The organism is Mesorhizobium sp. M1182 (genome assembly GCF_040318335.1).
Lineage (GTDB): Bacteria > Pseudomonadota > Alphaproteobacteria > Rhizobiales > Rhizobiaceae > Mesorhizobium.
On sequence record NZ_JAMYMD010000005.1, the window covers coordinates 168,168 to 223,755 of the forward strand.

Consider the following 55,588-nt stretch of genomic DNA (forward strand, 5'->3'; position numbering starts at 1 on the left):
GGAGCATACGGGCCGGCAGGTTGCCGCCGCCTTCGGTGAGCTTTCAGACGCGTTTGCCAGCCGCAGCAAGAAGACCTTCGACGAGATGGCCGAGGAGATGCTGCGGCCGATGCTGCAGGACTGGCTGGACAACAACCTGCCGACGCTGGTCGAGCGGCTGGTGCGCGAGGAAATCGAGCGCGTCGCGCGCGGCGCGCAGTAGCAATTCGGAGAGCCGCCAATGGGCGGCGCTCGACCGGCGAATTGTCGAAGTCGGCGCTGCCCCTCATCCGCCTGCCGGCACCTTCTCCCCGTATAGTGACGGGGAGAAGGGGTTGACCGCAATTTAGGCGCCTTTTCCGCAACGTTCGTGACTGGCGAAAGCTTCAGTGCAGGCGTTTTTCTCCCCGTCACTATACGGGGAGAAATGCCCGGCAGGGCAATGAGGGGCAGCGCAAACCTGAAGCGATTGCCTTGCAACATTCAGTCCCGCGAGTTGCACCGAACCATCCCGGCGCTATCTATTGGCCATGCCGCCCTTGCGGTTGACTTGGCAACAACCTTCCGATTTACACCGGACCACAAATTCCGGACAGCGCGGACCGTTTTCCCATGCTCGAAAAGACCTACGACGCGAAAGCCGTCGAGCCGAAGATTGCCAGGATCTGGGAAGAGGCCGACGCGTTTCGGGCCGGTGCCGGGGCCGAGGAGGGGGCTGAAGCCTTCACCATCGTCATCCCGCCGCCGAATGTCACCGGCTCGCTGCATATGGGCCACGCGCTCAATAACACGCTGCAGGACATTCTGGTGCGCTTCGAGCGCATGCGCGGCAAGAACGTCTTGTGGCAGCCGGGAATGGACCATGCCGGCATCGCCACGCAGATGGTGGTCGAGCGCCAGCTGATGGAGAAGCAGATCCACCGCCGCGACCTGACCCGAGATGAGTTCATCGACAAGGTGTGGGAATGGAAGGCCGAATCCGGCGGCGCCATCCTCAACCAGCTGAAGCGGCTCGGGGCCTCGGCCGACTGGAGCCGGGAGCGCTTCACCATGGACGAGGGCCTGTCCAAGGCCGTGCTCGAAGTGTTCGTGACGCTCTACAAGGAAGGGCTGATCTACAAGGACAAGCGCCTTGTGAACTGGGACCCGAAGCTGTTGACCGCCATCTCGGATCTCGAGGTCGAGCAGCAGGAAGTCAACGGCAACCTCTGGCACTTCCGCTATCCGGTCGAAGGCATGACCTTCGATCCGGAAAATCCGAAGACCTTCATTACCGTTGCGACGACCCGCCCGGAGACGATGCTGGGTGATACGGCTGTCGCCGTCCACCCCGACGACGAGCGTTTCCGGCATCTTGTCGGCAAGAACCTCATCCTGCCGATCGTCGGCCGCAGGATCCCGGTGGTGGCGGACGAGTATTCCGATCCCGAAAAAGGCAGTGGTGCGGTCAAGATCACGCCGGCGCATGACTTCAATGATTTCGAGGTCGGCAAGGGCCACCGGCTGCCGGCGGTCAACATCCTCACCGTCAATGCGGCGGTGAGCCTCAAGGACAATGAGGACTTTCTCGCCGGACTGGATGTGACGCCGGAGCGCCAGGCCGTCTGGGACAGCCTCGACGGCCTCGACCGTTTCGATGCGCGCAGGAAGATCGTCGAGCTGATGCAGGCGGGCGGCTTTCTCGAGAAGGTCGAGCCGCATCGCCACACGGTGCCGCACGGCGACCGCGGCGGCGTGCCGATCGAGCCGTTTCTGACCGACCAGTGGTATGTCAATGCGGCGGAACTGGCCAAGCCGGCGATCGCCTCGGTGCGCGAGGGCCGTACCAATTTCGTGCCCAAAAACTGGGAAAAGACCTATTTCGACTGGATGGAAAACATCCAGCCCTGGTGCATTTCGCGCCAGCTCTGGTGGGGCCACCAGATCCCGGCCTGGTACGGGCCGGACGGGCATGTCTTTGTCGAAAAGACCGAGGAAGAGGCGCTCGGTGCCGCCGTCGAATACTATCTGGCGCTGGAAGGGCCGTGGAAGGCCTGGGTCGAGGACAAGCTTGAGAATTTCCAGCCTGGCGAGATCCTGACCCGCGACGAGGACGTGCTCGATACATGGTTCTCGTCGGCGCTGTGGCCGTTCTCGACGCTTGGCTGGCCGGACCAGACGCCGGAGCTGAAGACCTATTACCCGACCGACGTGCTGGTGACCGGTTTCGACATCATCTTCTTCTGGGTCGCCCGCATGATGATGATGGGCCTGCATTTTATGGACCAGGAGCCGTTCCATACGGTCTATGTCCACGCGCTGGTTCGTGACAAGAACGGGCAGAAGATGTCGAAGTCGAAAGGCAACGTCATCGATCCGCTCGAGCTCATCGACGAATACGGCGCCGATGCGCTGCGCTTCACCTTGACGGTGATGGCAGCGCAAGGGCGCGACGTTAAGCTCGATCCGGCCCGCATTGCCGGTTATCGCAATTTCGGCACCAAGCTGTGGAACGCGACGCGCTTCGCCGAGATGAACGACGTGGCGCGCGACGACGATTTCTGGCTGCGGGACGCCAAGCTGGCGGTCAACCGCTGGATCCTGACGGAGCTGACGCGAGCCGCGCGCGACATAACGGACGGTATCACCTCATACCGCTTCAACGAGGCGGCGGGTGCCGCCTACCGGTTCGTCTGGAACCAGTTCTGCGACTGGTACCTGGAACTGCTGAAGCCGGTGTTCATGGGCACCGACGAGGCGGCCAAGGCCGAGAGCAGGGCATGCGTCGCCTTCGTGCTCGACGAGATCTACAAGCTGCTGCATCCGATGATGCCGTTCATGACCGAGGAACTGTGGGCCGAAACCGCCGGCGAGGGCAGGCAACGGCAATCGCTGCTTTGTCATGCGGCATGGCCGTCGCCCGACTTCGAGGACGAGGCGGCCGCCGCCGATATCAACTGGCTGATCGACCTTGTCTCCGGCATCCGCTCGGTGCGTTCGGAGATGAACGTGCCGCCGGCGGCTATCGCACCGCTCGTGGTGATCGGCGCCAACGACGCGACACACGAAAGGCTCGAGCGTCAGGGCTCGGCTATCAAGCGTCTGGCGCGGGTCGGCGACATCTCGCTCGCCGAGGCGCCACCCAGGGGATCCGCCCAGATCGTCGTCAACGAGGCGACGATCTGCCTGCCGCTCGGCAGCCTGATCGACCTTGCCGCCGAGGCAGCGCGCCTGCACAAGGAGCTTGCGAAGGTGACCGAGGAAATAGCGCGGCTCTACAAGAAGCTGTCCAACGAGAAATTCGTCGCCAACGCGCCGGAAGAGGTGGTGGAGGCCGAGCGTGAAAAACTCGCCGAATATCGCGAGGCGCAAGAGAAGCTTTCGGTGGCATTGGCGCGGGTGCGCGATGCCGGTTGATCGAATAGATTGGGCCGGTTGATCGAACAGATTGGGCCGGCTGATCAAACAAGTTGATCGAACAGATTGGGCCGGCTGATCAAACAAATTGGGCCTGCTGGCCGCAATAGATTCGCCGGTCACGAATCTGCCTTCCAGACAGGCCGCCTGCCACGAAAACGGGCATTCCGCAGCGTAAATCTTGAGGCAAACTGAATGTTTTTGCCCCATTGTTGCCATAATGTAACAATGGCTGACTGGGCACGCAAAAATGCCCTGTTCTGCAGTGATTTAGGGGTTTTTCCCGAGTTTTCTCGTCGATCTGTATTGTGGCGGCCATCTTCCCGCCTCGGCAACAAGGCCGACATCTTGTCGGAAATGCGTTCAGCCAAGCTGTACATGTACGCACGGCGAATTCGTTGTTGCGCCGTTAACCTGAATTGGTTCTAGCTTGATGCAAGGACATTTCGGGGAGGAGATTCATGTGTTATTCGCGTCTGAAAGTGCTGCTGGGCGCGGGGGCTTTTTCGCTGGCTTTGGCTGGGACGGTGCAAGCCGGGGGCTTTGACCGGGGCGGCGTCAATATCGACCAGCTGTTCGACCCGGCGCCATATTCGTTCGACGCAGGCGTCACCTATGTTTCGCCACAGCGCAAACTCAAGAATGTGCAGCGCCTCGATGGCTCGGGTTTGTCGACATCGGCGGTGGACGTTGGTGGCGATTATGCGGTGCCGCATGTCGGCATCAAAGCCAACATCTTTGAGCCCGTAGACTGTCTTGCCACCTATACGAGACCGTATGGTGCGGACGCGAATTTCGGCATGAACAACGCCTATTCGCCGACAGCGGTCAAATACGCCGTCGACACAGACGATTTCGGTCTCACCTGCTCCTATAAGGTGAACGTCGGCAAGGGCGCCATACGATTCATCGGCGGTGTCTCCTACCAGCAGGTAGACGCGTTTCTTTCCCGTCAGACACTGCTCGCCTTCGGCAATACCGGCCTCGGTGTCTTCAAGCTATCCGACGAGGCATGGGGTTGGCGTGCGGGCGCAGCCTATGAGATCCCCGAGATCGCTCTGCGCGCCAGCCTGATGTACTCTTCGAGCTACAAATATGACGGGCTGTCGGGAACCGTCGACACGACCGGCTTCAGGGGCGCCTTTCCAGCGGATCTGATTCCCGGCTCTACCGGCGTGTACCCAGTCTCGGCGTCGGCTGAGATACCTCAGGCTCTGGAATTCAAGCTGCAGAGCGGCATAGCTCCTGGCTGGCTGGCCTTTGGTTCCATCCGCTGGCAGGAGTGGAGCAAGCTTGGCGTTATTGCCATCAATGGCGTGCGCAGTCCGGTAACCGGTTTGCCTTCGCCCGTTTCATTCGACCTGCTTTATCGCGACGGCTGGACGGTCACGGGCGGTATCGGGCACAAGTTCACCGATCAATTGTCGGGCGTGGTTTCGCTGACCTGGGATCGCGGCACCTCGACGACCTCCGGCTATCAGTCGGATACCTGGGCCGTTGCCAGCGGCGTCTCCTATTCGCCGAACGACCAGGTCGAGGTCAGGCTCGGCGGCTCGATCGGTGTGCTGACGAGCGGGTCATCGACTTTCAGCGGTGTCGGCGACGTGGCAAATGCCGTTACCTATACCTACGGCAACGACCTGCTTCTCGCCGGTTCGGCTTCCGTCAAGATCAAGTTCTAACTATTAAATTTTAAACGACAAAAACGGCCGGGCACTGCCCGGCCGTCGGTTGGATGCATGGCGTCCGGCATTCGGCTGGCGCAACAATTGTCCCCATGATGTTCGCTTCTGTAATTGTGACGTTTTGGCAACAGTTTCTGAACAACCCTCGCGTCGCCCGGCCGCCCGGGAACATTGCCTATTTCCCGCCATAAACCCGGCGCACCTCGAACCTGTCTCGGGACATGCGCCAAAAGGCTAGGCGAAGAGGCAGGCCGCACCGCCCGCGGCAAGGACGAGTATGGACGCCAGAGCGATCTCCAAGGCCAAGCTGCCGAGCCGCCACGTGACCGTTGGTCCCGAGCGGGCGCCGCATCGCTCCTACCTTTATGCTATGGGGCTGTCGGCGGCCGAGATCGCGCAGCCTCTGGTCGGTGTCGCCAGCTGCTGGAACGAGGCCGCGCCCTGCAACATCTCGCTGATGCGCCAGGCGCAAGTGGTCAAGAAGGGCGTGGCGGCCGCCAACGGCACGCCACGCGAATTCTGCACCATCACCGTCACCGACGGCATCGCCATGGGTCATCAGGGCATGAAGTCGTCGCTGGTGTCGCGCGAGGTCATCGCCGACTCGGTCGAGCTCACCATGCGCGGCCATTGCTACGATGCGCTGGTTGGATTGGCCGGTTGCGACAAGTCGCTGCCCGGCATGATGATGGCCATGGTGCGCCTCAACGTACCGTCGATCTTCATCTATGGCGGCTCGATACTGCCCGGCAGCTACCGTGGCCGGCAGATCACCGTGCAGGACGTGTTCGAGGCGGTCGGCCAGCATTCGGTCGGCACGATCGGCGACGCCGAGCTGCTCGAGATCGAGCAAGCCGCCTGTCCGTCGGCCGGCTCCTGCGGCGCCCAGTTCACCGCCAATACCATGGCCACCGTCGCTGAGGCGATCGGCCTGGCGCTGCCCTATTCCTGCGGCGCGCCGGCACCCTACGAGATGCGAGACCGCTTCAATTTCGCTTCCGGCGAAAAGATCATGGAGCTGATCGCAAGGAACATCCGCCCGCGCGACATCGTTACTATAGAAGCGTTGGAAAATGCCGCGACTGTGGTCTCGGCCACCGGCGGCTCGACCAACGCGGCGCTGCATCTGCCGGCGATCGCGCACGAGGCCGGGATAAAGTTCGATCTTTTCGACGTGGCCAAGATATTCGAGAAAACACCCTACATCGCCGACCTCAAGCCGGGCGGCAAATACGTCGCCAAGGACATGTTCGAGGCCGGCGGCATTCCGCTGTTGATGAAGACGCTGCTCGACCATGGCTATCTTCACGGCGATTGCCTGACGGTGACCGGCCGCACTTTGGCCGAAAATATGGAACATGTTTCCTGGAATGACAGCCAGGATGTGGTCCGTCCCGCCAATAGGCCGATTACCCAGACCGGCGGGGTCGTGGGCTTGAAGGGTAACCTTGCCCCCGAAGGCGCGATCGTGAAGGTCGCAGGCATGGCGGAACTCAAATTCTCGGGTCCGGCACGCTGCTTCGATTCGGAAGAGGAATGTTTCGAGGCTGTTACGCACCGTAACTATAGCGAAGGCGAGGTTCTCGTCATCCGTTACGAGGGTCCGCGCGGCGGCCCGGGCATGCGCGAAATGCTGTCGACGACGGCGGCTCTCTACGGCCAGGGCATGGGCGGCAAGGTGGCGCTCATCACCGACGGGCGTTTTTCGGGCGCAACGCGCGGTTTCTGCATCGGCCATGTCGGGCCGGAAGCGGCTGTCGGCGGCCCGATCGGGCTGCTTAGGGATGGCGACTTGATCTCGATCGATGCGGTGAACGGCACGATCGAGGTTGCATTGTCCAAAGCCGAACTGGCAGCGAGGGCAAAGGCATGGAAGGCGCGCACGACCGACTATCAGTCGGGCGCGATCTGGAAATACGCACAGACTGTCGGATCTGCCCGCGACGGCGCAGTCACCCATCCCGGCGGTGCCAAAGAAACACACTGCTATGCGGACATCTGAGTTGTTGAGGTCGTCTGTCCTTTCGGCACTGGTTGCGCTCGCCACGTTTGGCGCGACCTTGGGCGCCGTCGGCCAGGCCATGGCCTTCGACGACAAGGTGTTCGACGACAAGACCGGCGTGAAGCCGCAGTCGAGCCCGTGGGCGGTGTTCCAGTTCGGCTTTTCCGCCTACAAGAACGGCCATAAGGAGCAGGCTGCGGAAGCCTATAAATATGCCGCCGAGAACGGCCAGATCGGCGCCACCTGGAAGCTTGCGCGCATGTATGCCGAAGGCGATGGCGTGGCGCGAGACGACTACGCGGCGTTCAAGTTCTTCAGCGAGATCGTCGACCAGGATGTCGAGCCCGGTTCGCCCGAGGAAAGCTATGTTTCGGACGCGCTGGTGGCGCTTGGCGACTATCTGAGGAAGGGCATTCCCGGCAGCCCCGTCGAGGAGAACGAGGTGGCGGCCCAGGAATATTACATGCGCGCCGCCGCCAACTACCGCAACCCGAACGCCCAGTTCGAGATGGGCCAGATGTTCCTCAAGGGTGAGGGCGGCGTCAAGGCCAGCGTCAAGCAGGCCGGACGCTGGTTCCAGCTGGCGGCCGAAAAGGGCCATGCGGGCGCGCAGGCGACGCTCGGCAACCTGCTTTTCCAAAGCGGCAAGATCGTGCGGGGGCTGGCGATGATGACCGCGGCGCTCGAACGGGCCTCACCCGCCGACCAGCCATGGATCCGCGGCATGCAGGAAGAAGCGTTTGCAGCCGCCGGCGAAGCCGACCGCCGCACCGCGATCTCGCTGGCCGACGACATCCTCACCAAGGGTGGCGGCGACCAATAGGTCGGCAGAATTTCCGTTTTTAGATCAATTGTCGGTCGGTTCCGCCGGCATGCCGCTGGGCGCCGGTGTTGAGATCAGCGTGCCCTGCAGATGTGGGGCCAGCTTGTTCTCCGGGCAGCCATCCCGCTGCTTTGTCCAGGACGTGTTGTTGAGCACCATCTCGCAACGTGCGAGGTAGCTTTGGCCGGCAAGCGTCAGGCAGGCGACCCGGCCGATCTGGAATGATTTGCCGTTAGCCAGGCACTCTGCATCGGCAAAAGCCGGCGTCGCCACCGCCATCGCAAGCGCGCAGCCGATCGGGCAGAGTGCAAATCGAGTAGTCATGGGAACCCCAGCCACCATGATGATTTCTCATTAAGCGCGCGATTTGTGGCGATAAGAGGTCAACTTATCAATGTGCCGCCGGGCAGCAGCTCCGGTCAGGCCGGCTGCAGCGCCAGATCGATCGCCACCGGCACGTGGTCGGAGGGTTTTTCCCAGGCGCGCACCTGTTTTTCGATCGAAGCCGAGGAAAACCAGTTGGCGGCTTCGGGCGACAGAAGCAGGTGGTCGATGCGGATGCCGTTGTTCTTCTGCCAGGCGCCGGCCTGATAGTCCCAGAACGTAAAAATGTCCGGGGCGTCGGTGACGGCACGCACGGCTTCGGTGAAGCCGAGATTCTTCAGCCGCCGGAACGCTTGCCGCGTCGCGGGCTGGAACAGTGCATCGCTTAGCCAGTTTTCCGGATACTTCGCGTCGATCGGCTCGGGAATGACATTGTAGTCGCCGGCCAGGACCAGCGGCTCTTCCAGAGCAAGCCGCTCCTCGGCCCAGCGCTCAAGTCGCGCCATCCAGGAAAGCTTGTAGGAGAACTTCTTCTCGTCGTCGATCGGGTTGCCGTTCGGCAGATAGATCGAGGCAACGCGCAAGGCGCCCTTGTCGGTCGAGAACACGCCCTCGATGAAACGCGCCTGCTCGTCGGCATCGTCGCCCGGCAAACCGCGATTGACCTCGTCGAAACGCAGCTTCGACAGGATGGCGACGCCGTTGAAGCCTTTTTGGCCGTAAGTCTCGACATTGTAGCCGAGCACCTCGATCTCGGCGCGGGGAAACTGCTCGTCGACCGTCTTGATCTCCTGCAGGCAGGCGATGTCGGGCGCGCTTTCCGTCAGCCAATGGGTCAAATTGCCGATGCGGGCACGAACGCCGTTGATGTTCCAGGTGACGATTTTCATGGCGGCCTCGATAGGCTGGTGGTCCGGAGACTAGCGATCCGGTGGATGACGTTCGACAAGGCCGATCGTATTGCCTGCCGGGTCCTTTAGGAAGGCCATCCATTCGCTTTCCCCCGCCTGGCCGAACAGGCCTTCGGTGTCGCGATGGACGAGCGCCGGCGGCGCAGTGAAGGGAACACCGGCGGCCCTTGCCGAAGCGTGGAACTCGTCGAGGCCCGATATGTCGAGATAGACGGTGCCGGCAGGCAGGCCGTCGGTGAAAAGCAGGCGCACGTCACCGGCCATGATAAAGGCGATGCCCGGCGGATCGAAACGCGCATGCAGGTTCATGCCGAGCACCTCGCGCCAGAACGCCAGCGTCGCATCGAGGTCGCGCCCGGCGGAAAGCGCGACCTGACGGACCGCGCCGATGTCGGGCATTTCTAGATCGAGAAGCTGGTGCCGCAGCCGCAGGAGGCGACCGCATTGGGGTTTCTGATCTGGAACGACTGGCCCATCAGATCGTCGACGAAATCGATCACCGAGCCGCCCATATAGACCAGCGACAGGTCGTCGATCAGCACGATGGCGCCGTCCTTCTCGATGGCGACGTCGTCGTCATTGCGCCCATCGACCAGGTCGAACTTGTAGGAGAAGCCGGAACAGCCGCCGCCCTCGACCGAAACGCGCAGCGCCGTCTTGCCGGCTTCGCTCGCCACAATCTTGGCGATCCGCCTGGCGGCGGCGTCGGTCATCTCGACTTTCATGGCGGTCTTGGCATCAGCGCCCATGGGCGTCACCTTGCATTCGGTTTCGTATGATAGGTATGAAGCGCGACGGGGCAAGTCAACTGCGGCATACGCTATGACCAACGAGTTGGGCGACATCGGATTCGGCTATCGGCCGCGCGCGGCCTATGCCAGCGACCCGGCGAAGTCGCGCGGGCGGCTGTTCGACGAGGTGGAAAGCCCGACGCGCACGCCGTTCCAGCGCGACCGCGACCGCATCATCCATTCGACGGCGTTCCGCCGGCTGAAGCACAAGACGCAAGTGTTCGTCGCGCACGAAGGCGACCATTACCGGACGAGGCTGACGCATTCGATCGAGGTGGCGCAAATCGCACGCGCTCTGGCGCGGGCGCTGCGCGGCGACGAGGACCTGGCCGAGGCGGTGGCCCTGGTGCACGACTTCGGCCACACGCCCTTCGGCCATACCGGCGAGGACGCGCTGAACGACAAGATGGCCGCCTGGGGCGGCTTCGACCACAATGCACAGTCGCTGCGTGTGGTGACGCGGCTGGAGCGGCGCTATGCCGAGTTCGATGGGCTGAACCTCACCTGGGAAACGCTGGAGGGGCTGGTCAAGCACAATGGCCCGCTGACCGATGCCAAGGGGAAAGGGCTGAAGGGGCCGGTGCCGCAGGCCATCCGCGACTATTCCGAACTGCACGACCTCGAGCTCGACCGCTTCGCTGGTATCGAGGCGCAGTGCGCGGCGATTGCCGACGACATCGCCTACAACACCCACGACATCGATGACGGCTTGAGGGCAGGGCTGTTGACGCTCGATATGCTGGAGGGCGTCTCGCTGCCGGGGTCGATCCTCAAGGGCGTGCGTCAGCGCTATCCGGCGCTCGATGACGTACGCACCGGCCACGAGCTGATGCGCCGGCAGATCACCATCATGGTCGAGGACGTGATCGTCTCGACGACGGCCAATCTGGCGCGCATCCAGCCCGACAGCGCCGAAGCGGTAAGGGCGGCCGGCGAGACGATGGTGAGCTTCTCCGCCGAGACGGCCGTATCGGAAAAGGAGCTGAAGGCCTTTCTCTACAAGCACCTCTACCGGCATGCGGAGGTCATGCGGGTGCGCGCCGATGCCGACCAGATCGTCAGGGACCTGTTCGACGTCTATTTCGCCGATCCGCGCGCCATGCCGGATGGCTGGCGCGAAGGGCTCGACCGGGCAGAGGACCGCGTCAAGGCGCGCAGTGTTGCCGATTTCCTGGCCGGCATGACGGACACTTATGCGCTCAAGGAACACAGGCGTTTGTTTGACCATACGCCGGATTTGAGCTAGGGCGGGCGCGATTTTGCCGGCCAACGCGCCGGATCCATGCAAAACCGTCAGAGCCATAGCAATGAACATCTTCGCCGATTTCAACGCGCGAATCATAAAGGCCGTCGAAGCGCTTGATTTGAAAGACAAGGATGGCGCGTCGCCGGACCTGTCGCGCATCGCCGTCGAGCCGCCGCGCGATGCCAGCCATGGCGACCTCGCGACCAACGCTGCCATGGTGTTGGCCAAGCCGACCGGCCAGAGCCCGCGTGCGCTGGCCGAAAGGCTGGCCGAGGCGCTGCGCGCCGACGAGGATATCGCGGCCGCCGAGATCGCCGGCCCGGGCTTCGTCAATCTCAGGCTCAAGGACGGTTTCTGGCAGGCGCATCTGACGGCGCTGCTCGGCGAAGGCCGCAACTACGGCCGCTCGACTGTCGGCGGCGGCAAGAAAACCAATGTCGAATATGTCTCGGCCAACCCGACCGGCCCGATGCATGTCGGCCATTGCCGGGGTGCTGTGGTCGGCGACGCGCTGGCCAATCTGATGGCCTTCGCCGGTTACGACGTGACCAAGGAATACGTCATCAACGATGCCGGTTCGCAGATCGACGTGCTCGGACGCTCAGTCATGCTGCGCTACCGCGAAGCGCTCGGCGATGAGATCGGCGACATTCCGGCCGGGCTTTATCCAGGCGACTATCTGATCCCCGTTGGTCAGGCGCTGGCCAGCGAATTCGGCCGCTCCCTGCTGCAGATGCCGGACGAAGAGGCGCTTGCCATCGTCAAGGACAGGACGATCGATGCGATGATGGCGATGATCCGTGAGGATCTGGCGCTGCTCAACGTGCATCACGACGTCTTTTTCTCAGAGCGCACATTGCATGCCAACAATGCCAAGAAGATTCGCTCGGCGATCAGCGACCTGACGCTGAAGGGCCATATCTACAAGGGCAAGCTGCCGCCGCCCAAGGGCGAGAAGCCGGAGGACTGGGAGGACCGCGAGCAGACGCTGTTTCGCTCGACCGCGGTCGGCGACGACATGGACCGGGCGCTGGTCAAGTCGGACGGCACCTTCACCTATTTCGCCGCCGATGTCGCCTACCTCAAGGACAAGGTCGATCGCGGCTTCGTCAACCTGATCTATGTGCTTGGCGCCGATCACGGCGGCTACGTGAAACGGCTGGAAGCGCTTGCCCGGGCGATTGCCGGCGACGAGGTCAAGCTTACCGTGCTGCTTTGCCAGCTGGTGAGGCTGTTTCGCGCCGGCGAGCCGGTGCGGATGGGAAAGCGAACTGGGAATTTCGTCACTCTTCGGGAGGTCATCGAAGAAGTTGGACGAGATGCAGTTCGCTTCATGATGCTCTACCGCAAGAACGACGCGCCGCTCGACTTCGACTTCGCCAAGGTGACCGAGCAGTCGAAGGACAATCCGGTGTTCTACGTGCAGTACGCCTCGGCGCGCTGCCATTCGGTGTTCCGGCAGGCGAGCGAGCAATTGGGCGAGGCCATGTTCGACCGCAGCCAGCTGGCCGCCCAAGTGGCTTTGCTGGCCGATGAGGGGGAGATCGGCCTGATCAGGAAGCTCGCCGAATATCCTCGGCTGATCGAAGCCGCGGCGCTCGCGCTCGAGCCCCACCGGCTGGCATTCTACCTCTACGAACTCGCTTCCAGCTTCCACGGACACTGGAACCGGGGCACCGATAATCCCGACTTACGTTTTGTTAAGGTTAACGACCGACAATTGACGCATGCCAGACTAGGGCTGGTGCAGGCTGTTTCGGACGTTTTGACGTCCGGCCTGACGCTGATCGGAGCCAATGCGCCCACCGAAATGCGTTAGGTTTGAGTAAAAAACCTGTCACCTTTTGCCCACATTGCGCTGGTAAGGGCCAACCCTACGCGACGTCCATGGCGTCCGAATGAGTGCGAGTTCGGGAACAATAATGGCAGACAGAACCCAGCTGAGAGCAGCCGACCACAACGACATCGCCAACGATGATCCGTTCGCGGAACTGACCAGGATCATGGGGTTCGACCCGCGCCAGCCGGTCAAACCGCAAACGCCGGCACAGCCGAAAACCGCTGCCGCCGAACCGTCGGTGGACGAGGGCGATTTCGAGATCGATCTCGAGAAGGAGTTGATGGGCGAATTCGGCGCCGACGCCAATGACAATGCTTCCCCTGCCAAGCTTCGCGAGCCGACACCCGAACCGGCCGCCGCCGACGAAATGGAGGACGCGCTTGCTGCCTCGTTCGAACAGGATTTCGCGTTCGACGACAGTGCGGCGGATGATGCTGCTCCTGTTGCGGCCGCTCCTGTTGCCGCCGACGAAATTGCCTCCGCCCCCGAAAGGGCGTTCGCTCCCTCCGTCGAGCCGGAGCTCGACGACGAGTTCGATAACGGCATCGCCGGCTCGCTCGAAGACGTGTCGCCGTTCGAGGACGACCTTTCGAGTGACGACGAACTTGCCGCCTCGCTCGACCAGGATTTTCGGCACGACGATGTGACGGCCAAGATCGCGGTGACCGGCGAGGATGAACCCAGGGCCGCAGCCGAGGCGATCGAGCCGGTCGACGAGCCCGCCTTCGACGATGAGTTCGACAGCGCCGTGGCAAGTTCGCTCGAAGACGAGCTGATGCTCGAAGAGCATGAGCCGATGGAGCAGACCGTCGCCGTTGAAACCGCCGCGCAAGCGGCCGCGCCTGCGTTCGATGACGAGTTCGACGATGCCGTTGCAAGCTCGCTCGAAGACGAGCTGATGTTCGACGAGCATGAGCCGGCGGAAAACGTCGCCGCCCCGGCATCGCCGGTTGATGCGGTTTCGGCCGATGAGGATCTTGCCGGCCATTTCGATGATGCCATGGCCGATGTCGAGATGGACTTCGACGTTCGCTCGGACGGGCCTGCCGAAATCGAAGAACCAGAGTTTATCGAAGAGCAGTCGATCGAAGAGCCAGAGGCCGCCCGGCTTTCCGGCACGGCCGCTGAAGCGGCGTTCGACGACGATTTCGATCTGAGCTTCGACGATGCGCCTGCCGAGGAAGCCGAAGAGCCCGTGGCGCAGGTTGCGGCCGAACCAGCGGCGCCGGCCGCTGTCGTCCCGACGGCCCCAGTGGCTGAGGAACGCAGCCTGGAAGACGAACTGAACGCGCTGCTCGGTGCGATGAGCACACGGCCGGCACAAGTGGTCAACGAACCTCAGACAAGCCCGCAGACTGCCCAGAAGCCCGTGATGGCTGTTCAGCAGCCTATCGCGCCGGTAATTCAGAAGCCAGCAGTGGCCGCTGAACAGCCAATGGCGGCGGTCAAAGACGTCGCCAACGAGCCGGTGCATGCTGTCGACGAGCTGGATTGGGAACTCGACGAGCACGAGCCCGCTGAGCCGCAGCAGTCCAGTGCCGCCGATGACGCCGATCTCGGCAGTGTCCTCCTCGATGAGCTTGAAGGCGAGGATTTCGGTGTTGAAGCCGCTGCCGGACCCGCGGATGATCTCGACAGCGATGCGCTCGATGCCGACTTCGCCAGGAATATCGGCCTGGATCACGACTCGGCCGACAAGAGTGCGGCAGCTGCTGCCGAGGAAGACCCGCTCGATGCGCTGAACTGGCTGACGACACGCGCCACACCGCCCGAGCCGGCCCGCTCGTGGAGCCGCGTGACACCGGTCGCACAGCCTCAACCCGCTTTTGCAAGCCAGCCGGTGGCTTCGGCGCGTCCGGCACCACCGCCGCAGCCGGCTGCAACGCCGTCCTATCGGGCCGCACCGGTCGAAGAGAGGCCGTCCTATGAAGGCCAGGCATCCCGTGAAGATAGGTCATCCTATGAAGATCGGCCCGCCTACGTGGAAGCTGCACCAACCTCGCATCAACAGCCTTCCGCCTATGACGAGATGCCCGATGTCGAGACGGTCGACGTACCCGAGCGCGTCGTGGCGCTGGCGGACGATCTCGACATTCCGGAGCTCAACTTCGACGATGACGAGCCGGTGGCGCCCGCCTACGACGATCTCGATGCCGATTTTGCCAGCCTTCTCACCGAAATGAATGCAACGGATATAGCGCCTGCCCCGGTGCGCAGTGCTGGCTATGACGATGAATACGATGCCGGCTTCGTGTCTGGGTATAAGCAAGATCGTAGCGAGACGCGCGCCTATGGCGCCAAGCCTGCGGAAGCGCCCGTCAGCGCGGCAGCCGCTTCCTATGCCGATGCAGCGGACGGTTTCGATCTGGGCCCATTGCCCGGTGGCCAGCCGGTTTCGCAGGCCGACGATTTCACCTTCGATGAGCTCGACTACGATCCCGAACTGGACGAGGAGATGTCGGTTCCGGGCCTTGCCGAACGCGGGGCCGAAAGGCAGCCGCGCCGGCGTGGGCTGCTGATAGGTGCGGTGGTCGGCGCCGTGGCGATCGCCGGAGGCCTTGGCGCCTTTGCGTTGACCCTCGGCGGCAAGAGCGGCGGCGATGCGCCGGTTATCGTCAAGGCCGACAACAGGCCGATCAAGATCAAGCCGGAAAATCCAGGCGGCACCGTCGTGCCGAACCAGGACAACAAGGTTTATGACGCTGTGGTCAAGGGCACCAAGCCCGCCGAGCCGGTTCAGCAGAAGCTGGTCACCAACACCGAAGAGCCTGTGGACCTGAAGGCCAACGAACCGGAGAGCCGCGTCGTCGATCTTTCGCCCAATGACCCCGATGCCGCGGACGATATCGACGCGCCCGGCACCGCGGCGTCCGACACCGGCGGGTCTGGCACCAATGCGCCCGGCACCAGCGCGTCTGACTCCAGCACGCTTGGCGCCAGTGCGGCTGGCGCTGCCGAAACCGCCGCCGCACCGGCGCCCAAGTCCGAGGATCGCATCGCGCAGGTTCTGCAGGAGGCCGAGAAGGGTGCAACCCCCGAGATCGTCGCCGTTGCGCCGCGCAAGGTACGGACGATGGTCGTGAAACCTGACGGCTCGCTGGTGGCGCGCGAGGATCCGGCGCCTGCCGCCCCGCAGATGGCTGCTGCCGAGCCGGCCGATCCGGCGCCGCAGCACGTGGCTCCGTCGGCCCAGGCCGACGCCGCCGCGCAGACCGGCACCGTGCCCCTGATCGACCAAATAACAAGCGATCCGAAGATTGATGACCAGCCGAGTGGCGACCAGGCGAGCGGCGATCAGGCCGAAACCTCCAAGCTGCAGCCGGCGCCCAAGCCCGACACAAAGGCTGAAGCCAAGGCCCAGGCGTCAGCCAGCAAGCAGTCCGCCAGCACCCCGGCCACGGTTCCGGTGGCGCCGCAGCGCCCGTCCGACCAGCCGGTCGATGTGGTTGGCGAGGTCAAGCCCGATCAGGTCGCTTCCATCGATCCGGCCGCGGCCGGGGCTGGTTCGTGGTCGATACAGATCGCTTCGCAGCCGACAGTCGAAAGCGCCCAGGCGACTTACCAGGATCTGCAGCGCCGCTACGGCAGCGTGCTTTCCGGCCGCACCGCCAACATCGTCAAGGCCGAGATCGCCGGCAAGGGCACCTTCTACCGCGTCCGCGTTCCGGCGCAGTCTCGCAACGAGGCGATCAAACTGTGCACCAGCTACAAGGCTGCCGGCGGCAATTGCTTCGTGTCCCACTAGGCACCAAAACCTCTCGAAAAGCCGGCGTCCGCGCCGGCTTTTTTGCGTGAACGGAAACCTCTGAAGGCAATTGCGGGCGATTCCCTTTGTCGGCGCGAAGCTCTAAACTGTTCCGCATGACCGAATCAAAATCCATGATCCTCGGCTGCGCCGGGAAATCACTGACCCGCGACGAGATCCGTTTCTATCGCAACGAATGCCCGTGGGGCTTCATCCTGTTTGCGCGCAATATCGGCGAGACCGAGCAGATCCGCGATCTGGTCGCCGCGATGCGCGACTGCGTCGGGCGTGCGGATGCGCCGGTGTTCATCGACCAGGAGGGCGGCCGGGTGCAGCGCCTGCGGCCGCCGCTGGCGCCGAACTATCCGGCTGCCGGTGCACTCGGCGCCTTGTGGCGCGACGACCATGACGCCGGCACCCGTGCCGCATGGCTGATGGCGCGGCTGCATGCCTTCGACCTGCTGCGCTACGGAATCACGGCGGATTGCCTGCCGGTGCTCGACGTGCCGATCGAGGGCGCCAGCGACGTCATCGGCGCGCGCGCCTATGGAAAGGAGCCGCGCGCCGTCATCGAATTGGGTCGCGCCGCGGCGGAAGGCCTGATGGCGGGCGGCGTGCTGCCGGTGATGAAGCATATTCCCGGTCATGGAAGGGCCTTCGCCGATACGCATTTCGAACTGCCGACCGTCGACGCCTCGATCGGCGACTTGCAGCGGCATGATTTTGCCCCGTTCAGGGAGCTCAACCATTTGCCGATGGCGATGACGGCGCATGTCGTCTATAGCGCGATCGACCCGAAGAACCCGGCCACCACATCCGGCAAGGTCATCGAAAAGATCATCCGCGACGAAATCGGCTTCGACGGGCTGTTGATGAGCGACGACACCTCGATGAAGGCACTTTCTGGGGATTTCCCGTCAAAGGCGGCCGCTATCCTTGCGGCGGGCTGCGATCTGGTCCTTCACTGCAACGGCGTGTTCGAGGAGATGGCCGGCATTGCATCGCGCACGACCGGGCTGGAAGGCAAGTCGTTTGAACGCGCGGAGCGGGCGCTGACCTATATCAGGAACCGTGACGTGGCGGACGAGACCGAGATTCGGACCGAATTTGCCAGTTATTTCGACGCGGTGGCCTAGCATCAAAGGAAGCGAAGTGGCGGAAACATTGGACCTGAAGGCCGGCAAGGCCGCACCGATGGACCGCTTGTGGGCCGAGAACGACGATTCCCGGCTGACCGGCGATCCGGCGTTGGTCGTCGATGTGGCCGGCTTCGAAGGTCCTCTCGATCTTCTGCTGCATCTTGCCCGCAATCAGAAGGTCGACCTGTCGCGCATCTCGATCCTGGCGCTGGCCGAACAGTATCTGGCCTTCGTCGAGAAGGTGAGGGCGCTGAGACTGGAGCTTGCCGCCGACTATCTGGTGATGGCGGCGTGGCTGGCGTTTCTCAAGTCGAAGCTCCTGATCCCCAAGCAGCCCGGCGACGAAGGCGAAAGCGGCGAGGAACTGGCGGCGGTGCTGCAGTTCCGGCTGAAGCGGCTGGAGGCGATGCGCGACGCGGCGGCACGGCTGGTCAACCGCAACCGGCTCGGACGCGACGTGTTTGCACGCGGCATGCCGGAAATGGTTATCGTCGAGAAGCGCAATGCCTATTCGGCCTCGCTCTACGACCTGTTGACCGCCTATGCCCAGCAGCGCCAGAAGCAGGCGATCACCAATGTGACGATCGCCAGGCGCGGCGTGTGGTCGCTCAAGGATGCGCGCGACGTGCTGACCAGGCTGATCGGGTCGCTGCGCGACTGGACGGCGCTCGACAGTTTCCTGGTCGAATATCTGGCCGGCCCGGAAGAGCGGCGCACCGCGGTTGCCAGCTCGTTTGCGGCGACGCTGGAACTGGTGCGCGAAGGCAAGATGGAAATGCGGCAGGACCAGGTGTTCGCGCCGCTTTATCTGCGCGGCCGCGCCCAGGCCATCAAGATAGTCGAGGTAACACCATGAACGAACGCGCCAACGCTTCGGTCATTCCGTTCAAGGTCGACGACGACGCCGAGCAAGGCGCGGTCGCCGAAAACCCGGCACAAAATCAGGGGCAGAATTTGTCGCGGAATCCTGGCGAGCGGCTGCATATGGCGGAGGCCGTACGGATGGCCGAGGCGATCGTATTCGCCAGCGCCGAGCCGGTCAGCGAAAAACAGCTCACTTCGCGACTGCCCGACGGCATCAACATTGCCGCGGCAATGGCCGAACTGCAGCAGATCTATGCGCGGCGCGGCGTCAATCTGGTGCGCGTCGGCGATGCCTGGGCGTTTCGCACCGCCGGCGACCTCGCCTTCCTGATGAGCCGTGACACGGTGCAGCAGCGCAAGCTGTCCCGCGCCGCCCTCGAAGTGCTGGCGATCATCGCCTACCACCAGCCGGTAACGCGCGCCGAGATCGAGGACATCCGCGGTGTCGAGACGTCAAAGGGGACGCTCGACACGCTGATGGAGACCGAATGGGTGAGGATGCGCGGCCGGCGCCGCACGCCCGGCCGTCCCGTCACTTATGGCACGACCGACATTTTCCTCGACCATTTCGCACTGGAGGAGATACGTGATCTCCCCGGCATGGAGGAATTGAAGGGTGCCGGGCTGCTGTCCGGCCGCATGCCGTCGAATTTCTCGGTGCCGCTGCCGCCGGCCGACGCCGATGCGCTCACCGACGACGAGGATCCGCTGACCGACATCGACCTCGAAGAACTCGGCCTTTTGACGCCGCGCGTCACGGAAGATTGAGCCGAGCGCCATCTTAAAGCCACAGGCAGGATGGAACTGCGCCGATTGGTAGCGGGCCGCCGTTCCGAAAGTGCGTGACTTCGGCGACTCATTCATGAACTCTGTCGCAGTTCTGTTTGAATCCGAACCCGAAAGCGCATAGATCAGCGTCTGGGAAACCGTTCGAGAGAGATTTGCTATGGGTTCATTTTCGATTTGGCACTGGATGATCGTTCTGGTGATCGTGCTGCTGGTGTTCGGCCGCGGCAAGATCCCCGAGTTGATGGGCGACATGGCCAAGGGCATCAAGAGCTTCAAGAAGGGCATGGCGGACGACGAGACTGCCGAGGACAAGCGTACCGTTGAACACCGTGCCGACGAAACCGTTTCGGTACCGAAGGAAAAGGCCAGCAAAAGCTGAGCCCAAACTTTAGTCGGAACGTATAGCCATGTTCGAAGTCGGCTGGACCGAGATGCTGGTGATCGCGATCGTCATGATCGTGGTCGTCGGGCCCAAGGATTTGCCCAACATGCTGCGCACCTTCGGCCGCACGACGGCGAAGCTGCGCGCCATGGCGTCCGATTTCCAGCGGCAGTTCAACGATGCGTTGAAGGAAGCCGAGCTCGACGACGTCAAGAAGTCGGTCGATTCGCTGAGAAGCCTCAATCCGGCCGCCGAGATCAGGAAGCAGCTCAATCCATTCGAGCAGGCCGCCGCCGACGTCCGTTCCGGCGTCGACGCAGTGATGAAACCCAAGCCGGCCGTCGATGCCGCCGCTTCGACGGAGCAGGCGGCCGAGCCGCTTAAGAACGGCGCAACGACGATGCCGGGCGTCAGCCCGCCGGAGCCGACGCCGGCCACGCCGATCTTTCCGGCGATGACGGACGAGTCCGTCGTAGCGCCGGCAGTGCAGGCGCAAACGGCTGCAGCGGCCGTGCCGAAAAAAGCACCTGCGGCAAAGAAGAAGCCAGCGCCCGCGAAAGCCGCGGCCGCCGTCCCGGCCAAGCCGGCAAAGACTGCTGCGCCAAAGGCTGCCGCAAAAGCTGAGCAAAAAGCGCAGTCGTCAGCAGCGAAGAAGCCGGCGTCAGCAACGAAGAAGCCGGCCGCCAGGAAAACGGCGGGAGCCGCAAAGTGAGCACTTCGGATAAGGATAAGGACGAAATCGAGAAATCGTCGGCTCCGCTGATGGAGCACCTGATCGAGTTGCGCCGGCGGCTGATCTGGTCGATCGGCGGTTTTTTTGTTGCCTTCCTGGTCTGCTTCTTTTTCGCCAAGCGGCTGTTCAACCTTCTGGTCATTCCGTTCAGATGGGCGACCCAGTGGGCCGGGCTCGACCCGCACAAGGTCGAGCTGATCTATACGGCGCCACAGGAGTTCTTCTTTACCCAGGTCAAGCTCGCCATGTTCGGCGGCATGGTCATCGCCTTTCCGCTGATCGCCACGCAGATCTACAAATTCATCGCGCCCGGCCTCTACAAAAACGAGCGCAACGCCTTCCTGCCGTTCCTGATCGCCTCGCCGATCCTGTTCCTGATGGGCGCATCGCTGGTCTATTTCTTCTTCACGCCGATGGTGATGTGGTTCTTCCTCGCCATGCAGCAGACCGGCACCAACGACCAGGTGCAGATTTCGCTGCTGCCGAAAGTGTCCGAATATCTCAGTCTGATCATGACGCTGATCTTCTCCTTCGGCCTGGTGTTCCAGCTGCCGGTGGTGACAAGCCTGATGACGCGGGTCGGCATGCTGTCGTCAACGGCCCTGGCCGAGAAGCGCAAATGGGCGATCGTCATCGCCTTTGTGGTGGCGGCGGTGCTGACGCCGCCCGACCCGATGAGCCAGATCGGCCTCGCCATTCCGACGATCCTGCTCTACGAGGTCTCGATCTGGTCGGCCCGGCTGATCGAACGCAGCAAGGAGCGCGACCGTGTGGCCCGCGAAAAGCAGGACGCCACCGAAGAGGTGGCCGAAAAGCCGGCGGACGCGTCTTCGACGTAGGTTCGGTTGAAACGGGCAGCATTTTTTGCCGGCCATAGCAACTTTGTTCTTGCTTTGTGCCGGCAGCTATGCTATTAATTTGGGTATGGTGCTGATTCGGCGCCGACGACCCGCCCACTGAGGCGGGTTTTTTTGGTTCAGATTCCTTTCGACCAAATGTTGCGAGTGCTGCCGACATCAATGTCGGCGGGACAGCGCCCCCCTCTGTCCTGCCGGACATCTCCCCCTCAAGGGGGGAGATCGGCCGTCATCGCGGCTTTCGCAGATCTCCGGCGCTGAAAAAGCAAGCCGTCGGCGAAGCTGCCGATCTCCCCCCTTGAGGGGGAGATGTCCGGCAGGACAGAGGGGGGCGCGAAGGAACTCGGCTTGACATCTTGCATCGATCAGGGATGCGGTTTACGCCCTCTGGTCTTTGTTTTGGGCATTTCCTTGCCCCGAAACCGCCGTGCCGAGGACGAACAGACCATGCTTGACATCAAATGGATTCGCGACAACCCGAAGGCCCTTGTCGAGGCGCTCCAGAAGCGCTCGTGGTCGGCCGGGGATGCGCAGTCCACGGTCGACGACCTGATCGCCGCGGATGAGGCGCGGCGCGAGCATCTGACCGAGCTGCAGACCAGGCAGGAACGCCGCAACGCCGCATCGAAGGAGATCGGCAATGCCATGCGCTCGGGCGATGCAGCTCTTGCCGAAAGGCTGAAGGCCGAGGTCGGCGAGATCAAGGCCTTCATCCAGAATGGCGAGGCGCGCGAGCGCGAGCTCGACAAGGCGCTGAACGATGCGTTGGCAGTGCTGCCAAACGTGCCGTTCGACGACGTGCCGGTCGGCAAGGACGAGCACGACAACGTCGTCAAACGCGTCGTCGGCAAGGTGCCGACGCGGCCGAACTGGGTGAAGGAGCATTTCGAGATCGGCGAAGCGCTCGGCATGATGGATTTCGAGCGGGCAGCACGGCTTTCCGGCTCGCGCTTCACCGTGCTCAAAAGCGGCCTAGCGCGGATGGAACGCGCGCTCGGCCAGTTCATGCTGGATCTGCACACCACCGAGCACGGCTATGGAGAGATCCAGCCGCCGTTGATGGTGCGCGACGAGGTGCTTTTCGGGACCGGGCAACTGCCGAAATTCGAGGAGGATTTATTCTTCGTTCGGCACGGGGACGGCAGGCTTGGCCTAATCCCAACCGCCGAAGTGCCGCTCACCAATCTCGTTCGCGACGAGATCACGCCGCACGAAAAACTGCCGCTGCGCTATACGGCGCTGACGCCGTGCTTCCGCTCCGAGGCGGGCTCGGCCGGGCGCGATACGCGCGGCATGCTGCGCCAGCACCAGTTCTACAAGGTCGAGCTGGTCTCGATCACCGACCAGGAGACTTCGGTTGCCGAGCACGAGCGGATGACCGCCTGCGCCGAGGAGGTGCTGAAACGGCTCGGCCTGCCGTTCCGCACCATGACGCTGTGCACAGGCGATATGGGCTTTGGCGCGCGCAAGACCTACGATATCGAGGTCTGGCTGCCCGGCCAGAACGCCTATCGCGAGATCTCGTCGTGCTCGGTATGCGGCGATTTCCAGGCGCGGCGCATGGACGCCCGCTACAAGGACAAGGACGGCAAGGGCAACCGCTTCGTCCACACGCTGAACGGCTCCGGCACCGCCGTCGGCCGTGCGCTCATTGCCGTCATCGAAAATTATCAGAACGAGGACGGCAGCGTAACCATTCCTGAAGCGCTTCGGCCTTACATGGGCGGTCTGGAAAAGATCGAATCGAAATAATGCGCATCCTTCTGACCAACGACGACGGCATCCATGCCGAGGGCCTTGCATCACTCGAACGCATCGCGCGTACGCTGTCGGACGACGTCTGGGTGGTGGCACCGGAACAGGATCAGTCCGGCTATGCGCATTCGCTGTCGATCTCGGAGCCGCTGCGGCTCAGGAAAATCGGCGAAAAGCACTTTGCGGTGCGCGGAACGCCGACCGACTGTGTCATCATGGGCGTGAAGAAGATCCTGCCCGAAGCCCCTGACCTGATCCTGTCAGGCGTCAATTCCGGCGCCAACATCGCCGACGACGTCACCTATTCGGGCACGGTCGCCGGCGCCATGGAAGGCGCGCTGCTCGGCGTGCGATCGATCGCCATCAGCCAGGCCTATTCCTATGTCGGCGAGGACCGCGTCGTTCCTTACGAGACCACCGAAGCGCTGGCGCCGGCCCTGCTCGCAAAGCTCGTCGCCGTGCCGTTGCGGGATGACGTGCTGCTCAATGTCAATTTTCCGAACTGTGCGCCGGAAGAGATCGCCGGAACTGTAGTCACTTCGCAGGGCAAGCTGGTCCACAGCCTGTGGGTCGACGAGCGGCGCGACGGGCGCGGCCTGCCTTACTACTGGCTGCGCTTCGGCCGCGAGCCAGTCGAGGGCAAGCAAGGCACCGACCTCCATGCCTTGCGCAATCGGCTGGTGTCGGTGACGCCGCTGCAGCTCGATCTCACCGCGCATGAAATCCGCGATCAACTGGCCAAGGCGCTCGCATGAACTTGAACCACGCTGCAACGGTCGACGAGCGCGAAGGTTTCGCTGCCTTCCTGCTTCGCCTGCGCGGCAGGGGGACGGTGCCGAAGGCGCTTATCGCCGCCTTCGAGGCGACGCCGCGGCGCGGCTTTCTGTCTCCGCATTTCCACTCGATAGCCTGGTCGGACCGTATGCTGCCGATCGAATGCGGCGAGGCCATCGAAGGCGCCGACCTGCAGGCGGCGGTGATCGCGGCACTTGCCATCGAGCCGGGCAACCGGGTGCTCGAGATCGGCACCGGATCCGGCTACACGGCGGCGGTGATGTCGCGGCTTGCCGCGCGGATCGTCACTATCGACCGTTACAAGACGCTGGCCGAACAGGCCCGGCAGCGGCTCGAGGCGCTCGCCATCGGCAATGTCATCGTGCGCCAGGCGGACGGTTCCAACGGGCTGGCCAACGAAGCGCCGTTCGACCGCATCGTCGCCTGGGCGGCCTTCGACAGCCTACCGCGCTTCCTGCTCGACCAATTGTCGAGCGGCGGCATCGTCATCGCGCCGATCGGACCCGACGAAGGCGAGCAGGTGCTGGCCAAGCTGACCAAGGTCGGCAGCCGCTTCGAACGCGAGGATATCGGCCTGGTGCGCCTGCAGCCGATCCTGCACGGTGTCGCCGCGGTGATCTAGACTGTGTCGATATTCAGGTGAGGCCGGCCTGCAAAATGGCGGCTTCCTCCGCTTCCGGCCTTCGCCGGCCGAAGCATTCATAAGAGGTCGCGGCAGTTAAAGCTATGGCCGGGGTAGGCCGGTGCTCACGTACCCAAAAGTACGCTCCGCTCCGGTTCTCGGAACCCACCATTTTCGGCTCCGCCTGACCTGAATCTCGACACACCCGGCGCTCGATCCTCGAATATTTTAAGAAAATTTGCGTCTGATTCTACAGGTTTAACCGACCGGTAACATTAACGCGCTTTAATCACACTCAGTTGTACCGGGTCTGTGCGGGTTAGTGCGATGCAATTCAGTGTTTTGAAGGCAAACGGACGCAATCTGGCGCGTGGCTGCGCCGTCCTCATGATCGCAGGCGCTGCGACGGGGTGTAGTTCCCAAGTGGCGCGGTTCAACAGCGTCGACGACGTGTTCACCGCCTCGACCAACAACCAGCGCGCCATCATCGACAAGCAGGATGCTGCCCAGCCTTATCCGGGCGATGTTGCGGCCGCCCCGATCGACGGCAGCCACACCCAGTCGGTCAGCCGCTCAAGCCTCGAACCGGTTACGGCACAGCAACTGCCGCCGCCGGCTCCCGCCCTGGCCCCTGCCGCCCGCCCGGTGCGTACCGCTGCCGCGCCGGCCCTGGCGCCTGCCGCTCCTCATGTCGACAGGACGGCAACCGGCACCGTTGCTCCGGCGGCAAGGCCGTTCAAGAACGCCGAGCCCGACGCGCCGCGCATGGCGACGGCCGCCGGCGCACCGCATGCAACCGAGATCATCGTCAAGGATGGCGAGACCATTTCCGGCCTGTCGCGGCGCTACGGCGTGCCGGCGGATGCCATCATGAAAGTCAACGGGCTGAGCGCAACCAAAGGGCTGAAGACCGGCCAGAAGCTCGTCATCCCGGCCTATGCTTACTCGAGCAACGGAGCCGCGCCAAAAGTCGCCGACGCCAAGCCCGCGAACGGCACCAGGCACGACCAGCCGGCCGACGCGCCGGAGAAGGTGGCCGTGCTGCCGCAGCAACCGAAGCTCAGGGAAGGCAAGTCTGCCGCGCAGGTGGACGCCTCGGCTGCGGCGAGCCAGCCGAAGGATGGAAAGACCGCGCCCAAAGTGGCTTCGGCGACGGCCAAGCCAGCCGGTGCCGGCGGCACCTACACGGTTCAGCAAGGCGATACGCTGTCGGCCATCGCCAGAAAGACCGGCGTCGGCGTCGTCGCGTTGAAGCAGGCGAACGGCATGCAGGATGGACTGCTCAAGATCGGCCAGACCCTGAAAGTGCCGGCAGGCGGAACCGCTGTCGTCGCCGGCGCGAAGCCGGCAAAGGTCGATCCGGTGACGACGGCCACCACCCAGCCGCCTGCCAAGGCCACGCCGACGCAGACGCTCGCCTCCTACACGCCGCCAAAGAAGGACGCGAAAGTCATCCAGCAGGCCGAGGACGACGATGCGGTGGCGCCGGACGCAACGGGCATCGGCAAGATGCGCTGGCCGGTGCGCGGCCGCGTGATCTCAAGCTTCGGCGGCGGCAAGGACGGCGTCGACATTGCCGTGCCCGAGGGGACGCCGGTCAAGGCAGCTGAAAACGGCGTCGTCATCTATGCCGGTGACGGCCTCAAGGAATTCGGCAACACGGTGCTGGTACGGCACGAAAACGGTCTGGTCACCGTCTACGGCCACACCAGCTCGATCGAGGTGCAGCGCGGCCAGAAGGTCAAGCGCGGCCAGGAAATCGCCCTGTCCGGCATGAGCGGCACCACCGACTCGCCGAAACTGCATTTCGAAGTGCGCAAGAACTCGGCGCCGGTCGATCCTTCGACCTATCTCGAATAGAAGACGAAAGCGATTTGCGGGCCACCTGACCTTCAGCCCGCCGAGGAAGTCCGCTCCGCAAGGTGCGGGCTTCTTTTGTTGTTAGTCGTTGAGCGGCTAATCCTTGAGCGGCTTGCCGAGCCGGCCTGCCAGATCCTGGGTGAACTGCCAGGCGACGCGGCCCGAACGGCTGCCGCGCGTCGTCGCCCATTCCAGCGCCTCGGCGCGCAGCATCTCGGGATCGATGGCGAGATCGTGATGGCGGACATAGCCGTCGATCATATCGAGATATTCGTCCTGCGAACATTTGTGGAAGCCAAGCCACAGGCCGAAACGGTCCGACAGCGAAACCTTTTCCTCGACCGCTTCTGACGGATTGATCGCCGTCGAGCGCTCATTGTCGATCATGTCGCGCGGCAACAGATGCCGCCGGTTCGAGGTGGCGTAGAAGATGACGTTGGCCGGGCGGCCCTCGACGCCGCCCTCAAGCGCTGCCTTCAGCGATTTATAGGACGTGTCGTCATGGTCGAATGACAGGTCGTCGCAGAACAGGATGAAGCGGAAGGGTGCTGCCTTCAGCAGGCCCATCAGCTTCGGCAGCGTGTCGATGTCTTCGCGATGGATCTCGATAAGCTTGAGCGGCAGATCGAGCTTGGCCGAAGCGTTGACCGCGGCGTGCACCGCCTTGACCAGCGACGATTTGCCCATGCCGCGCGCGCCCCACAACAGCACGTTGTTGGCGGCATAGCCTGACGCGAAGCGCTCGGTGTTGTCGACCAATATGTCGCGGACGCGGTCGACCCCGCGGATCAGGCCGATGTCGACGCGGTTGACCTTGAGCACCGGCTCCAGATAGCCGGGATCGGCCTGCCAGACGAAGCAATCGGCCTCGCCCAGGTCGGTTTGCGGCACCGGCGGCGGGGCGAGGCGGGCGACCGCCTCGATCAGGCGGTCGAGCTTCTGGCTCAGGGTATCGATGGTGCTGTCCGTCATCTCTTGTCTTTTTTGTCTCGCGTTCAGGATGGTGCGGCAGGCCAACCTACCTGATTTCAGCGGTTTCGAAACTCGTCCCAAGCATTTGTTCGGGCATGATCTTTTGCGGAAACCGAGCGTCGCTTTTGGGGATCATCCTCTAACACGGCTCACCAGGCCGGAAAAGCAGCCGATTTGCCCGGCGGCGCAGTTGCATTGGCAACGTTACCGACTATATTCCGGCCAAATTTGGCGGGGCCGTCAAATTCCCAGAACGGTTAAGGCGGCTGTTTTTAAAATTCAGGAGTACCTCGATGTTCGTGACACCGGCATACGCCCAAGGCATCGGCGGGGACTCGTCCGCAATGTTTATCCAGATCGTGCCGTTTGCTCTGATTTTTGTGATCATGTATTTTCTGATCATCCGGCCGCAGCGCACGCAGCTGAAGAAGCGCGGCGAGATGCTGGCGGCGGTTCGCCGCGGCGATACCGTCGTCACCGGCGGCGGCTTGGTCGGTAAGGTGACCAAGGTGATTGACGACAACGAGCTCGAGATCGACCTTGGCGGCGGCACCAAGGTGACGGCGCTGCGCTCGACGATTGCCGATGTGCGCGTCAAGGGCGAGCCGGTGGCGAACCAGAACGCCAAGAAATAACCGAATTGTCGGCGGAACGATCCGCCAGTACGCCCTGACGGACGACGCCATATGCTTTATTTTTCGCGCTTCAAGATGATCCTGATCTGGCTGGCCGTGGCCGCCACAGTGGTCCTCGCTGCGCCCAACCTTTTTTCCGCCAGCACGCTGGCCAAGCTTCCCGACTGGGTGCCGAAGCGGCAGATGACGCTCGGCCTCGACCTGCAGGGCGGCTCGCACATCCTGCTCAGGATGGATCCGAACGATCTGATCAAGGATCGGCTGGAGACGACGCGCGACGAAATCAGGACGCTGCTGCGCGATGCCAAGATCGGCTATACCGGCCTTGCCGGGTCGGGGCGCACGGTGCAGGTCCGCATCACCGATCCCGCACAGATCGACGCCGCCAAGAACGCACTGAAGCCATTGACCAATCCGGTGGCGGCCGGCCTGTTCAGCGGCGGCTCCATCCAGGAGATGACCCTGGATGATTCCGAGGCCGGCCTGCTTAAATTCACCGTCACCGATGCCGGCATCAAATACCGTACGTCGACGGCGCTGACCCAGTCGATCGAGGTTGTCAGCCGTCGTGTCAACGAACTGGGAACGACCGAGCCGATCGTGCAGCGGCAAGGCGACGACCGCATCCTTGTGCAGGTGCCTGGTTTGCAGGACCCGCAACGGCTGAAGGAAATTCTCGGCCAGACCGCCAAGCTGACCTTCCAGATGGTCGACCAATCGATGCCGGTGCAGGATGCGCTGAACGGCCGTCCGCCGCCGGGATCCTCGGTGCTGTATTCGCAGGACGATCCGCCGGTTCCGTATCTGATCGAGAACCGCGTCATCGTTTCGGGTGAAAACCTCGTCGATGCCCAGGCGACGTTCAACTCGCAGACCAATGAGCCGGTGGTTTCGTTCCGCTTCGATTCCAAGGGGGCGCAGCGGTTCGGCCAGGCGACAGCGCAGAATGTCGGCAAGCTGTTTGCCATCATCCTCGACAATCAGGTGATTTCGGCGCCGCGGATCAACGAACCGATCCCTGGCGGTTCCGGCCAGATATCGGGGAATTTCACTGCCGAGAGCGCCAACGATCTCGCCGTGCTGCTGCGCGCCGGCGCCTTGCCGGCGACCCTCACCGTGATCGAGGAGCGCACGGTTGGCCCTGGCCTCGGCCAGGACTCCATCCATGCCGGCAAGGTCGCCGGCATCATCGGCTCGATCCTGGTGGTGGCGTTCATGTTCGTCGCCTACGGTTTCCTCGGCTTCCTCGCCAACATCGCGCTGGCGGTGCATGTCGCGATGATCGTCGGGCTGCTGTCGCTGCTTGGCGCGACGCTGACCTTGCCGGGTATCGCCGGTATCGTGCTGACCATCGGCATGGCGGTCGATTCGAACGTGCTGATCTATGAGCGTATTCGCGAGGAGCGACGTGCCGGCCGCTCGGTGATCCAGGCGATCGATACCGGCTTCAGCAAGGCGCTGGCGACCATCGTCGATTCCAACGTCACTTCGCTGATTGCCACCGTGGTGCTGTTCTACCTCGGCACCGGGCCAGTGAAGGGTTTTGCCGTCACCTATGCCATCGGCATCCTGACCACGGTCTTCACCGCCTTCACCTTCACCCGCCTGCTGGTGTCGATCTGGCTTCGCCGGGCCCGTCCGAAGGAGTTGCCACGGGCGCCGGTGACCTTCATTCCGCCGGGAACGAAAATTCCGTTCATGGGCATCCGCCGCTGGACGTTCACACTGTCCAGCGTGCTTTCGGTGCTGTCGGTCATCGGCTTCATGACCATCGACATCAATTACGGCATCGATTTCAAGGGCGGCTCGCTGATCGAGGTGCAGTCCAAGGCCGGCAATGCCGATCTGGCTGACATCCGCGGCAGGCTGACGGAACTCAATATCGGCGAGGTGCAGGTTCAGCAGTTCGGCGAGCCGAACGACGTGCTGATCCGCGTCGGTACCCAGGAGGGTGGCGAGAACGCCGAGCAGACCGTCATCGACAAGGTGCGCGGCGAGCTGCAGGACCAGTATGATTTCCGCCGCGTCGAAGTGGTCGGGCCGACGGTCTCGGGCGAGCTTGCCAAGCAAGGCACCATTGCCATGCTGGTCGCGCTGCTCGGCATTCTGATCTATGTCTGGTTCCGCTTCGAATGGCAGTTCGCGGTCGGCGCCATTGTTGCGACCGTTCACGACGTGGTCATGACGATCGGCTTCTTCGTCCTCACCGGCCTCGAATTCAACCAGTCGTCGCTGGCGGCGATCCTTACCATCATCGGTTATTCGCTCAACGATACGATCGTCGTCTATGACCGCGTTCGCGAGGATCTGCGAAAATACAAGCGAATGCCGCTGCCGCAATTGCTGAACAACGCCATCAACGAGACGCTGTCGAGGACGACGCTGACCTCGGTGACGACGATCCTGGCGCTGCTGGCGCTGGTGCTGTTCGGCGGCGAGGTGATCCGCTCGTTCACCATGGCCATGCTGTTCGGCGTCGTGTTCGGCACCTATTCGTCGATCTTTATCGCCGCGCCACTGCTTATCCTGTTCAAGCTGCGGCCGCAGGCCACAGCGTCGGACGAGGAAAAGCCGGTGGGCGGCGGCAAAGCCATAGCCACCTGACGGCTTGCCTCAAAAGTGGCCAAGGGCATCGTCATCCGCGAGGCGCATTTCCCCGGCCGCGCACCGGTCGAGGCTTACGGCAATGGCGGTTTCCGCTTTGCCGACATGTCGCATCGCGGCTCGCTGCTGTGCCTGCCTTCGGGCATCTATGGCTGGGAGCCGGCCGATCCGCTGGCGCTGACGGCAGCGGATTTCGCCAAGCTGTTCAACGAGGCAGACAAGGTCGAGATCCTGCTGGTCGGCAGCGGCAAGGATCTGAGGCCGTTGCCGGCCGCGCTGCGTGCCGCGCTGAAGGATGCCGGCATTTCCGCCGATCCGATGTCGACCGGGGCGGCTGTGCGGACCTACAATGTGCTGCTGGCTGAAGACCGCGCGGTGGCCGCAGCACTCATCGCCGTCGACTGACGTGGCCGAAAACACCAAACTCGTCATGGAGACGGTGCGCGCCGCTGATCATGACCGCTACCTGACCGCGCTCTACGCGCCCGAAGACAAGCGGGACGCGCTGTTTTCGCTCTATGCCTTCAACGCCGAAATTGCCGGCATACGCGACCGCATCCACGAGGCGCTGCCGGGCGAGGTGCGGCTGCAATGGTGGCGCGACGTCATCGCAGCCGAAGAGGATGGGGCTGAGGTCGGCCATCCCGTGGCGGACGCGCTGAAGGCGACTATTTCCGCCCACCATCTGCCCAAGGCCGCTTTCGAGAACATGCTCGAAGCGCGCATCTTCGATCTCTATGACGACCCGATGCCGTCGCGCAGCGACCTCGAAGGCTATTGCGGCGAGACTGCCGCAGCACTTATCCAGCTTGCGGCGATGGTGCTCGATCCGGTCGAAGCACCGCGCTTTGCCGAGCTTGCCGGCAGGGCAGGTTGTGCGCAGGCGATGACCGGTCTGCTGCTTCTGCTGCCGCTACATCGCGAGCGGGGACAGTGCTTTGTGCCGGCCGATATTTTGGCGGCGGCGGGATCCTCGCCGCAAGAATTCGTTACAGGTGACGGCGGGCCGGGCGCGGAACGCGCCGCTGCCGCGATAATCGCGCTGGCACGGGAACATCTTTCCGCCTTCGAGCAGGGGGCGTCCGCTCTACCGGTTTCGCTGCGCCCGGCGTTTCTGCCGCTGGCTCTTTCGGGCGCCTATCTCGACAAGATGGAGCGCGCCCGCCGCTCGCCTGTCAAGGAGGTGGCGCGGCTCTCTGTCCTGCGCCGGCATTGGCTCTTGTTCCGGCGCGCGACGCGGGGCTGGCCGGTCGCATGAAGGCTGCCGCGTAGCCAACCCGACCGTTATTCCGCAGCTTCCGCCTGGGAAGGCAGCCCCAGCCATTCGCGGCAGGCGGCGAGCGCGCGCGACGTTACCGCGTGCCGCTTGGCGACCGTCTTGTCCTTGCCACGCAGCCGCTTGCCTTCGATCTTCGGCGCGTCCACCGGCGGGAACAGGCCGAAATTGACGTTCATCGGCTGGAAGGAGCGCTTTCCCGGCTCATCGTCTGAAACGATATGGCCGCCGGTGATGTGGTTGAGCAAGGCGCCGAAGGCGGTGGTCAAGGGCGGCAGCGACGGCGCATGGCCAAGCCTTTCGGCGGCTGCAAAGCGCCCGGCGAGCAGGCCGATGGCGGCGCTCTCGACGTAGCCCTCGCAGCCAGTGATCTGGCCGGCAAAGCGCAGGCCGGGCCGCGACTTCAACTGCAGCGACGCGTCGAGCAGCGTCGGCGAATTGATGTAGGTGTTGCGGTGCAGGCCGCCTAGGCGGGCAAATTCGGCGTGTTCCAGCCCGGGGATGGTGCGGAATATGCGCACCTGCTCGGCGTGCTTCAGCTTGGTCTGGAAGCCGACCATGTTGTAGAGCGTACCCAGCGCGTTGTCCTGCCGGAGCTGGACGACGGCATACGCCTTTACAGACGGATTATGCGCATTGGTCAGCCCCATCGGCTTCATCGGCCCGTAGCGCAATGTCTCGACGCCGCGCTCGGCCATCACCTCAATCGGCAGGCAGCCGTCGAAATAGGGCGTGCCTTCCCATTGCTTGAATTCGGTCTTCTGGCCGTCGACCAGCGCCTGCACGAAGGCAAGGTACTGCTCCTTGTCCATCGGGCAGTTGATGTAATCCTTGCCGGTGCCGCCGGGACCGACCTTGTCGTAGCGCGACTGGAACCAGCAGATATCCATGTCGATCGTGTCGAAATGGACGATCGGCGCGATGGCATCGAAAAAGGCGAGCGCGTCGGCGCCGGTTGCTTCCGCAATCGATTGGGCGAGCGAAGGCGCCGTCAGCGGGCCGGTGGCAACGATCGCCTGGTCCCAGTCCGCCGACGGCAGGCCGGGCACTTCCTCGCGACGAATGGTGATGAGCGGGTGCGCTTCGAGCTTTCTGGTGACCGCTTCGGAAAATCCGTCGCGGTCGACGGCCAGCGCTCCGCCGGCCGGCACCTGATGCGCGTCGCCGGCGCTCATGATCAGCGAACCGGCCAGCCGCATTTCGGCGTGCAGCAGGCCGACGGCATTGGTTTGCGCATCGTCGGAGCGGAAGGAGTTGGAACAGACGAGCTCGGCCAGCCCGTCGGTCTTGTGCGCGTCGGTACCGCGGACGGGACGCATTTCATGCAGGACAACTGGAACGCCGGCTTCGGCCGCCTGCCAGGCGGCTTCGGAGCCGGCGAGACCGCCGCCGATAACGTGAATGGGGTTCTTGTCCATGAGCGCCGAAATAGTCGCTTGGCGCAAGGATTGCAATTGCCACGCGGGAGAATGGCTGACGGGGGAAGCCGCCCCAAAACAACAACACCCGCCGGGGGAGGAGGTCCGGCGGGTGTCGTTTTGTTGGTCGATCCTCGGGAGGAGGTGAAGATCGACCGTATTCGTCATCGCCGGGGAGGAGGTCGGCTTTGACGAAATTCCTTTCGCCATTTGAAAGGGCGCGAAACCCTTTTTAGAAACAGCGCCCGCCGGGGGAGGAGGTCCGGCGGGCGCCGTTTTTGTGGTCAACCCTCGGGAGGAGGTGAAGGCTGACCGTATCCGTCAGGGTCGGGGAGGAGGTCGACCCTGGCGAAATTCTTGTTGTTAGATCGCCCTGCGAGCGACCATCTTGATCTCGTCGCGGACGATGCCGAGATCGTTGAGCTGGCGGTTCGACAGGCGACCCAGCTCGGTAACCGTCTCGCGGTAGACGCGCCAGTTACGATAGTTGCGGATCAGGTTCATTGTCGTTCTCTTTTCAAAACTGGTTCGGGCCATTTGCGGCCCGAAGGATTAGACCGCCTTGCGGGCGACGTAGTGAATGTCGCTGCGGCTGATGCCGAGATCGGTCAGTTCACGGGTGCTCAGGCGGCTCAGCTCGGACACGGTGTCCCTATAGCGGCGCCAGTTGCGATAGTTGCGGATCAGGTTCATGGTAGTCTCGTTTCGTCTTTCTTTCGGATCATTCCGTCTTTGTGTGCACCGTGAAAATAGGTGGGGTCATATCGATTTGAAAGCGCTATTGGTGCATGGCAGCAATGCAAATTGTGCAATGCAGCATTAGCGCGCGTCCAGTTTTCCGCCCAGATCGGAAAATGCCGTTAGGTCAAACGCTTGGCCGGACGAGCTAAAAGAACCAAGGAAAGGGGGAGGGGCATGGCGAGCTATTCGTCACGGGTCAGGTCGGATATCGCGCGATGGCAGCAGGCCGGCCTGATCGACGCGCCGACAGCCGAGGCTCTAACGCGCGACGTCGAGGCAAACGAACGCAAATCGCTGAGTTTCGGCTCGATCCTGGCGATGATGGCGGCGCTGCTGTTCGGCGCGGCTATCCTGATCTTCATCGCCGCTAACTGGGAAGTCATCCCGCGGCTGGTGCGGGTCGCGGCACTTTTTGCCGTTATCCTTGCCGGCTATGTCGGCGGCGCGGTGTTGAAGATGCGCGACCATGCGGCGATCGGCGAAGCACTGTGGATCGTCGCGGCGGCGGCATTCGGCGGTTCGATCGCGCTGATCGGCCAGATGTATCATTTGTCGGGCGACGAGGCCTCGGCCTTGATCACCTGGGGGGCCGGCACGGCGCTGGCGGCGGTGGCGCTGCGCTCAAACCCACTGACCGTCGCTGCCGTCGGCATCGCCGATGCCTGGCTGTTCCTGAGAGGGTTCGACTACTTCCGGCGCACGGAATTTCCGCATCTCTTCGTGGTCATGGCGCTAATACTGTTCGCCGTTTCGTTCTGGACGCGCAGCCAGGCGGCGCGCCACCTGATCATCCTGTCGGTCCTTTTCTACCTCGTGCTGTTGGCCATGGAATACGACACGCTGCAAGTCGCCATCCCGCTCGTTGCCGCGTCGGTGCTGCTTTTTACCGCTGCGATCTTTGCTGCCGGGCCGGTCGAGAGGGTTTTGCAACTCGGCGGCAGGTTGCCCTTGCACGCGCTGATCGGCTTTCTCACCGGCCTGGCGATGATCCAATTCGAACTGGCGGATGAAAGCAGCTACAATGGCGGCTTTGCCATTGCCTCGGCTGTTGCGCTGGCCGGCATCATCGCGGCGATCGTGCTGGGCGGCCGCGAGAGCCGGGGACTGCGCTGGGTTGCCTATGCGGGCTTCGCCTTCGAACTCGCCATCATCTATGTGGTGATGCTGCAATCAATGCTCGACACGGCAGGCTTCTTCCTTGCGGCGGCGGTGCTGCTCGCCGTTCTTGCTTTCATTATCATCCGCATAGAAAGGCGCATGAACGCCTCGAACATGACAGGAGCGGCGGCATGATGACCGGCAAAAGACTGATCATCTCGGCGCTGGTCCTGGCGCTCGTCCAGATCGGCTTTCTGAGCTGGATCATCGCCGGACGCGCGGCGATCCTGCGCGATGGCAAGCAGGTCCTGCTCAAGGTCGAGCCGATCGATCCGCGCGATCTCTTGCGCGGTGACTACATTCTGCTCGGCTACGACATTTCACGCATACCGGTGAAACTGATCGGCAACATTCCGGCCGGCAAGCTTTCCAGCGAGGAAACGTCGATCGTGGTCAGGCTGAAGCAGGGCGCCGATGGCTATTGGGGGTCGACCGCGGCTTGGTTCGGGCAAGCGCCGGCGCCGGCAGCATCCGATGAAGCCGATATCGTCGGACACGTCTCCGAGGGCTGGAATATCAGCCAGGGAGCAACGACGATCGCGCCGGATTACGGCATCGAGCGCTTCTATCTGCCGGAAGGCGAGGGGATGGCGATCCAGAACGACATGCGGGTGCGGCCGTTCGGCATCCGCGTGGCGATTGCGGCCAACGGCACGGCGCAGATCAAAGCGCTGATGGATGGCGACAAGACACTGTTCGAGGAGCCGCTTTACTAGATCGCGCTACGGCCTTGGCAATGATCTCCTGCGCCAAGGCTCGGAGGAGCTTCGAGTGGCCTGCCACCCCAAGCTCGAAGAGCGAAGGGTGGTGCGGATGAAGGGACTCGAACCCCCACGCCTTTCGGCACTGGAACCTAAATCCACTTCTTTGAAGCTGATTGTCAACACAAAGGCCGCTAACGTATTGTTAGCGCAACGCTTTGGCTTCTGTCGACTAGGTGCAGGGATTGGCTGAGGTGCCCTGTGCCACGACTATGCCACAGGGCATGTCACAAGTTATTGGCGGTCAAATTTGCTCGATCATTCGAGCCACGATGTCGTGATCTCTGTAGCCCTTGACTGGGTCCCATCCTGAGAACATTTGCCAAAGAAATCCGCTGAGCCTGTCACCGTCATCCAGATCAACGGTGCTTCTTCCCACGGAATGGATCGCTCCCAACAATCGCTGGAAGAAGTCGAAAGCCTCATCGCTCTCGATATCCACATTATTCAGGACGTAACCGATCTCATCCCTGAAGACCTCCATCGCGATCATCAAATCGGAGACGTTATGGGGTTGGATTTTGTTCTGAAACGCATCCCACCGATTTTGATCCTGAGTGGCTTGGGCGTTGAAGAAAGCGCGAAACTCGTTCTGGCCCATCAGTTGATGGACGGTTTCCATCTTGAAGGCACCAACGGTCACCCCGACCATCGTGGCTAGGCAGTCCTGTTTGAACATTCGGTACTGGGTTGTGAGGCTCTTCTTCAGCCGCTTCCGTTTCTGCATCTCGGGAACGCGTACCAGTAGCCAATAGAAGACAAGACTCAGGAAAACTCCCACGCCGGTGTCGTAGGCTAACTTGTTCCATGCGGAAGCGTGACCGGAGGTAGGGCACACGCCAAAGCCGCAGAGTAGGTCCCGTGCGAATGGGTCTTCATTTCCAAGGGCAATCATCGATGCGCTGATGGCCAGCAGAAGCCAAAGAACTGGTGACAGATATTGCCCCATATCGACTTCCTAAATGGTGGTGCGGGTAGAGGGACTCGAACCCCCACGTTTTCACGCCAGAACCTAAATCTGGTGCGTCTACCAATTCCGCCATACCCGCTCGGTTTGTGGCACCGTGACACGTCTATGTCACAAGCCGTGTCACAAGTTCAAGGCCTTGGCACGCTTCTTCATGGGCGGTAAGGTTCCTTTCAATGCGGGGGGATGGTGCCGTGAAGAAATGTGCGCTCGTACTGGCTTTTTTGGGCCTGATCTCTCAAAACTCATTTGCTGAAGCCATAGCCGGGAGCGGGCTAGGGGTGCTCACATGCGCCGAGATCACGCGGATGCATAATCAAGACGACACAGAGGTTTACACATTAATTTGGGCGCAGGGATACATGAGTGGCGCAAACGTCGAGAGATTAGTGCGCCGCGAGAACACCCGGGATTTGGGAGCGGTGTCGCGCAGTGGCCAGAGAGCGTTTCTGCTAAACTATTGTGACAGACATCCGCTCGAACGCTATTGGGTCGCCGTGAAAGGCCTCATGGATAGTTTGCCAGAGCACCAGCTGGCCAAATAGTCACAACTTCAAGCCCGCTTCTTCACGATCTTGAGCTTGGCTGGTGTCGTCATCCGGTCGAGCGCGTCGGCCCCGACCTCAAGGTTCTTCGGGCTCAGCTTGACGTATCGCTGGGTAACCAGAAGGCTGGAGTGATCCATCCATTCCTTGATGCGGTTAGCATCAATCCCAGCGATGGCCAAGCGGCTGGCACAGGAGTGACGGAAGACGTGGAGTGGCTGGGTCACGTCGAGGTATCGCCCGCCGAGGTGTTCGTAGACCTTGGTGAGCTGGGCCACGGCCCACTTGTATTTGAAGTCGCCGAATGGCCGGTCGACGTTCGTGCTGTGGATGCGGCGGCGCTCCAGGGCCAGGGTGGCGCGCTTGGTGAGCGGGATGACGCCGAACGATCCGTTCTTCCTGTTCTCCAGCCGCAGCCGACCACCGTGGATGGTCTTCCAGTCGACCGTCAGGGCCTCCTCAATGCGCGCTCCGGTGTCGACGAGGAAGATGACGAGGTCATACAACTGGTCGAGCCCACGGTGCTTGAGGTGGGTGAGGATTGGGTCTTCCTCGCCAAACTCGAAGTAGTTGACCGAGCCGGCGCTCTCCCTGAACTTCTCGCAGTACGGGACGCCTGGGATGATCTCGCGCTGCACGGCGACACGCATCATGGTGCGGCCAGCCGAGACCTTCCGGTTGATGGTTGCGTTCTCGTTGCCCAGCGAGCGGCAGTGGTCGACGTAGCTGTAGAAGTCAGCCGACTTGATCGAGGTGATCAGGCGGGCGCGGCCTAGGAAGTCGGTGAACAGCTTGCCGTTGCGCACGAGGAAGCTCGACGCCTTGGCGTTCTTGGCTGACCACCGGGTCTTGGTGACCTCGTCGAAGAGATCGCCCAGCGTCTCGATCCGCCCGCCGCCCTGCACCGTGGAGTTGGTGGCCTCAGGCAGCGGGCGACCCATCTTGTCCGCATGGCGAGCGTCAGCCTCCCACGCCTTGGCCTTGGCCTCGGTCTCGAAGAAGGGCCGGTGACGGACACCGGACAGCTTGACATCGACTTGGAAGCCTTTGCCGCGTGGATTGACTGACATGCTCAGCTCCCTAGGATTTGGATGAGAGTGTTGTAGACGCGGACGCCTCGTGGGGTCAGCTTGACCCGCTTGAAGCGCCTGTCCATGGCGTCTTCGTACAGCTCGATGAGGCCGTAGCCGTCGACAAGTGCTGGCACCTGCTTGCCCGTTTGGGGGTCCTTCTGGAGAACCTTACGGGTCGGGCTGAGTGCGTCTAGGTTGCGAGTGATGGTGCCACCATCGCCAAGGTCGGCGCGCTGGCTGTATTCCCTGATGGTGAGGTCAGGCTGGGCCGCAACGTGGAGAAACAGGGCAATCTGGTTGGCCTGCATCTCCTTATTGAGCTTCCGGAACTCTTCAATAAACGCGATGAACTTACGAGCTGTCTTGTTCTCCACAGGCGTAGATATCGTCTTGGTCATGGTCTTGTCCTCTCCCTGCCATAGTCATGGCTTATGTAGGCTTATCCCAGTACCGCATCTTCTGCAACAGCGGAGATATAAGCCCCCGTAATCTCCGCTGTTGCGTCCTAACTAGGCTATCAAACTACGCTGCGAGCCGTTCCGCCAGGAGGCTCACAGGGTAGGCGTTCAGCTCGGTGATGCCGCTGTCGATCAGGGCCTCAGGAGCGGCAACCTTGACGACCTTAATGCCGCGTCGGGCTGCCTGATGGGTAAGCCAGAAACCATCGCGCTGGGTGTCCGCGACGGGCTCAGACATCATGTCAAAGGCGCTCGGCAGCATCTTGGAGAAATAGCCGAGGACCGTATCATACTCGTTAGGAACGTTCGGGCTGTCCCATGGCGAAGCGGGTATCTCAGCCTGAACGGGAGGTGCGGCGGGCTTGAAGGAACCTCCGCTCATAACCGTAAGAGCCTCTGCGATCTGCGAGAGGTGATGGATGATCTGTACTGCATGCACTGCGGTCATCATGCTATTCTGCTTTCCTGAGGGTGCGAGCGACCCAGAGCGGGGGCTCATGCCGGCTCATTACCGATCGTTAACATTTGTGTCTACGCGTGAACTGTCCACTTTGGACAGGTTAGAAGATGCTTGATTAACGAGCTGCTCAAGCTTCCCATAGAAGCCTTTGACAAGCGGCAGATCACTTCCGATTAGGAGTGGAATCGCTCGCCGGCCGTTTGTGACCACCTTCACCCTGCCAAGCTCCTCAAGGGCATGAATGTGGCGGATCACGGTGGTACGCGGCAGGCTGGTTGCCACAGCGAGAGCAGTCACATCCATAGGTCGCCGTTGGTAGTTCCCAAGTCGGATTGCCATCAGGACGATGTGCATGTCCCGGCTGGTGCCGAGCTTATCAAGTTCGGCGACAAGGTCGAGAACCAACTCGATAACGGCCACCCGCTTCAATCTTTCCTTGGCTGGTATGTTCGGCATTGGCGTGGTCCCTGCACTGGTCCTTTAGAAGGGCGTAATGCAGGGATGTAGGAGGCGCGAGGTTGCCTTCGTAGGGTCTCGCGCCTCTCCTAACTATGCCACTTGAAGGTGGTATCGAGCGTACTTCTGCCCGGTGTGGTCCAGCTTCAGCTCGGTGATGATCTTGTGCCCGAGGCGCTTCAGTTCGAGGACGCGGGCCGGCAACTGGCGACACCGCAGCACCCCCTGGGCTTCGAGCGACGTGATGGCACCCTTGCGGCGCAGGAGAGCGAGGACCGACTTTGTCATGGGTGCGGTCGGTTCCTTGGCGTCGATCACCTCGAACTCGTCGGGGTAGAGATTGGCGGTGGTGCCCGTGGAGCTGACGGCTTCAACCAGCCCATGAAGGTCTGGCTCGGTGATGGTCACGGTGCTGCCCGTGGCGAAGCCATCGGTATGGTCGGCCCACGTCGGCTCGATGATGCGGATGCGCTGGCCTTCGAAAAATTCATTCTTGAGCTTGAACATTGTGCTGTTGCCTTTGAGAGTTGCTGAATATTTGGACCCCGGTAGACCGCCCGAACCGGGCAGCCGACCAGAGGCAAGGAATGTGCCACCATTAGTTGAAGCGGGAGCCGACGACTTCCCAATACTGGCCGCAGCGGGTGCGCCGCTTGGTCAGCTTGGTGCCGTAGGTGGCCGGCCGGAACTCGTCGAGGTAGCCACGGAGGAATGACAGGGCCTTGCCCTCGTTGAAGAACTGCTCGTTGATGGTGTGCATCGTGATCTCCTGTTCTTGCTCTGTTCACGTCGAGGCCCTATTTGCCCTGGCATGAGCGAGATCGAGTTGAAGTTGAGGTGGAGGCGGACGTGGGATGACCATCCCGACGACTTCTCGGGCTTTGCCGAGGAGCAGGGAGTAGGTCGCATCTACAAAATGGCTGGCGGCCCACAGGGTCGCCGCTGGTATTGGACGATGAATGCCATGATCGGGCACACAGGCTTCAGCCACGCAGGGTTCGAGGACACCCCGCGCGAGGCCGCGAGGGAAGTCGAAGAAATCTGGTTCACTAGGGGTGTGGCAGTGCTGGCCCGGAAGGTAGCCGCAAAGGGCAGCTGACGGGAAGCTTGCGCGAAAGCCAAATTTGACCGTACAGTCAAATATCGCTTATTATGCGTTAAACGTATTCATTTGACGGTGTCCGTATCGTCTGGGGTCGGTTAAGGTTTACGTACACTTGACGCGGGAGGCGAATTTCGTTATAGTCGAGTAATGGCACACCCTATCGAAAAACGAATCGCAGAGCGTCAATCGCAACTCGAAGACATTGACGCCCAGATTAAAGAGCTTGAGATGTCACGGCACGCCCTCAGGGCGGAAATCGCCGCGTACCGCGATGCACTGCAATATCTGAACCCACAGTCGAGTGGCCCTCGAACGCGCCGGGCGTCGGCATCGCGCGAACGCGGGATTTCCAGCCAATGGGCACAACTTCTGTCTTTAGCGTCCGATGAGGGAACCAGCGAATTTGGCATAGACGACATTGTGATGGCTGGCGACATTATCGGACACCCGGACATGAAGCGTCCAAGCGTACGTACGCAAGCCGCAAACATGGTTACGCGTGGCGTCCTTGAACGCGTAACGCCCGGAACATTTCGGGTTACAGAAAGCGGCAAGAAAGAAATCGCGGAGTCGTTGCCTCCGAACGAGAATGGGGAGGCAAGTGCCCCCCCAGACGTCGAACAGGATTACAGTCCTGTTCAAACTCCCAACCCGACCGGCGCGGTCTTCGATTAAGGAGTATCCCATGTGGCAAGCCGAGTTGTTACACTAAGCAGGGCTAAGGCTCTGCGTTAGCATCCGAAGCTCGGGTGCCGTGGCCTTTTGGCTACGGCACTTTACTAGCAGTAAAATTCGAATCAGTCAACGTTTTCTGCAGCTTGATCCTTGCGGAAAACTCAACCCTTTTATGGAAAAAATCATGACGAAAAAGCAATCTTCACCAAAGGTTTCGAGTCTTGCCGGAAAAGTCCTGTCCGGCGCAATAAAGCCTAGCAAAGCCCAGATCGCCACCTTGGCAGCCTCCGCGCTTAGCCAGGATGAGAAGAAGGGGAAGTAATTCCCGCCTCACTAGATGGACGGTACGCGTAATGCAGCGCGTAGGGTTTCGGATCACTCCGGAGACGTACGCGCTGCTCTCGCTTTTGGACCTTCCCGAAATTGGGCGCGTAGGCTTACGGGGCGAAGTAGGTGCGCGGCGGCTCATGCCGGCTTGTCCCATGAGAGATCGAACACGCTGACGAAGAACTCGGCCTCGTATTTGTCGCCCACGGCCTTGACGTACACCCTGTTGCGGCCGGTCTTCTCCCAGCCCGTCACGATGTACTTCTCGTCGCGGAATGACGTGACCTCGTCGCCGACTGCGACCGGGCGACCATCCTTGTGGAATAGGTGACGGTTCATGACCGCACCTCAGCGATGAACGCGGCGACACAGAAGCCGGCGATGAGAGACCAGAGAACGGCAGCGGTTGCGTATTCCATAGCGGAGCCTTTCGATTGAACGGAGAGTGTCCTTTAGCGGAGACATTAGTCGATAACAAAGCCGGAGCTGTCGCGCTTAGCGTCATTGCCCTTGGCGTAGAGGCCGACGACGTGCGTTGCGCCCTTAGGGTCAAGGAAGCGCATGTCGGTTTCGTCGCCGTCAATCACCTCGACACCCTCAAAGCCATCTGCAGCGGCCATGTAGCTGTCGCGGATTGCCTTGGTGCGGAACACGACCGCCACGTTCACCTTAGACCATGTCGCGGCCATCTTGACGGCGTCGGCATAGGCGCGGCTTGCCTCGCTATAGGACAAGGTGAGCGAATAGTTGGCCGGCAGCGCCTTAGAGACGCGCTTGTAGACCTTGGTGTAATCGTAGAATTGCACCTCAGGGAACGCCTCAAAGATGGACGCGAAGCGCTGGCCGTTGCGGTAGCAAGGATGCGCGGTTTCCCAAAGTATGTCCGACGTGCCATTAAGGCGCACGGCCGGCTTAAGACCATGCTTGGCAGCCTTGCGGGCAAAGCGACCGATATCCCGCACCAATTCAGCTAGGAAGGCTTCGCGGCTGGCGAGGTATCGTTGTGTCTTGGCAATGCGCGCCAGATTGATGTTTGGCGTGTAGGAAGCGCGGCCAGCCTTGACCAGACAGCCGCCGCCGTGGCTCGGATCACAGCCGGCCAGCGTGGCCATGCTGCAGAGATTAGCGCCGCCAGCCATGCGGGCCGGTGCCAAGTACATAATGGCGGTTACAAACTCGCCAGCTTTATCGCCCTTGATAGTCTTGGCGTTGCCACCGGAGCGAACCGTTGCACTGTGGAAAGGCTTCATCTGATTGACCCTTAAGATGTTTCCAAGCATGTCCTTAGGACAAGCCAAGAAACACCATTAGGGAAACTTGCGTTCCCCTTAGGTGTTTGTTGCTGGCCTAACGTGGTGGCCTCTATATGCTTTCCGATTGCTTCGGCTGTGGTCATCTAAGACCTATTCAGCGCACGGGCCAGCATTTACAGGCCTAGATGCAATCCCTCATGGTCTTAGGTGCCATTCGGTAAACCCCGGTCTTTCCCGGCGTCCGAGGCGACAAACCTCAGGTAAGCCCTTGGTGGGCAGTGTCGGCGATCTCTCTGGCCCTTGGCCCCGGCCGAAGCGCCATCCGCTCCGGTGTCTCTTTCTCCCATAGCGGAGACGTTGGCGCAAGCGGAGAAAACAATAGATGCGGAGAAATACGCCGATATGATGCCTATTATTAGTTAAGCCATTGATTTTGCTGCCAAAGAAAGTTTGAAGAAATCTTCGAATATTCGCTAGGCACCGCTCCCAGCTGATCAAAATGACCCTGTTTTGAGCCCTGTTTGAGAGCCCAAGTCGCATGGATTGTGTAATGATATCAGGCACATAGCCGAGGTGCTAAGGCCTTGATTTGGGGCGCCGGTTGCCGATGTGCGTTGCCGATCATGCTTGGCTTAGGTGGAAACCGCATGCCTGCCCGCGCGTGCTGTATATGGGACAGGATCAATGCACCTCATGGATTGTGAAGGTGGGCTTAGGTTGTGCTGATGGTTGTGATGCATGGAACGTCAGGCTATAGCTCACGTCATGTAATACCGTAACAGGCAAAAGCACCGATTGGCGAGGGAACGCCTAGGCATTTGTTCCTATGCCCTTCACATGCCCATTTAGAGCCTGTTTAGAGCCCCATCAGGCCCGCCCTAGGCCTTGCCATGGTCCTATGATCCAGTCCGAATGCGTATGAAATCAACCGGTTAGGCGCATGCTGTGGCACAAGCTGTGACCTAGGGTGCGACACAAGGCCAAATCGAGGGGAACCGAAGGGGGCACGGGGGGAGTCGCGCGCTGCCGTATATCTGATGGGGGTCACGGACTTTTGTACCAAACATTCCGGTGCCCCTAGAAATCTGCTATCCCAGCGATGTGGCTTCAAAGGGGGTACGGAAATGGTTGTCGCCTATGTCGTAGCGGCTATCGTCTCGGGCGTGATCAGTTGGTTTATCATGCGCCGATTTCGTGGATGGATTTGTGGGACTGTTGCGTTCGCTTCGGCCTTGATCTGCGGATGGGTCGCGGGCTGGGTCCTCGGTTGGTCAATGCTCCAGGCTGAGGATTTTGACGTCGGGTCAAAGGAAGCAGCGCTGCGCGTGGTTGGAATGACGTTTTGCTATTCGGTGTTTGGAGCGGCGGCTGGTCTTTGGGCTGGACGGAAAGCCCGGAAGCCTCTTCCAAGCTGACCCCTATGGGTCTCCATTGGTTCTACCCTCCGGTCTGCGTAAGGGGTGATCGGCCCGGCGTGAGGTACGGAATCACCCACGTCGAGGGTGCATCCGAGCATCTCCTCAAGTGGACCAAGCGTGGCCCGAGGTGGAACCTAGCGGTGCGCGTATGTGTAGCCGCACTGGCCGATGAGGTTCCCCCAGAGGAGGCCCGTAAGGCATTCCTGGCTGCTGCCAAGGAGGAGAAGATGTTCCTTCCTGATGTCTAGGGTCTCCTGGGTCCCTCTGCCCCGTAAGCCCACCCTGGGGGAACTCCAAGGCAGGCTCAGGTGGCTATCAGGTGGCACTGAAGGGTCCCCTTAAGGGTCCCTCTCAGGTTCCACTTAAGGGTAACCTTAAGGGGGAGAACCCTTAGGGTAGTGCCACTGTTCACCCTATTCAATCTAGGGGTATCTGAGGGGGTACAGCGAGGCTTTAGCCGAGCCTCACCGTTGCCCCATCCAGTTGGGACCAGACACAGCAGACCCTCCCAGAGCATTCTCCATGAACCTAGCCAGCTCTGCATCGAGCAGCTCGGCCTTACGCTGGTCAGCAGCCACGGTGGTGTTCCGAGACATCCATTCCAGCCAGTAGGCAACACAGCCAGCCAGGGCATCGAGCCTGTCATCATGTGCCAGGGCACCACGGGCTCTGGTGATCCGGGTCATCTGGTAGAACAGCCGGGTCTTGTTGACCTCGTCAGCCGGTAGGTTCTCTGTGCTGAGGTAGTCCTTCTCGATGACCGTCTCACACACCACGAGCCTGTGCTGGTTCATGATCGGCTCCAGGGTGTCGATGATCCTGGCCTCCTTCTGGGTCTTCGACCACTCAGCATCCTCAATGAGGACCGGGTAGAACACCGCGGATTTGGCCCTTAGGAGCTGGGCGAACATGCCGTCACCGAAGTTGGGCTCGACCTTGATGATGTTGACGCCCTGGTCGCGGGCCGTGGTCAGTATCTTGGTCAGGGTGTCATCGCCGTAGCCGGCCGAGCGCACCGCGCCCATAGCTGTCAGGTAGAGGGTGCCGTGGAGCATCTTGACGACGGCCCAGGCGGTCTCGTCCTTGCCGCGTCCCGAGGGATCGACGAACATGGCTGAGCCCTCGTAATCGAGGTAGTCCTTCTCGATGAAGATCGGGCGGTTGTAGCGGTCACCGGGCAGCCCCACGTTGGGGAGCTTCTCGTGGACCTGTTCAGGGCCTGAGCCCCAGACCACAGACCTGGGAGCCTTCTTGGGGTTGAGCCCCATGACGATCAGGTCGGACAGCTTCAGCGGGAACTTGTCCTCGTCGGAGAGGCTGGTATCCAGCATGAACTGCAGCGAGAAGCCCGAGCGCCCATAGGACAGCTCACGTTCACTTAGGTCGACGTCATTGAACCGCTCAGGGTCGCTGGGGTCACCCACGCGGCCACTGTCGAGGTCCAGCTCGCGGCCGATGATCGGGGCAAGTCTCGAGCCGTACTTGGCGCGGCGCTCCTCGTCGGGATAGCGGGCCGGCCAGATGCGGACGACATAGCCACGTTCGGGCAGCTTATTGTAGATCGACTGCTCGGTCTGAGGGGTGCCGAGGAAGATGATGCGCCCGCCTGGGGACAGAACCGCGTCGAACTCCTTGATCTGCTCGGCGAGCTTGTCACGCTTGAGCTGGGTGTCGGAATTGTTCGGGACTTCGATGTCGTCGGCGATGATGTAGTTTGCGCGTGATCCGGCGATCTGGGAGGTGATCCCCAGGGACTTCACAGAGGGGGCGTGGGAGGCAGCAGCCGGGTGGACGTCGAATGCCACCTTGGACATCCGATCGTCGCCCTGTGGCCTCAGGTGGGCCAGCAATTCCATCTCGAAGATGAGACGGAGGGTGAAGGTCGAGAAGTCGTCCGAGCGCTGCTTCGAGGCCGAGATCACGAGGACTTTGGCCTGGGGGTCGCAGTAGAGTATCCAGCAGACGAAGGCCGAGGTGACCCAGGATTTGCCGACGCCACGGAAGGCTTCAATGATGAGGCGTTTCGGGCCGTGCTGAAGGAATGAGGCAATGTCGTATTGAAGCTTCGTGGGCTTCGCGTTGGGCAGGACGTGCTTCCACACGAGGAACAGGAAGTTCCGGAAGTCGTCGCGAATTGGATCTCGTTCCGTCGACAAATGCGTCGAGGAACCAAGGGATTTCTTGGTCATCAAACCTTTCGGAAAGGGGGTAGGGAGCGCTCAGGACGAGCGTTGTGAGCTTGGGGGCTGTGGGGTTGCTGAGCGACCTAGCGCTCGTCCTGAGGCGTCCGTTAAGCCGCTATGAGCGACTCGATTGCAGGCTTGAAGGCGTCTGCCCAAAGCTGCTGGCCGGCATCGTTGAAGTGGACGATGTCGATGTAGTAGTTCGCGGACCAGTAGGCGAACTGCGGGATGTCGAGTTCCACGAGGCGCTCCGCATACGTCGCGTAGTTGGCGCGGAGCCAAGTGTTGTACGAGGTCCGATAGGTCTCCTGCTGCGTGGTCGCGGTGTCCCGGTAAGGGATCGTTGCGGCGATGAGGAGCTGGCTGGCGTGGATGCCGTTCGCGTAGCTCTGGAAGTCAGCGATGAGCTGCGCGTCCGTCCTACCGTTGGTGATGTCGTTGATGCCTGGGCCACCCATGCAGACGATGTTCTTGGTGAACGCTGCATCGTACTGGTTGGTCACGCGACCGGCGACATTCGTCACCATGTTGCTGAGGTACTGACCGCCAACGGCCATGTTGACCGCGTAGATTGGCGTCGACAGCGACTGGATCAGCTTCTTCGTCCACGTCTGGTTCTTGGAGTGGCCAGAGCCCTCGGTCCTGCTGTCGCCGTCGAAGACGACCTTGACAGTGGACGAGGTGACAACGTTGCACTGGGCCTTGAGGGCGGCTTCGACAGCCAGGCATTCGGCATCGGACAGGGCTGCCGGATAGGCAACGTAGGCGATGATGTCGAACTCGCCATCGTAGCTGGTCGGTGTGGTGGCATTCCACCTGCCGAAGCCCTTGCCGGTCACGTTGCCGGCCACAGGGGCCGTGCCCACGAGGAACAGCGAGCCGTTGACGCCGAACTGTTTGCCGGTCGGACCACCTCTCCAGCGGAGAACATGCTGGTTCAGAGGCGGCACCTTCCGGGGACCCGTGCGGGTGTCGTTGAAGGGCGTGGTGTTGTTGCCCCTCAGGCCGACGTTTGCCGTCGTGGTGAACAGCGAAAGGGTCGTCGCATCTGCCGGCATCGAGCCGAAGTAGTTGTCGTTGAGAGAGAAGTTCGGCGAGAGCAGGTAGAACTCGGTGAAGTTCTCTTTGGCGACGGTCGGGCCGGTGGTGCAGGCCGTGAACTTCGAGCTTTGGTTCTGGACCAGTGCGGAGCTGTCAAACGAGATCGACGGTGCGCCGTTGTAGAGGACCTCAGGGAAGACACCCGGCTGGTTGGCCTTGGTCGCCTGCTCTTGGTGGAAGCCGTTGCCGGTCTGATCGTACCATTTGCGCAGCCCCAGAGAGCTGGCCCCACGGAACGATGTGGCGGCGGCGGTGTCGAAGTATTTCGAGCCGAAGCTGATGTCCTGCTCAACGTCGTCGACGGCGCGCTGAACCCGGATCGCTGGGCCTGAGTAGGCGGCGAGAAGCCTCGTCGTTCCATAGACGACTGCTGGGGCTGTCGAGAGGACCGGCAGATAGGTCGGATCGACAACGACCGGAGGTGGCTCGGCCGGTGCTGCGACCGAGGTAGAGGACCACAGGACGTCGCTTAGGACGCCCCTGAAGAACATGTAAGGGACGCCCATTAGTAGATTGCAGCCACGATGGTGCCTGAGGTGAACTCTCCGGTCTTCACGCCAACGCGGAAGTACCAAGCCGAGCCGGACACGCCCGTCTTCTCAGCGGCAGCCGTAAACTTGTCGATGTCGAACCATGTAGCGGCGTCCTTGGACCGCTGGACGGTCACTGTTGCGACGAATGTGCCGCTGATCGAGACGTCAAAGATGTTGCCGGACTGGATCAGGACAGCGGGGGTGAAGGTGTTCTGTGCGGTGATGTTCACTTAGTGTCTCGCTTGCTCGTCATGTTCAGAGCCGTCGAACGGGAGGCTCGCGGCGATGTCGTTGACCACCTTGTTGGTGTTCGGGGCGACGGTCGTGTTGGTGTCCTTGAGGAACTGTCGGATCACGTTCAGGGAGGCGGCGTCGGGGCTTAGCCGAACGATCTCGCCTTCCTTGTCCATGACGGTCTTGCCCTCGGTGATGAGCTTGCTCAGCTCACCAGCGAAAGCATCGAACAGGGCGCTCAGGGCCTTGTTGTCGGTCTTCATTTGCTGTCCTTACGGAGGATGTCTTTGGTTCTTCCGATGATCTGAACAACGAGCCAGATCGTGCCCAGGATTGGGGCGATGATCGCGGCCCCGTCAGACACGGAGTGGAGCATGGGAAGCCAGACAGGGCTCGCGACAGCAGAGATCGCCACGCCTGCTGTGGTGTTGTCCAAGGTAGTAGTTCCTGTGATGAGAGAGAGGGCAGCCATCAGATGGCCTTAGCGAACACCCAGAGGTCGTCGATCTGCTCGGGGGTGATCGAGAAGACGGCTCCCATGGTGTTGATGAGTGGGTGCTTGCGAGAGAATGTGGTTGCCCACTTCCACTCGATCTTGCCCTCGGGGTCGTTGACGAGGACAGCTTCGATGGCATCCTCGGTGATCCCGATGGACTGGAGGGTCAGCCTAAGCTGCCTTGGGGTGATCGAGGGCAGCACCGCGCGGCGCTCCTCAATCGTCGGCTCAGGGAGCGAAGCATACGGAGCTGCGATTGCCCTGGTGGAGGCGTAGAGCTGCCTTCCAAGAGCCTCAGCGTCCCTCGGGGATGCAGTGAAGGGCACCCACCCGTGGACTGGGTGATTGACCTCCACGTCGATGGAGCCTGCTGCGTTGAACTTCGGGTAGCGGTATTCCATTAGGCGATCCTCACGAATTGAGTGAACCGGGCGAAGTTGGTGCCAGTGCTGTAGGAAGACCGACCCAGTGCGCGCCATGTGCCAGACAGAGCGGACCCACCCTTCGTCACGGTACGGTCGCCCGAAGGAGCGTTATCATCCGCCATGGCGGTGAAAGAACTCAGTTGCAGACCAGCAGGCTGGATGGAGGAGCCGGCGTAGGTCCCACCTTCAGTAATTCCGGTGTTGTAGATGTAGCCAAACACGGACGAGCCAACAGCGCCGTATGCAATGCCAGCGATGGCTGAGCCGACTGCGGCTGAGGTTATTGTAGCGTCTGTGCCAGCTGTGCCTTGTGGACCCTGCGGGCCAGCAGCACCCTGCGGGCCAGTCGGACCAACGGGACCCTGCACACCTTGGATACCTTGGTCGCCCTTGGATGACACGAGGTTCCAGTAGGTCGCATTAGTCGGGAGGTTACCAGTCGAGGCCAGGATGTTGATGTAGGCCGCGCCGTTGTAGGCGACGACATCCTTCGGGGTGTAGGCCGTCGGGCCTGCGTAAGCGCCACGCCAGATCATCCCTGGGGTGCCAGCCGCTCCGGTTGCACCAGCCGCGCCCTGCGCACCAACTGGGCCTTGAATGCCTTGGATGCCCTGAGCGCCGGCACCAAAGGCGATCCCTGCTGACCAATCTCCTGAGATTGCGCTGAGCTTCCAGTAGAGAGTGCCGGTTTGGATATCGAGGTAGGAGAAGCCAAGAGCCTGAGCGTTGAACGCAGATCGGCCTGCGGTCAGACCTTTGCCGTCCGGGGAGTAGTTGTCGCCGGCTGGACCTTGTGGACCTTGAAGGCCCTGCGTACCCTGAGGACCCACTGGTCCCGTGGCACCTACATCGCCCTTGTCACCGGTCTCACCCTTGGGCATGTCCGCTGGGGAGTAGGCGCGGAACTGGCCGTCTGCGTCGAAGCCGAGTGCGTTGTTCCTGCGGCTTTCGATGGATGGGAACTCCAGCGCCACGCGGCCTGCGTCACTGTCTGGAGGCACGAGAGCGCTGGACTTCACTAGGAGAGCTGCGTCGGCCGCTTCCTGCGCCACATACATGGCTTGGAGGGACTGACGATTGAGGTCCACCGAGCGGAGAGATGTGCCGTCGCCAATGGTGACCAGGGGGCTGTCGCCGGGTGTCTCGCGGGCGATCTTGATCTTACCAGCGAGCGTCGGAAGGGTGGTGTTGGTACGGATGGAGAAAGGCCCAACCCACGCGAAGTCGCCATAGCCGACACCATCAACATAGACTTTGACGTGGTCTCTGGAGAGGTACGGGAAGCTGAAGGTGAAGTCCCTCGTGACGCCATCGGCATCATAGAAAACGAAGGACTTAATTGGTGAGGTCATTGTGATCCTTGAATAGAAAATGGCCCCCAGGGGTTAGCCTGAGGGCCTGCTTAGGTGACCGTTGGTGGAGCTATTTGCTGTCGCGTGGAGCGAACCGTGGGAGGTTCCCAACCATGGCGCTGACGGCAGTGGTGACGGGCAGCGAGTTGCCGAATGGAAGGACCCGAGCGAGCGCCCGAGCTTCCTCCTGAGACCATGCGCGATCCTCGGCCAAACCGGCGATGCCACGGAAGGCCTGCGCTATGTCGTCCAAGCCACCCGTCGTAGGGTTGCCGAACATCATGTTGCTTGCCTGACCGGTGGTGCGGGTGTGGCTGAACAGCGCGTTCTGCCCGGTGAAGTAGGCTCCGGTGTCGATGAGCATAGGAATGATTGACGACGCGCCGGCCCTTGCGAACGCGGCCTCGCCGATCTTGTCCCAGCCCAGCCTCTCTTCAAGGTAGGCATCCCTGTCCGAACGCCCGATTGAGGCGATCTTGGATTGGATGACGTAGGAGAGGCCGGCGAAGCCCATGGACGCGGCCAGTGCCTTGGCGGCAACCGGATCACGCATGTGCATCGACTTGAGGGTGTTCTTCTCGTAGGCACCAACCACAAACGAGCGGAACTGCATGAGCAGCTTGGCGGCTGGATGAGACATCCACATAGCCATGTTGCCGATGTCGTTCTTCTGGATCACCGTCGTGCCCAGGCGATAGGCTGCCTGACGGAAGGCTTCGGCTGCCTCTTTGTCCTTCCACTTAGCGAAGTGTGCGCGGGCGACCTTCTTCTTGGTGAGCAGGCCAGTCGTGTACTCGAAGTTGCCTGGTTCCTTGAACGCCGCGAGGACGCGCTTGGTCATGGCCGGATCGAGACCGAGGTCGGCGAACCGAGCCCCGCTGAACAGCTTGCCACCGTGCGCCATGTCGGCGAAGCGCTGGACGATGGAGGCCGCCGCCCACCTGTTGAGGGCGATGTTGGCAGTGGTCAGGCCTGAGGTCTCCGAAGTGAACCTTCCGGCCACGTTCAGGGCATGCTCAGCCTTGTCTCTCCAGTTGCCTGAGGGTGCATCGTGGATGCCAGTCAGGTCGTCGAAGCGGTACTCTGCGGACGCCGTCAGGCGCTCGCCACCAAACCCTGACCAGACTTCGATGTCGTCGGCCAAGCCAGACCTGAGAATGCTCTCACCGTCCATGTTAGCTACGCGCCTGAAGGCTGGCATCTGGGAGAAGGAAGCCTTCACGCCGAGGTGAGCTATCGGCATCCCGACCTCCGAGACCTGAGCGAAGCCAACTTGGTTCATGATGCGCGCGAAGTTGAACTTGCGGATCAGTCGGCCCCAGTGCCCAAAGGCCGTGTTCTCGGCGTCGTTGACCGGACGGCCCATGATCGAGCTATAGGCGAAGTTGAGGCGCTTGATGTCGGCCTTACCCTCGGCCTCGGTGATCTGCCCAGCCTTGATGAGGTCGGCGTTCTTCTGGATCGTCTTGTCGATGAGCTGACGCCACTCACCATCGCTGGTGATGCCGTTGACCAGCAGCTCGCCGGACACAGGGTCCTTGAAGCGGTATCGGGACAGCGCCACGCGACCCGAGGTGGGACGGATGTAGCGGTTGAAGTTGCCGATTGCGTCCTGCGATAGGAGGTCCATGACGCTCAGGCCCTTCTCGTCGACAGTGCCCAGCTTGGTCATCGGCGCGTTGGCACCTTCCAGCTTGTAGGTCTCGTCGAGGAGCATGCGGCGCTTCAAAGGTGCATCGCGGCCGGCATCGCTCTTGGGCGTCTTGAAGGACTTGAGCAGTGCGTCGGCGTCTTCACGGGCGAGACCGCCATGGTTCATGAGGGTCTGGACCAGCTCTTCCATGTCTTCGAGACCGACATTGCCGTGGGCCATTGCTTCGAGACCGTGGGCGCGGCCGATGATGGCCTTGGTGAAGCCAGCCGCGAGGCGGGTCGCTAGGCCCGGTTCAATGTCAGCCTGGGCCGACTTGATGGAACCCTCAATTAGCCGCTCGATGGTCCCGTCAGCGTAGTCGCTGTGGGCCAGGATGAGGCGCTGATCGTCCCAGTATCGGGGACCAGACCAGTTGGCGTCAGCCTTGATGTCGAGAGCGCCGGCCACGGGACGACCGACCATTCCCTCGCGTTCGAAGGGGTTCTTCATGAGCCCGAGGGTCTCGTGATACAGCTCCTGCATCCGCTTGGCTGTGATGACCACAGACTTGGGATAGCGGGTTGCTCGGTCGGTGCCCTTGTCGAACAGGTACTTGTTGATCTCGACACCAAAGTCATGCTCAGCGCGGCCAGACAGCCGTGCCTTGGCGCCAATGCCCTTCTCCTTGATCCAAGCCTTGAGCTGGGGGTGAGCCACGCGGCCCAGGTTGGTCGAGAAGTAGGTGACCAGACGGTCCTTGTCCTCGGACGCGGCGATGGCGTTGACCATGCCACCCTTCTTGCCCACGCCGTCCTGAACGAGACCAGCTAGGCCACGCGTGACGACATTCTTGGAGGTGTTTAGGTATGCCGAAAGGGACACTCGGGCTTTCCCGAAGGCGGTCTGCTGCATGTCCTTGATGTCGAGGAACTCGAACGCTCCATCCTTGAGGAAGGTGTCGTTGAGTGGGTTCTTGGCTGCACCGACGGAGCCGGCGTTGATTGCCGAGCCTGACACGCTGTCCTCGTAGGAGGCGACCTGACGCTGCGCGGCGCGCTGGATCATGGCACCTTCAGCGATAGTGTCAGCGTTGCGCATAAGACCACCGGCCAGACCGCCGACGCCAATGCCCATGACTGCGCCATAGAAGACGTCAGCCTTGTGGTGGTTCGGGTTGAACTCTTCCTTGACGCCTTCCGACGCCACGGCACCCAAGCCACCGCCAACGGCACCCGCCAGGACACGTCCAATGCGGTAGCCACGTTTGGCCAGAACCAGCTCGGGAAGGACTGAACCAACCACGATGTCCGTGCCTAGGGCGATGGGATCGAGCATCTGAGCGGTGATCTGCAGGGCAGCCCCGGTCATGCCTGCTTGGCTCAGCCGGACGAGCCTGTCGTTGTTGACCGAGGCTGCGTTGAGGTTCTCCTGATAGTGGGCCTCAGAGTGGCTTGTGCTGATGTAGTCCTGATTGGTCTCGTCGACCGGGAGGCCACGAGCTTCGAAGTCAGCCTTAATACGGTCAGGTGTCAGTACGAAGCCTGGGTCTTCCTTGGTGTCCGTACGGCCGGCGAAGGGGTTGGTGACGTTGGTCGCGACGGCGTCCTTGGTGGTCTGCCATAGCGAGGGAGCGACCGGGTCGGGCAACTGGACCTGCTTAGCGGGACCCTCGGGAATCTCCATGGCTGCCGAGCTGAGATCAGGAGCGGAGCCGCTGTTGTACTTGGCCGCACGTGCAGCACCAAGGTCAGCCCGAGGGCGCTCCCAGTGGTTCACGAAGGCGACCGCAGCGGTCTTAGCCGAGGGTGCCGCCATGACTTTCGCCCATGCTGCTGCCTCGGGGCCTTCGTTCTCCTTCATGAAGAAGTCGAGCTGCGTGTTTCCGTCGTCGACAGACTTGCCCTGAGAGGCAGCGAAGCTCTCTAGGTTGGCCATCCTCTGACCATTCCACTGGGCGAGCCCGATAGCGTTGCCGTTGTCGCCAACTATGCCCGTATCAAAGCCGCTCTCGTCGCGGAAGTTCATCGCAACGCCCTGGGCGACGTGGGTAGGTACGCCGCGCTTGATAAGGCCAGCGACGACTTGAGCTTCTGTCAGCCTCATGGGGCTCCTTTGGTGAATTGGGACCCCCAGGGGTTAGCCTGAGGGTCTGGGGTTTATCGATTGGAGAGCGGGGAAGAGATGCGTCTGCCGGTCGACTTCCAGACTGGAGCTGATGCCCCATCAGGGAAGTCGAACTTCATGATCTCGCCGGTCTTGCCGTTCAGCCACCCGGTCTCGCCGGATACTGCTGGCAGTCGGGTGTAGCCCTTGGAGGCTGCACCACTCTCCACGGCGCTGTCTCGCAGCACCTTGGTCTTACGCTCGTTCTCCTTGATCGCGCCGCGCTGGCGGACCTGACCCGTGGTGACGAACGACATGTCGCCCTGGTCGTCGAGGACCGGGCTGAGAGTGTCCTTCTCGACGACGATGAAGCGGCCCCCTGAAGGTCCACTCGTGCCGCCGCCTGCGGGAAGAACTGCAAGGTCGCTCTGGGAGAGGCCGTTGCGCTGCATCACGAGGGGACGGTTCTTGGCGTAGTCGCCGAGCTGCTCGTCCAAGACCTCAGAGAAGTTGTCAGGAACGTGCATGCCCTGCAGATCGAGCAGGACACCGTTGTACGTTGTAGAGGTCGCCTTGACCGCCTCAGAGGCCATGGTGATCGCCTTGTCCATTGGGACGCCATTGGCGTTCATGATGCCCAGAGCGAGCTGTGTGACCCGCTGCTCGGCCACCGCGGAATTGGCGGGCT

At 61.9% G+C, this 55,588-nt stretch carries 55 protein-coding genes and 1 tRNA gene (2 of these 56 only partly in view); 29 read left to right on the top strand and 27 right to left on the bottom strand.

Annotated elements, in window-relative coordinates; genetic code table 11:
• The 5 genes from NKH33_RS09285 to NKH33_RS09305 all read left to right on the top strand — a co-directional run.
• A protein-coding gene (locus tag NKH33_RS09285) for a DUF2497 domain-containing protein (RefSeq protein ID WP_352685024.1) crosses the window boundary here: on the top strand, positions 1–202 show its final stretch. Its footprint begins 659 nt before the window's first position; only the last 202 of its 861 coding nucleotides appear in the window; its start codon lies beyond the left edge, outside the window; its stop codon occupies positions 200–202.
• A gap of 389 nt (positions 203–591) precedes the next feature.
• Positions 592–3,375: a valine--tRNA ligase gene (locus tag NKH33_RS09290; RefSeq protein ID WP_352919042.1), complete on the top strand. Its 2,784-nt coding sequence runs from the start codon at positions 592–594 to the stop codon at positions 3,373–3,375.
• A 461-nt stretch (positions 3,376–3,836) separates the two neighbouring features.
• Positions 3,837–5,057, top strand: a complete 1,221-nt coding sequence (locus tag NKH33_RS09295; protein ID WP_352919044.1) for an OmpP1/FadL family transporter — start codon at positions 3,837–3,839, stop codon at positions 5,055–5,057.
• Positions 5,058–5,337: 280 nt separating this feature from the next.
• On the top strand, positions 5,338–7,062 hold the full coding sequence (ilvD, locus tag NKH33_RS09300) for a dihydroxy-acid dehydratase (protein WP_352577585.1): 1,725 nt from the start codon (positions 5,338–5,340) through the stop codon (positions 7,060–7,062).
• The gene (locus NKH33_RS09305; protein WP_023678939.1) at positions 7,049–7,885 is read left to right on the top strand and encodes a tetratricopeptide repeat protein; all 837 of its coding nucleotides are present in this window, start codon (positions 7,049–7,051) and stop codon (positions 7,883–7,885) included. Before ilvD ends, NKH33_RS09305 begins: the two co-directional genes overlap by 14 nt.
• A 24-nt stretch (positions 7,886–7,909) precedes the next feature.
• Here NKH33_RS09305 and NKH33_RS09310 read toward each other — a convergent pair whose 3' ends face one another.
• The 4 genes from NKH33_RS09310 to erpA form a co-directional block, all read right to left on the bottom strand.
• On the bottom strand, positions 7,910–8,227 hold the full coding sequence (locus NKH33_RS09310; protein ID WP_352919046.1) for a hypothetical protein: 318 nt from the start codon (positions 8,225–8,227) through the stop codon (positions 7,910–7,912).
• A gap of 77 nt (positions 8,228–8,304) precedes the next feature.
• The gene (xth, locus tag NKH33_RS09315; protein WP_352919047.1) at positions 8,305–9,099 is read right to left on the bottom strand and encodes an exodeoxyribonuclease III; all 795 of its coding nucleotides are present in this window, start codon (positions 9,097–9,099) and stop codon (positions 8,305–8,307) included.
• A gap of 30 nt (positions 9,100–9,129) precedes the next feature.
• Complete coding sequence (locus tag NKH33_RS09320; RefSeq protein ID WP_352470415.1) at positions 9,130–9,519, bottom strand: VOC family protein; 390 nt, start codon at positions 9,517–9,519, stop codon at positions 9,130–9,132.
• A 2-nt stretch (positions 9,520–9,521) separates the two neighbouring features.
• Complete coding sequence (gene erpA / locus NKH33_RS09325) at positions 9,522–9,869, bottom strand: iron-sulfur cluster insertion protein ErpA (RefSeq protein ID WP_352919048.1); 348 nt, start codon at positions 9,867–9,869, stop codon at positions 9,522–9,524.
• Between the two features lie 73 nt (positions 9,870–9,942).
• Between erpA and NKH33_RS09330 the strand changes: the two genes are divergently transcribed.
• The 13 genes from NKH33_RS09330 to NKH33_RS09390 all read left to right on the top strand — a co-directional run bounded on the left by NKH33_RS09330 (position 9,943) and on the right by NKH33_RS09390 (position 26,538).
• A complete protein-coding gene (locus tag NKH33_RS09330; RefSeq protein WP_352919050.1) occupies positions 9,943–11,157 on the top strand; it encodes a deoxyguanosinetriphosphate triphosphohydrolase in 1,215 nt (404 codons plus the stop codon).
• A gap of 61 nt (positions 11,158–11,218) precedes the next feature.
• Complete coding sequence (argS, locus tag NKH33_RS09335; protein ID WP_352919052.1) at positions 11,219–12,976, top strand: arginine--tRNA ligase; 1,758 nt, start codon at positions 11,219–11,221, stop codon at positions 12,974–12,976.
• Positions 12,977–13,079: 103 nt separating this feature from the next.
• Positions 13,080–16,742 (top strand): SPOR domain-containing protein, encoded by a 3,663-nt coding sequence (locus tag NKH33_RS09340; RefSeq protein ID WP_352831526.1) that lies wholly within the window; start codon positions 13,080–13,082, stop codon positions 16,740–16,742.
• A gap of 116 nt (positions 16,743–16,858) precedes the next feature.
• Entirely contained in the window at positions 16,859–17,878 is a 1,020-nt protein-coding gene (nagZ, locus tag NKH33_RS09345; RefSeq protein ID WP_352539739.1) for a beta-N-acetylhexosaminidase, read from the top strand.
• Positions 17,879–17,936: 58 nt separating this feature from the next.
• A complete protein-coding gene (locus NKH33_RS09350) occupies positions 17,937–18,737 on the top strand; it encodes a segregation and condensation protein A (RefSeq protein WP_023678931.1) in 801 nt (266 codons plus the stop codon).
• Positions 18,734–19,513 carry an SMC-Scp complex subunit ScpB gene (gene scpB, locus NKH33_RS09355; protein ID WP_352500872.1) on the top strand — a complete coding sequence of 260 codons (780 nt, stop codon included), beginning with the start codon at positions 18,734–18,736 and terminating at the stop codon, positions 19,511–19,513. The genes NKH33_RS09350 and scpB overlap by 4 nt, the downstream gene beginning before the upstream one ends.
• 178 nt (positions 19,514–19,691) lie before the next feature.
• On the top strand, positions 19,692–19,913 hold the full coding sequence (locus NKH33_RS09360; RefSeq protein ID WP_352490594.1) for a twin-arginine translocase TatA/TatE family subunit: 222 nt from the start codon (positions 19,692–19,694) through the stop codon (positions 19,911–19,913).
• 28 nt (positions 19,914–19,941) lie between these two features.
• Positions 19,942–20,628, top strand: coding sequence for a Sec-independent protein translocase protein TatB (gene tatB / locus NKH33_RS09365; RefSeq protein ID WP_352470423.1), 687 nt, complete (start codon positions 19,942–19,944; stop codon positions 20,626–20,628).
• On the top strand, positions 20,625–21,488 hold the full coding sequence (gene tatC / locus NKH33_RS09370; protein WP_352919054.1) for a twin-arginine translocase subunit TatC: 864 nt from the start codon (positions 20,625–20,627) through the stop codon (positions 21,486–21,488). The genes tatB and tatC overlap by 4 nt, the downstream gene beginning before the upstream one ends.
• Before the next feature lie 465 nt (positions 21,489–21,953).
• Positions 21,954–23,258 carry a serine--tRNA ligase gene (serS, locus tag NKH33_RS09375; protein ID WP_352919056.1) on the top strand — a complete coding sequence of 435 codons (1,305 nt, stop codon included), beginning with the start codon at positions 21,954–21,956 and terminating at the stop codon, positions 23,256–23,258.
• Complete coding sequence (gene surE / locus NKH33_RS09380; protein ID WP_352919058.1) at positions 23,258–24,016, top strand: 5'/3'-nucleotidase SurE; 759 nt, start codon at positions 23,258–23,260, stop codon at positions 24,014–24,016. The genes serS and surE overlap by 1 nt, the downstream gene beginning before the upstream one ends.
• Positions 24,013–24,678, top strand: a complete 666-nt coding sequence (locus NKH33_RS09385) for a protein-L-isoaspartate(D-aspartate) O-methyltransferase (RefSeq protein WP_352500868.1) — start codon at positions 24,013–24,015, stop codon at positions 24,676–24,678. The genes surE and NKH33_RS09385 overlap by 4 nt, the downstream gene beginning before the upstream one ends.
• Positions 24,679–25,005: 327 nt before the next feature.
• Positions 25,006–26,538, top strand: a complete 1,533-nt coding sequence (locus NKH33_RS09390) for a peptidoglycan DD-metalloendopeptidase family protein (RefSeq protein ID WP_352919060.1) — start codon at positions 25,006–25,008, stop codon at positions 26,536–26,538.
• Between the two features lie 96 nt (positions 26,539–26,634).
• Here the strand turns inward: NKH33_RS09390 and NKH33_RS09395 are convergent, their stop codons facing one another.
• Positions 26,635–27,510, bottom strand: a complete 876-nt coding sequence (locus tag NKH33_RS09395; RefSeq protein ID WP_352539745.1) for an ATP-binding protein — start codon at positions 27,508–27,510, stop codon at positions 26,635–26,637.
• A 293-nt stretch (positions 27,511–27,803) separates the two neighbouring features.
• On the opposite strand from NKH33_RS09395, the gene yajC reads away from it, so the two are divergent.
• The 4 genes from yajC to NKH33_RS09415 are packed head-to-tail and all read left to right on the top strand — an operon-like array spanning position 27,804 to position 32,007.
• Positions 27,804–28,145, top strand: a complete 342-nt coding sequence (yajC, locus tag NKH33_RS09400) for a preprotein translocase subunit YajC (RefSeq protein WP_352451381.1) — start codon at positions 27,804–27,806, stop codon at positions 28,143–28,145.
• Positions 28,146–28,196: 51 nt separating this feature from the next.
• A complete protein-coding gene (secDF, locus tag NKH33_RS09405) occupies positions 28,197–30,749 on the top strand; it encodes a protein translocase subunit SecDF (RefSeq protein ID WP_352919062.1) in 2,553 nt (850 codons plus the stop codon).
• 15 nt (positions 30,750–30,764) lie between these two features.
• A complete protein-coding gene (locus tag NKH33_RS09410) occupies positions 30,765–31,154 on the top strand; it encodes an Mth938-like domain-containing protein (protein ID WP_352470434.1) in 390 nt (129 codons plus the stop codon).
• A 25-nt stretch (positions 31,155–31,179) separates the two neighbouring features.
• Positions 31,180–32,007: a phytoene/squalene synthase family protein gene (locus NKH33_RS09415; protein WP_502895719.1), complete on the top strand. Its 828-nt coding sequence runs from the start codon at positions 31,180–31,182 to the stop codon at positions 32,005–32,007.
• A 26-nt stretch (positions 32,008–32,033) separates the two neighbouring features.
• Here the strand turns inward: NKH33_RS09415 and trmFO are convergent, their stop codons facing one another.
• From trmFO to NKH33_RS09430, 3 genes are all read right to left on the bottom strand, one after another.
• The gene (gene trmFO, locus NKH33_RS09420) at positions 32,034–33,443 is read right to left on the bottom strand and encodes a methylenetetrahydrofolate--tRNA-(uracil(54)-C(5))-methyltransferase (FADH(2)-oxidizing) TrmFO (RefSeq protein ID WP_352500862.1); all 1,410 of its coding nucleotides are present in this window, start codon (positions 33,441–33,443) and stop codon (positions 32,034–32,036) included.
• 363 nt (positions 33,444–33,806) lie between these two features.
• Positions 33,807–33,947, bottom strand: coding sequence for a DUF1127 domain-containing protein (locus NKH33_RS09425; protein ID WP_023678914.1), 141 nt, complete (start codon positions 33,945–33,947; stop codon positions 33,807–33,809).
• A 48-nt stretch (positions 33,948–33,995) separates the two neighbouring features.
• Positions 33,996–34,136, bottom strand: coding sequence for a DUF1127 domain-containing protein (locus NKH33_RS09430; protein ID WP_091596947.1), 141 nt, complete (start codon positions 34,134–34,136; stop codon positions 33,996–33,998).
• A gap of 222 nt (positions 34,137–34,358) precedes the next feature.
• Here NKH33_RS09430 and NKH33_RS09435 point away from each other — a divergent pair, with 222 nt between their 5' ends.
• Positions 34,359–35,477 carry a DUF2157 domain-containing protein gene (locus NKH33_RS09435; protein WP_352919064.1) on the top strand — a complete coding sequence of 373 codons (1,119 nt, stop codon included), beginning with the start codon at positions 34,359–34,361 and terminating at the stop codon, positions 35,475–35,477.
• Positions 35,474–36,058, top strand: coding sequence for a GDYXXLXY domain-containing protein (locus NKH33_RS09440; RefSeq protein WP_352850152.1), 585 nt, complete (start codon positions 35,474–35,476; stop codon positions 36,056–36,058). Before NKH33_RS09435 ends, NKH33_RS09440 begins: the two co-directional genes overlap by 4 nt.
• A 289-nt stretch (positions 36,059–36,347) precedes the next feature.
• Here NKH33_RS09440 and NKH33_RS09445 read toward each other — a convergent pair whose 3' ends face one another.
• On the bottom strand, positions 36,348–37,052 hold the full coding sequence (locus NKH33_RS09445; RefSeq protein WP_352919065.1) for a hypothetical protein: 705 nt from the start codon (positions 37,050–37,052) through the stop codon (positions 36,348–36,350).
• A 17-nt stretch (positions 37,053–37,069) separates the two neighbouring features.
• Positions 37,070–37,152: transfer RNA gene (locus NKH33_RS09450), tRNA-Leu, on the bottom strand.
• A 112-nt stretch (positions 37,153–37,264) separates the two neighbouring features.
• On the opposite strand from NKH33_RS09450, the gene NKH33_RS09455 reads away from it, so the two are divergent.
• On the top strand, positions 37,265–37,615 hold the full coding sequence (locus NKH33_RS09455; RefSeq protein ID WP_352919067.1) for a hypothetical protein: 351 nt from the start codon (positions 37,265–37,267) through the stop codon (positions 37,613–37,615).
• A gap of 8 nt (positions 37,616–37,623) precedes the next feature.
• On the opposite strand, the gene NKH33_RS09460 is transcribed toward NKH33_RS09455, so the two are convergent.
• The 6 genes from NKH33_RS09460 to NKH33_RS09485 all read right to left on the bottom strand — a co-directional run bounded on the left by NKH33_RS09460 (position 37,624) and on the right by NKH33_RS09485 (position 40,822).
• Entirely contained in the window at positions 37,624–38,685 is a 1,062-nt protein-coding gene (locus NKH33_RS09460; protein ID WP_352919069.1) for a tyrosine-type recombinase/integrase, read from the bottom strand.
• A gap of 2 nt (positions 38,686–38,687) precedes the next feature.
• Positions 38,688–39,086 carry a winged helix DNA-binding protein gene (locus NKH33_RS09465; RefSeq protein WP_352704426.1) on the bottom strand — a complete coding sequence of 133 codons (399 nt, stop codon included), beginning with the start codon at positions 39,084–39,086 and terminating at the stop codon, positions 38,688–38,690.
• A gap of 124 nt (positions 39,087–39,210) precedes the next feature.
• Entirely contained in the window at positions 39,211–39,597 is a 387-nt protein-coding gene (locus NKH33_RS09470; protein WP_352919070.1) for a hypothetical protein, read from the bottom strand.
• A gap of 57 nt (positions 39,598–39,654) precedes the next feature.
• Positions 39,655–40,062, bottom strand: coding sequence for a helix-turn-helix domain-containing protein (locus NKH33_RS09475; RefSeq protein WP_352919072.1), 408 nt, complete (start codon positions 40,060–40,062; stop codon positions 39,655–39,657).
• 93 nt (positions 40,063–40,155) lie between these two features.
• Positions 40,156–40,569, bottom strand: coding sequence for a helix-turn-helix domain-containing protein (locus tag NKH33_RS09480; protein ID WP_352919074.1), 414 nt, complete (start codon positions 40,567–40,569; stop codon positions 40,156–40,158).
• A gap of 91 nt (positions 40,570–40,660) precedes the next feature.
• Positions 40,661–40,822, bottom strand: a complete 162-nt coding sequence (locus NKH33_RS09485) for a hypothetical protein (RefSeq protein ID WP_352919076.1) — start codon at positions 40,820–40,822, stop codon at positions 40,661–40,663.
• Between the two features lie 51 nt (positions 40,823–40,873).
• Between NKH33_RS09485 and NKH33_RS09490 the strand changes: the two genes are divergently transcribed.
• The 3 genes from NKH33_RS09490 to NKH33_RS09500 all read left to right on the top strand — a co-directional run bounded on the left by NKH33_RS09490 (position 40,874) and on the right by NKH33_RS09500 (position 42,164).
• Positions 40,874–41,161, top strand: a complete 288-nt coding sequence (locus NKH33_RS09490; RefSeq protein WP_352919078.1) for a hypothetical protein — start codon at positions 40,874–40,876, stop codon at positions 41,159–41,161.
• Between the two features lie 153 nt (positions 41,162–41,314).
• Positions 41,315–41,842 carry a hypothetical protein gene (locus NKH33_RS09495; RefSeq protein ID WP_352919080.1) on the top strand — a complete coding sequence of 176 codons (528 nt, stop codon included), beginning with the start codon at positions 41,315–41,317 and terminating at the stop codon, positions 41,840–41,842.
• Positions 41,843–42,026: 184 nt separating this feature from the next.
• Positions 42,027–42,164: a hypothetical protein gene (locus NKH33_RS09500; protein WP_352919082.1), complete on the top strand. Its 138-nt coding sequence runs from the start codon at positions 42,027–42,029 to the stop codon at positions 42,162–42,164.
• Positions 42,165–42,307: 143 nt separating this feature from the next.
• Here the strand turns inward: NKH33_RS09500 and NKH33_RS09505 are convergent, their stop codons facing one another.
• Together NKH33_RS09505 and NKH33_RS09510 are read right to left on the bottom strand one after the other, a co-directional pair.
• Positions 42,308–42,508, bottom strand: a complete 201-nt coding sequence (locus tag NKH33_RS09505; protein ID WP_352919084.1) for a hypothetical protein — start codon at positions 42,506–42,508, stop codon at positions 42,308–42,310.
• 125 nt (positions 42,509–42,633) lie between these two features.
• Positions 42,634–43,449, bottom strand: a complete 816-nt coding sequence (locus NKH33_RS09510) for a GP88 family protein (RefSeq protein WP_352919086.1) — start codon at positions 43,447–43,449, stop codon at positions 42,634–42,636.
• A 1,393-nt stretch (positions 43,450–44,842) separates the two neighbouring features.
• Here NKH33_RS09510 and NKH33_RS09515 point away from each other — a divergent pair.
• The gene (locus NKH33_RS09515) at positions 44,843–45,088 is read left to right on the top strand and encodes a DUF982 domain-containing protein (RefSeq protein WP_352901382.1); all 246 of its coding nucleotides are present in this window, start codon (positions 44,843–44,845) and stop codon (positions 45,086–45,088) included.
• 216 nt (positions 45,089–45,304) lie between these two features.
• Here the strand turns inward: NKH33_RS09515 and terL are convergent, their stop codons facing one another.
• The 9 genes from terL to NKH33_RS09560 all read right to left on the bottom strand — a co-directional run.
• A complete protein-coding gene (gene terL, locus NKH33_RS09520; protein WP_352919088.1) occupies positions 45,305–47,029 on the bottom strand; it encodes a phage terminase large subunit in 1,725 nt (574 codons plus the stop codon).
• A gap of 101 nt (positions 47,030–47,130) precedes the next feature.
• The gene (locus NKH33_RS09525; protein ID WP_352919090.1) at positions 47,131–48,615 is read right to left on the bottom strand and encodes an SGNH/GDSL hydrolase family protein; all 1,485 of its coding nucleotides are present in this window, start codon (positions 48,613–48,615) and stop codon (positions 47,131–47,133) included.
• A 14-nt stretch (positions 48,616–48,629) separates the two neighbouring features.
• Complete coding sequence (locus NKH33_RS09530; protein ID WP_352704398.1) at positions 48,630–48,887, bottom strand: hypothetical protein; 258 nt, start codon at positions 48,885–48,887, stop codon at positions 48,630–48,632.
• Entirely contained in the window at positions 48,888–49,154 is a 267-nt protein-coding gene (locus NKH33_RS09535) for a DNA packaging protein (protein ID WP_352901394.1), read from the bottom strand.
• Positions 49,151–49,327, bottom strand: coding sequence for a hypothetical protein (locus NKH33_RS09540; RefSeq protein WP_352901397.1), 177 nt, complete (start codon positions 49,325–49,327; stop codon positions 49,151–49,153). The genes NKH33_RS09535 and NKH33_RS09540 overlap by 4 nt, the downstream gene beginning before the upstream one ends.
• A 35-nt stretch (positions 49,328–49,362) precedes the next feature.
• Positions 49,363–49,788: a hypothetical protein gene (locus NKH33_RS09545; protein WP_352919092.1), complete on the bottom strand. Its 426-nt coding sequence runs from the start codon at positions 49,786–49,788 to the stop codon at positions 49,363–49,365.
• Positions 49,788–51,164 (bottom strand): phage tail fiber domain-containing protein, encoded by a 1,377-nt coding sequence (locus tag NKH33_RS09550; protein WP_352919094.1) that lies wholly within the window; start codon positions 51,162–51,164, stop codon positions 49,788–49,790. Before NKH33_RS09550 ends, NKH33_RS09545 begins: the two co-directional genes overlap by 1 nt.
• 70 nt (positions 51,165–51,234) lie before the next feature.
• On the bottom strand, positions 51,235–54,900 hold the full coding sequence (locus tag NKH33_RS09555) for a phage tail tip lysozyme (RefSeq protein WP_352919096.1): 3,666 nt from the start codon (positions 54,898–54,900) through the stop codon (positions 51,235–51,237).
• A 53-nt stretch (positions 54,901–54,953) separates the two neighbouring features.
• Positions 54,954–55,588 carry the 3' end of a hypothetical protein gene (locus NKH33_RS09560; RefSeq protein WP_352919098.1) on the bottom strand. The gene runs 1,399 nt beyond the window's last position, so 635 of the gene's 2,034 nt are visible here — the last part of the coding sequence; the start codon falls outside the window, past its right edge; its stop codon occupies positions 54,954–54,956.

What these genes read in the sequence shown, in the direction of transcription:
- NKH33_RS09435 (WP_352919064.1), top strand. Translation starts at nt 34,359, where the DNA reads ATGGCGAGCTATTCGTCACGGGTCAGGTCGGATATCGCGCGATGGCAG.
- surE (WP_352919058.1), top strand. Translation starts at nt 23,258, where the DNA reads ATGCGCATCCTTCTGACCAACGACGACGGCATCCATGCCGAGGGCCTT.
- NKH33_RS09505 (WP_352919084.1), bottom strand. Translation starts at nt 42,508, where the DNA reads ATGAACCGTCACCTATTCCACAAGGATGGTCGCCCGGTCGCAGTCGGC.
- NKH33_RS09320 (WP_352470415.1), bottom strand. Translation starts at nt 9,519, where the DNA reads ATGCCCGACATCGGCGCGGTCCGTCAGGTCGCGCTTTCCGCCGGGCGC.
- NKH33_RS09495 (WP_352919080.1), top strand. Translation starts at nt 41,315, where the DNA reads ATGGCACACCCTATCGAAAAACGAATCGCAGAGCGTCAATCGCAACTC.
- NKH33_RS09515 (WP_352901382.1), top strand. Translation starts at nt 44,843, where the DNA reads ATGGGTCTCCATTGGTTCTACCCTCCGGTCTGCGTAAGGGGTGATCGG.
- secDF (WP_352919062.1), top strand. Translation starts at nt 28,197, where the DNA reads ATGCTTTATTTTTCGCGCTTCAAGATGATCCTGATCTGGCTGGCCGTG.
- NKH33_RS09310 (WP_352919046.1), bottom strand. Translation starts at nt 8,227, where the DNA reads ATGGTGGCTGGGGTTCCCATGACTACTCGATTTGCACTCTGCCCGATC.
- ilvD (WP_352577585.1), top strand. Translation starts at nt 5,338, where the DNA reads ATGGACGCCAGAGCGATCTCCAAGGCCAAGCTGCCGAGCCGCCACGTG.
- NKH33_RS09460 (WP_352919069.1), bottom strand. Translation starts at nt 38,685, where the DNA reads ATGTCAGTCAATCCACGCGGCAAAGGCTTCCAAGTCGATGTCAAGCTG.
- NKH33_RS09490 (WP_352919078.1), top strand. Translation starts at nt 40,874, where the DNA reads ATGAGCGAGATCGAGTTGAAGTTGAGGTGGAGGCGGACGTGGGATGAC.
- NKH33_RS09425 (WP_023678914.1), bottom strand. Translation starts at nt 33,947, where the DNA reads ATGAACCTGATCCGCAACTATCGTAACTGGCGCGTCTACCGCGAGACG.
- yajC (WP_352451381.1), top strand. Translation starts at nt 27,804, where the DNA reads ATGTTCGTGACACCGGCATACGCCCAAGGCATCGGCGGGGACTCGTCC.
- NKH33_RS09550 (WP_352919094.1), bottom strand. Translation starts at nt 51,164, where the DNA reads ATGACCTCACCAATTAAGTCCTTCGTTTTCTATGATGCCGATGGCGTC.
- terL (WP_352919088.1), bottom strand. Translation starts at nt 47,029, where the DNA reads ATGACCAAGAAATCCCTTGGTTCCTCGACGCATTTGTCGACGGAACGA.
- NKH33_RS09485 (WP_352919076.1), bottom strand. Translation starts at nt 40,822, where the DNA reads ATGCACACCATCAACGAGCAGTTCTTCAACGAGGGCAAGGCCCTGTCA.
- trmFO (WP_352500862.1), bottom strand. Translation starts at nt 33,443, where the DNA reads ATGGACAAGAACCCCATTCACGTTATCGGCGGCGGTCTCGCCGGCTCC.
- NKH33_RS09525 (WP_352919090.1), bottom strand. Translation starts at nt 48,615, where the DNA reads ATGTTCTTCAGGGGCGTCCTAAGCGACGTCCTGTGGTCCTCTACCTCG.
- NKH33_RS09395 (WP_352539745.1), bottom strand. Translation starts at nt 27,510, where the DNA reads ATGACGGACAGCACCATCGATACCCTGAGCCAGAAGCTCGACCGCCTG.
- NKH33_RS09415 (WP_502895719.1), top strand. Translation starts at nt 31,180, where the DNA reads ATGGAGACGGTGCGCGCCGCTGATCATGACCGCTACCTGACCGCGCTC.
- nagZ (WP_352539739.1), top strand. Translation starts at nt 16,859, where the DNA reads ATGACCGAATCAAAATCCATGATCCTCGGCTGCGCCGGGAAATCACTG.
- NKH33_RS09385 (WP_352500868.1), top strand. Translation starts at nt 24,013, where the DNA reads ATGAACTTGAACCACGCTGCAACGGTCGACGAGCGCGAAGGTTTCGCT.
- NKH33_RS09465 (WP_352704426.1), bottom strand. Translation starts at nt 39,086, where the DNA reads ATGACCAAGACGATATCTACGCCTGTGGAGAACAAGACAGCTCGTAAG.
- erpA (WP_352919048.1), bottom strand. Translation starts at nt 9,869, where the DNA reads ATGGGCGCTGATGCCAAGACCGCCATGAAAGTCGAGATGACCGACGCC.
- tatB (WP_352470423.1), top strand. Translation starts at nt 19,942, where the DNA reads ATGTTCGAAGTCGGCTGGACCGAGATGCTGGTGATCGCGATCGTCATG.
- NKH33_RS09430 (WP_091596947.1), bottom strand. Translation starts at nt 34,136, where the DNA reads ATGAACCTGATCCGCAACTATCGCAACTGGCGCCGCTATAGGGACACC.
- NKH33_RS09350 (WP_023678931.1), top strand. Translation starts at nt 17,937, where the DNA reads ATGGACCGCTTGTGGGCCGAGAACGACGATTCCCGGCTGACCGGCGAT.
- NKH33_RS09555 (WP_352919096.1), bottom strand. Translation starts at nt 54,900, where the DNA reads ATGAGGCTGACAGAAGCTCAAGTCGTCGCTGGCCTTATCAAGCGCGGC.
- NKH33_RS09445 (WP_352919065.1), bottom strand. Translation starts at nt 37,052, where the DNA reads ATGGGGCAATATCTGTCACCAGTTCTTTGGCTTCTGCTGGCCATCAGC.
- NKH33_RS09290 (WP_352919042.1), top strand. Translation starts at nt 592, where the DNA reads ATGCTCGAAAAGACCTACGACGCGAAAGCCGTCGAGCCGAAGATTGCC.
- scpB (WP_352500872.1), top strand. Translation starts at nt 18,734, where the DNA reads ATGAACGAACGCGCCAACGCTTCGGTCATTCCGTTCAAGGTCGACGAC.
- NKH33_RS09360 (WP_352490594.1), top strand. Translation starts at nt 19,692, where the DNA reads ATGGGTTCATTTTCGATTTGGCACTGGATGATCGTTCTGGTGATCGTG.
- NKH33_RS09330 (WP_352919050.1), top strand. Translation starts at nt 9,943, where the DNA reads ATGACCAACGAGTTGGGCGACATCGGATTCGGCTATCGGCCGCGCGCG.
- NKH33_RS09305 (WP_023678939.1), top strand. Translation starts at nt 7,049, where the DNA reads ATGCGGACATCTGAGTTGTTGAGGTCGTCTGTCCTTTCGGCACTGGTT.
- NKH33_RS09340 (WP_352831526.1), top strand. Translation starts at nt 13,080, where the DNA reads ATGGCAGACAGAACCCAGCTGAGAGCAGCCGACCACAACGACATCGCC.
- NKH33_RS09390 (WP_352919060.1), top strand. Translation starts at nt 25,006, where the DNA reads ATGCAATTCAGTGTTTTGAAGGCAAACGGACGCAATCTGGCGCGTGGC.
- NKH33_RS09545 (WP_352919092.1), bottom strand. Translation starts at nt 49,788, where the DNA reads ATGGAATACCGCTACCCGAAGTTCAACGCAGCAGGCTCCATCGACGTG.
- NKH33_RS09470 (WP_352919070.1), bottom strand. Translation starts at nt 39,597, where the DNA reads ATGATGACCGCAGTGCATGCAGTACAGATCATCCATCACCTCTCGCAG.
- NKH33_RS09480 (WP_352919074.1), bottom strand. Translation starts at nt 40,569, where the DNA reads ATGTTCAAGCTCAAGAATGAATTTTTCGAAGGCCAGCGCATCCGCATC.
- NKH33_RS09295 (WP_352919044.1), top strand. Translation starts at nt 3,837, where the DNA reads ATGTGTTATTCGCGTCTGAAAGTGCTGCTGGGCGCGGGGGCTTTTTCG.
- NKH33_RS09535 (WP_352901394.1), bottom strand. Translation starts at nt 49,154, where the DNA reads ATGAAGACCGACAACAAGGCCCTGAGCGCCCTGTTCGATGCTTTCGCT.
- NKH33_RS09440 (WP_352850152.1), top strand. Translation starts at nt 35,474, where the DNA reads ATGATGACCGGCAAAAGACTGATCATCTCGGCGCTGGTCCTGGCGCTC.
- NKH33_RS09475 (WP_352919072.1), bottom strand. Translation starts at nt 40,062, where the DNA reads ATGCCGAACATACCAGCCAAGGAAAGATTGAAGCGGGTGGCCGTTATC.
- NKH33_RS09500 (WP_352919082.1), top strand. Translation starts at nt 42,027, where the DNA reads ATGACGAAAAAGCAATCTTCACCAAAGGTTTCGAGTCTTGCCGGAAAA.
- serS (WP_352919056.1), top strand. Translation starts at nt 21,954, where the DNA reads ATGCTTGACATCAAATGGATTCGCGACAACCCGAAGGCCCTTGTCGAG.
- argS (WP_352919052.1), top strand. Translation starts at nt 11,219, where the DNA reads ATGAACATCTTCGCCGATTTCAACGCGCGAATCATAAAGGCCGTCGAA.
- NKH33_RS09510 (WP_352919086.1), bottom strand. Translation starts at nt 43,449, where the DNA reads ATGCTTGGAAACATCTTAAGGGTCAATCAGATGAAGCCTTTCCACAGT.
- xth (WP_352919047.1), bottom strand. Translation starts at nt 9,099, where the DNA reads ATGAAAATCGTCACCTGGAACATCAACGGCGTTCGTGCCCGCATCGGC.